This window comes from Labrys sp. WJW (assembly GCF_001676615.1).
Classification (GTDB): domain Bacteria; phylum Pseudomonadota; class Alphaproteobacteria; order Rhizobiales; family Labraceae; genus Labrys; species Labrys sedimenti.
Genome location: NZ_LYXZ01000068.1, coordinates 1 through 46,635 on the forward strand (window position 1 = coordinate 1; position 46,635 = coordinate 46,635).

Consider the following 46,635-nt stretch of genomic DNA (forward strand, 5'->3'; position numbering starts at 1 on the left):
GCCCGCCGCAACGGCGCCGCCGTCGGCCGTCTCGGCCAGGCAATCGATACTGATGTCTGCCTCACCGCAGCTGTCGAGCAAGGCAAAGCGTTGCTCGAAGGCGCCACGGACACAGGCAAGGCTCTTGGCGGAAAACGGCCTGCTGCCGTCGGCAAGACCGCATTTTCGGGCGACGCGATCGAGCCAGCGACGCTGGTCGGCAATGAGGGCGCCGCGGGTCTGCCGGTCTGCCTTCAGGCTCGCGACCGCCTCGCGATAGCTCTGCGCCAGGATGAGATCGGCCTGTCCCAATTTCCGGTCGGAACAAATCGCCTTCTCCAGCGCCGTTGCGGCCTCGCCGCAGTTGAAGCTTGCGCGGCCAAGCGGCTCGCGCGCGGCGTTCGGATCGGCAAAGCGCGCCGCCACCTCGCTCTGGCATGTCGCGGCCATCGACATATAGAGCGTGCCTTGCTGGCCGGCATAACGGTAGGCGCATAGCTGCATGCGCTCGCCATAATCGATCTGATCCGCTTTGGAGAGCCGCGGGTAAAACTCCTTTTCGCAGATGGAGACGACAATGGCGCTGAATCCGGTATCCGCACTGGAGCCCCAGCGGCATTCGCGCAGCAACGCCGTCGCCGCCTTGCAGCTCTTCTGCTCCCGCAGCAGATTTTCGAGGCCCTCTATCCCGGACTCCCCGGGCCTGGCGCAGGCATTGTCCTGCGCAAAGGCCGGTTGCGCGGCCGCGAGCAGGATCGCAAGGATCAGAAAACCGAAATAGCGCATCGCCCGCCCTCTCAAAGGGGAATGGCGAGAGGCTATAGGAGGTCAGGCTTGTCCGGCCATCGTCTTTGACAGGTATTCTCGGCACAAACCGGCGGATCCATGCCGAAATGTACGGACGGCGCGGCTGAAGTTCAGCCCAGGATCGGATTGCCCTTGAGCGTGTTGCTGACGGTGCAGATCCGCTCCGCATCGGCAATGATCGCCGCCTTCGTCGCCTCGTCGAAATCGCCGGTGACCTCGATCGTGACATGGAAACGGGCGATGCGCGAAGGTTCGTCCACCGCCTTCTCGCCCTTGACCTCGGCACGGACCTCGCCGAGCCTGTCGAGCACGCCGAGATTGCTGGCGGCGATGCGGGCGCTGAGCACGAGGCAGGCCGACAGCGAGGCATAGAGCAGGTCGAGCGGATTGAAGCCGGCCTCCGAGGGACGGGTGACCACGCCGATCTCCCCGCCCGTGGCCGACGTCACCAGAGGGTGTCCCAGGCGGGACAGCACGGCCGTTGCCCCCGTCTGCCTCGGTTTCACTTTTGCAACCGACATGCCGTTCTCCCTTATGGCCCAAGCAGGTAAATTCCCGCTTTCGGCAGGAAGATCCGGCCCGCTCCGGCCGCTTCCTGTCCACGGCGCCGGCAGCGCGTGTCCGCCTTTCGGTCACGGTGCCACCAAATTACCACTCTAGCCTGGGCGACGCCCGTAGCGCGTGGCCACAGGCACCCACCCCATTGCTCATGCTTCTTCATCCAACAGGCCGGAGACGTTTTCAATGACCATGACCATGCTGAACCGTCGCACCCTCCTCGCCTCCGCGACAGGCATTGCCCTGGCTGCCAGCGCTGGAGCCGCGCCCGCCCGCGCGGCCGCCTCGGAATCTGCAGGCCCGAAAGGCCCCGCCGAACTGCCGCCCCTGCCCTATGAAGCCGCGGCACTGGCACCGACCATCGATGCCGAGACCATGACGCTACATCACGACAAGCACCATCAGGCCTATGTCAGCAATTTCAACGCGGCCCTGAAGCAGGAACCCTCGCTGGCGGACCTCAGCTACCCTGATATCCTCGCCGGCCTGGACAAGGTTCCGCAGTCCGTCCGCCAGGCGGTGCGCAACAATCTCGGCGGCCATGTCAACCACACCATGTTCTGGCAGATCATGGGCGCCAAGGGCGGCGAGCCCGCAGGCGAAGTGCTCGCCGCCATCGAGCGTGATTTCGGCGGCGTCGCCAAGCTGCAGGAAGCCTTCGGTGCCGCCGGTGCCAAGGTCTTCGGTTCGGGCTGGGTGTTCGTCACTGTGACGAGCGAGGGCAAGCTCGCCCTCGACAGCAGGCCCAACCAGGATACGCCGCTGATGGACGGCAAGCGCGTGCTGTTCGGCAACGACGTCTGGGAGCACGCCTATTACCTGACCTACCGCAACCGTCGGCCGGATTATCTCAAGGCCTGGTGGAAGGTGGTCGACTGGCACAAGATCGGCGAACGCTACGTGCTCGCCAAGCAGGGCAAGCTGGTGATCTGACGCTTGCGGCGGATGTGAGAGCACAGGCAATAAAAAGCCCTTCCCGCAGCTGCGGGAAGGGCTGAAACGCAAACGCCTCGAACGAACTCAGTAGCGATAGAGTTCCGGCTTGAACGGGCCGTTCTGGTCGACGCCGATATAGGCGGACTGCTTGTCGGAAAGCTTGGTCAGGGTGGCGCCGACCTTGGCGAGGTGGAGCGAGGCGACCTTCTCGTCCAGATGCTTGGGCAGCGTGTAGACCTGCTTGCCGTACTGGCCGGGGTTGGTCCACAGCTCGATCTGGGCCAGCGTCTGGTTGGTGAAAGAAGCCGACATCACGAAGGAGGGGTGGCCGGTGGCATTGCCGAGATTGACCAGGCGTCCCTCCGACAGAAGGATGATGCGATGGCCGTCGGCGAACTGGATCTCGTCGACCTGCGGCTTCACATTGGTCCACTTCAGGTTGCGCAGGCCGGCGACCTGGATCTCCGAGTCGAAGTGACCGATGTTGCAGACGATGGCGCGGTCCTTCATGGCGCGCATATGGTCGAGCGTGATGACGTCGACATTGCCGGTGGCGGTCACGAAGATGTCGGCGCGGGGAGCAGCCTGCTCCATGGTGACGACTTCATAGCCTTCCATCGCGGCCTGCAGGGCGCAGATCGGATCGACTTCCGAAACCAGCACGCGGCAGCCGGCATTGCGCAGCGAGGCCGCCGAACCCTTGCCGACGTCGCCGAAGCCGGCGACCATGGCGATCTTGCCGGCCATCATCACGTCGGTGCCGCGGCGGATGCCGTCCACCAGCGATTCGCGGCAGCCATAGAGGTTGTCGAACTTCGACTTGGTCACCGAATCGTTCACGTTGATGGCGGGGAAGAGCAGCGTGCCCTTCTTGGCCATCTCGTAGAGGCGATGCACGCCCGTGGTGGTTTCCTCGGTCACGCCGCCGATGGCGAGCGCATTCTTGGTGTACCAGCCCGGATGCGTGGTGAGGCGCTTCTTGATGGCAGCGAAGAGGACTTCCTCTTCTTCATTGGTGGCGCCATCGAGGAAGGCGGTATCGCCCTTCTCGGCGCGCAGGCCCAGATGCATCAGCATGGTGGCATCGCCGCCATCGTCGAGGATCAGGTTCGGCGTACCGCCATCGGCCCATTCGAAGATCTTGTGGGTGTATTCCCAGTAGTCTTCCAGGCTCTCGCCCTTGATGGCGAAGACCGGGGTGCCGGCGGCAGCGATGGCGGCAGCGGCATGGTCCTGGGTGGAGTAGATGTTGCAGGAAGCCCAGCGCACATCGGCGCCGAGAGCCTGCAAGGTCTCGATCAGCACGGCCGTCTGGATGGTCATGTGCAGCGAACCGGCGATGCGGGCGCCCTTGAGCACCTGGCGCGGGCCATATTCGGCGCGCGTGGCCATCAGGCCCGGCATTTCGCTCTCGGCGATCTCGATTTCCTTACGGCCCCAGGCGGCCAGACCCATATCCTTGACGATGTAATCTTGCGTGCTCATTCGATGCTTCCCGCATTTGACATGGCGGGCGTCTAGCACAGTCGGCCTTTGCCGGCAATAAGGATATAAGGATTTCTTTATGTGACTAAGGTGCCGGCGCCTCGCTCCCACCCCCGTACAACGCAAAAAGGGCAGGCCAAACCGCCCGCCCTCCTGCTTCTCCGATGCCATGGCCCGGCGAATAGCGGCCTTACTGGCCGAGTTCGTCCCGCGTGGGGATGCGCCCGTTCGGCGTCAGCTTGTTGATGATCTCGGGCAAATGCTGCGCGAGCTGGCCGAGCAGGTCGTTGGGATTGACGCCCGCCTTCTGGGCGAGGTTGTTCAGCGTATCCTGGCCGAGGACCTGGCCGAGCTGGCCCGGCTGGATCGGCTGGTTCTGCCCGCCGCCGATCCAGGAATTGATCACGTCCCCGTGGCCTGATTGCTGGAACTTCTCGAGGAGACCGCCAAGGCCGCCGAGCAGGCCGCCATCGCTGGAGGCATCCGCCTGCGGTGCGGACGGTGCGGGAGCCGGGGCCGGCGCTGGGATGGAGGCCTGAGTGTCAGCCTGAGCGTCGCTGCTGCCGCCACCGAGCCATTTGGCCAGAAGCAGAGCACCTGCGGCAAGAATGAGCGGCTTGGCCAAGCCACTGCCGCTATCCGGAACTGCTTCGTTCACCGCGTTATCAAAAAAACCCATAAGCGCCTCCTATTTCTGGGAGATGCCGCGTCACCTGCGGCTTACCTCAAGGAAGTCTATTCTGGCATCCATGGCAGGCGTTTTACAATATTCCCATTTGTGAAATTTTTTCCGCGCACCCATTTCGTTACGGCACCCCTCGCTCTTGCCAAAAGAATGCAGGTCCTTACGATGCGAACACCGATCAAATTCGGAAACGATTATCGATTCGGCGGAGGAACGCGCTCATGGGCGACTTAGGTTGGATCTGGACCATTATTGTTGGCATCATTGCCGGCTTTCTCGCCAGCAAGGTGGTGAATAAATCGGGGGCCGGCCTGATCATGGATCTGGTCATCGGCCTGGTCGGCGCCGTCGTCGGCAAATTTATCGGCGGCGCGCTGCTCGGCATGGGCCCCAATTCGGGGATCCTCGAAAATCTTCTGGTCGCCTTTGCCGGCGCTGTCGTGGTGCTGGTGGGCTACAATGCCCTGATGCGCCGCCGCTGACAGGCCGCCGGTCACACCGGACGAATTTTTCCAGGAAGCAAACGCATTCAGGCGGCGGCGTCATTGCCGCCGCTTTCTCATTGGTGCAGCACGAAGTCCGGATCGTAGGGCACGCTGAACTCGCCGACATCAGACAGCACTGCCAGCCGGTTTCCGCGGGCCTCCACCTCCATCACCCGGTCCCAGCCCGCCGGTACCGGCATGATGCCGATGGCCTGCCGCAAGTCGATCTCGCCCGACGGCGTCAGGCTGATCGAGGTCGGGATGCCCTGCTCGCTATAGTCGTTCGGCTCGATCGACGCCTTGTGGCCCGCCAACAGATAGGTCCGCACTTCCTCCAGCCCGAGCACGCCGCGATGGCGGCTGTTCCAGGGGCTGTAGTAGCGGCCGCCATTGCTCATCCACAACAGGGTGGAGGGGAAGTCTTCCGGCCGCTTCAGGCTGAGCACCAGATCCGCCTCGCGATGCCGTAGCGCGGCACCCCAAGCGAACTCCCGGCCGGGCGCCTCGGGCATCATCACGCAATCCTCGTGGTTGCGGTCGAACGGGTAGCAGCTGAGATTGGCCGTACCGCCATCGGCAAGCGGAGCCTTCTTGAGATCCTTGAAGCGCGCGGGATAGGCCAGTGCCGAGTGCCCCTTGAGCGGATCGGCCTCCAGCGGATCGGCCGATGTCTCGATGAAACGCTTGGGCGAAAAGCTCAGATGGCCGCCCTGTGGCAGCGACACCATCATGTGCAGGCCGACGGAGACGGCGCCCTCGCCTCCCTGGAACAGATGGCGCTGATAGAGGAAGGGATTGTCGTCGCGCAGGGTGAGTTCCTTGACGACGCGCGCGCCCATCACCCGCTTTTCAAGTTCGAAACGGGCCTGGCGCCCGCCATCGACCGTGCGGGTCTCCAGGTGCTTCCAGGCCGAATTGGCCGGCCAGCCATGGGCCGGTGAGCCATCGACATCGCTCAGGCCAAAAGGAGCGCAGAGGAAATCACCCGACAGGCGCTGCAGATGGGCCGGCGTGTCGGCGGCATGCGCCTCCTCCAGCCAGGGGGCACGGTGCAGCGGCGCGACCTTGCGGCCGTCCCGCTCCACGACGAGTTCCCGGATATGCCCGACCGCAAGATCCAGTGTCGCACGGATGCCGCGCGCCTCGATCGTGACAAACTCCTCATCGGCGGCCATCGACTGCATCTCCCCTGAATCGCCTGATTTTTATTCGTTTCAAAACAATAAGATAGGCTTCCCGTGGTTCCAGTATGATCCAAAAGCGGACAGACGCAACAGGCCGGCGAATGCCACAAACAGCCGCTCCGGTTGCCTCGTCTTCTTCGCCGGGGCCCTCGACCAAGGCGAAGAAGGCGCTTGCAACAATATAAATGCACTAATATATTAATCGACGCTGCAGGGAGCAATCATCGGAGCCACCCGTCATGCTGGACACGCTGCGACATGCGAATGTGAGGCCGCGCTCCACTGCGACCAATGTCTACGAAATGCTGCGCAGCGACATCGTCCTCGGCGTGCTCAGGCCACAGCAGCCGATTCGCGAGGCCGATATCGCCGCCAGCCTCTCCGTGTCGCGCACGCCGGTGCGCGAGGCCTTGCTGCGCCTCGCCAATCTCGGCCTGGTCGAGATCTTTCCGCAGAGCGGCACCGTGGTCGCGCCAATCCGGGTGGAGAAGGTCAAGGCTGCCCAGCTGATCCGGGAGGTCGTGGAGGTGGAAGTCAGCCGCAGGGCATGCCAGGTGGTGAACCAGGCCGATCTCGACGCGCTCGCGGGCATCGTCGACGAACAGGAATTCGCGGCGGGGCGCAAGGACGTGCGCCGCTTCTACGAATTGGACGAAGCCTTCCATCGCCGCATTTTCGCAACGGTCGACTGCCTTGCCGCCGCGGACGAGCTGGAGGACATGAAGGCCCATCTCAACCGCCTGCGCTTCGTCACCGTGAACTGGCCGAACCGCTCGGAAGCCATCATCGCCGAACATCGCGACATCCTTGCCGGCCTCGCCGCCGGGGACGAGGACGCCACCGCCATCGCCATGCGCAACCATCTGCGCACGATTTTGCAGGCGCTCGACAGTTTCGTCACGCGCACGCCGTGAACCAGAGCCGCCGCAAAGGCGGCCGTCACAACGACAAAGCCAAGGCTGCGGCAACGACCGCAGGCAGGAGGGAACCCCATGATCTTGACGAAGTTACGTGCAGCGGCCGTTGCCGGCCTGCTTGCCGCAGGTTTGTCGGCCCCGGTGAGCCACGCCGCCGACAAGCCGCAACTGACGGTGTCGCACGACAAGGCCGGCTGGCAGGCCAATTTCGAGGCCTATGGCAAGGATGACCCCACCGCGAGCTGGCAGGTCACGCCCTTCGGCGACACCACCAACTACCAGGCGGCGGTCAGGGCGGCCCTGCCGACCTCCTCGGCGCCCGGCATGTTCACCTGGTGGTCCGGCTACCGCATGAAGGACCTGGTGGAGGCGGGCCTGCTCGAGGATCTGACGGCGATCTGGAAGCCGTTGCTGGCCGAGGGCAAGGTCAAGCAGGAAGTCGCCGATGCCTTCAGCTTCGATGGCAAGATCTATGCCGTGCCGAACAACGTCGCCTATTGGGCGATGTTCTATAACAAGAACGTCTACAAGGAGCTCGGCCTGCAGGTTCCCAAGACCTGGGAAGAGCTGGAAGGCAACCTCGCCAAGATCAAGGCTGCCGGCAAGGTGCCGATCGGCCAGACCATCGAGGGGCGCTGGCCGGCCTTCATCTGGTTCTCGGAGTTCCTGGTACGGTCCGATCCGGATTTCTACGTCAAGCTGATGGCCGGCAAGGCCAAATATACCGATCCCCAGGTCGCGGCGGCTTTCGCCACCTGGAAGGACTGGATGGCCAAGGGCTGGATGGACGACGGCACCTCGCCTTTCGGTTTCACCACCGGCGACAGCATGAACAACTCCTTCGCGCAGGGGAAGGTCGTTCACATGCTGGTCGGTACCTGGTTCGCCGACACGGTTACCAAGGCCGGCACCATCGAAGGGCGCGACTGGGGCCTGTTCGTGCTGCCCAACAAGACTGCCAGCCTGCCGCCGAGCGTGATCTTCGAGGCGGGACCGCTGCTGGTGTCGAAGAACTCCGACACGCATGACACCGCGGTGAAATCAGCCACCTATTGGATGAGCAAGGCAGGCGAGCAGCGCTGGGCCGACCTCACCGGCTTCCTCGTCGCCAATGCCGACGCCAAGCTGCCTGCCGACAAGGAAGTCGCCAAGCTGAACGATGTGGTGGCCAAGGACCACTACAAGCTGCTCGGCCGCTATTGGGAAACCACCCCCTCACCGATCGCCGAGGCGGCCGTCGACGAGATCTCCAAATTCGTGCTCGACCCGAATTCCGCTCCGGAGGTGATGCAGAACCTGCAGAAGATTGCGGACGACTACTGGGCTGCCCACCCCAAGCCGTGAGGAAAACCGCGACCTTTGTCATTGCCGGGCCTGTCCCGGCAATCCAGCCGACCTTCCCGCACAGGCGAGGTCCTCGATAGGCTGGATGCCCGGGTCGAGCCCGGGCATGACAAAAGGCAGCGTCATTCTCACTGCCGATAGAAAGCCTATCCGCATCAGGCACCTCTTCCTGCCGAGAGGAGAAAGCCAGCGATACCCCTGCCTGACCTCGAACACAAAGACCGACGCAGCGATCATGCCTCCCCTGTCCGACCCAAAGCAGCGCGAAGCCTATCTCTATGTCGCTCCGGCGGCGTTGATGGTGGGCGTCTTCCTCATCCTGCCGATGCTCTACACCACCATGCTCGCCTTCACCGACTGGAACGGCATGACCGCGCCGACCTTCATCGGCCTCGCCAACTTCTTCAAGTTGGTGACGGACACCAATTTCACACGCCCCTTCGTCAACACGCTGAAATGGATGGTGCTGGGCGTGGTGCTGCCGGTCGGGCTCGGCTTCTTCTTCGCCTATGCCATTTCCGGGCTGAAGGGGGCGAAGTTGATGCAGATCTGCATCTACATTCCCGCCACCATCTCGGCCTCCGCTGCCGGCATCGTCTTCGGCTTCGTGCTGCGCGACCAGGGGGCCCTCAACATCCTCCTGGACACCATTGGCCTCGGGGCCCTCAAAGTGAATTGGCTCTATGTCCAGCCCTACAACACCTATGCGATGATCGGCGCCTATACCTGGCAGGCAACCGGGATCAATGTGATGATCTTCCTGGTCGGCCTGCAGAACCTGCCCAAGGAGCCGGTCGAGGCGGCCACGCTCGACGGCGCAGCCGGCTTCGTGCTCGCCACCAGGATCATCATCCCCATGCTGATGCCCTATGTGGTGATCGCCTCGCTGCTGGCGGTGATCAACTCCTTCAAGGTGTTCGACACCATCTGGGTGATGACCGGCGGCGGGCCGGCCCGCATGTCGGAGACCCTAGCGGTGACCATGTACAAGGAGGGTTTCGCCAATTTCAAGATGGGCTACGCCTCGGCCGTCGCCGTGGTGATCTCGGCGCTCTCGCTGGTGTTTTCCTATCTCTATCTGCGCAACATGCTCGCACGGGAAAGCCAGGTATGAGCCGGCAGCGCGCGACTGCAGCGGAACCCCGCGACCTCAGGAAGACCGTGCTTTCGGGCGTCATGCTGGCGGTGACGCTGGTCTGGCTTTCGCCGATGGCCTTCCTCCTGATGAACACGCTCAAGACGGCCACCGACTATACCCGCGGCCCGCTCAAGTTGCCGACCAGCTTCAATCTCCTCGGCAACATCGCCAATGCCTGGGCGCAGGGCATCCAGGCCGGCTTCATCAACTCGCTGCTCTATGGGGCGGCAAGTTCCCTCACCGCCGTGCTGCTCGCCGCCTTCGCCGCCTATGGCATCGTCAGGCTGAAGCTGCCGCGGGGGCTCGCCTGGTTCCTGTTCATCTATTCGGGCACGATCTTCCCGCTGCAGATGTATCTGATCCCGCTGTTCAAGAGCTATATCGCCCTTGGACTCTACGACACCAAGCTCGGCCTGTTCGCCTTCTACACCGCGATCTGCATCCCCTTCGCCACTTTCGTGATGCGCGGCTTCTTCCTCACCGTGCCCTGGGACATCCAGGAGGCGGCCGAGATGGATGGCGCCTCGAGCTGGGAAGTGTTCTGGAAGATCATGATGCCGCTGGCCAAGGCGCCCTTCCTGATGCTCACTTTGGTGCAGTTCACCTGGGTGTGGAACGACCTGCTCTTCGGCATGATCCTGGTGCGCTCTCCCGACGCCCGCCCGGTCCAGGTCGCCTTGCTCGGCATGCAGAGCCTCTATGGCCAGGCCGACGCGCCGACCATCATCACCGCCACCCTGATCGTCTCGCTGCCGACCCTCATCCTGTTCCTCATGCTGCAGAAGCACTTCGTCCGCGGCCTCGCTTTGGGGGCCGCGAATTGATGCGTCCTTTCTCCCTCTTCTCTTCCTGCAATCGGATAGTGCGATGAAGATCGTCGACCTCAAGGCCACCACCGTCGCCGTGCCGCTCGAAGCGCCGTTGCGCCATGCCGCCGGCGCGCATTGGGGCCGCTTCATCCGCACCATCGTGGAAGTGATCACCGACGAGGGCATCATCGGCCTCGGCGAGATGGGCGGCGGCGGTGAATCAGCCGAGGCCGCGGTGCGCGCCTTGCTGCCCTATCTCCAGGGCCATGATCCGCTGCAACTCGAACAGCTGCGCTGGAAGATCATGAATCCCACCGCCTCGCTCTACAACAATCGCATGCAGCTCCATGCCGCCATCGAAATGGCCTGCATGGATGCCGCCGGCAAGAAACTGGGCATCCGCGCCTGCGACCTGATCGGCGGCGCCATCCGCGAGACGATTCCTTTTGCCAGCTATCTTTTCTACCGCTACCCCCACGAGGCGACCGGCCAAGGCGGCGAAACCAGCTCCGACGAGATCGTCGCCCATGCCCGCGCGCTCAAGGCCCGGCACGGCTTCACCAGCCACAAGCTGAAGGGCGGCGTCTTCCCGCCGGACCACGACATCGAAACCGTCCGAGCCCTGGGCGCGGCCTTCCCCGGGGACCGGCTGCGCCTCGATCCCAATGCCGCCTGGTCGGTGGAGGAAGCGGTCTGGGTGGGGCGGGCGATCGAGGATCTCAACAATGATTATTTCGAGGACCCGACCTGGGGCCTCGAAGGCATGCGCCGCCTGCGGAGCCTCGTCCGCATTCCCACCGCGACCAACACGGTGGTGGTGAACTTCGAGCAGCTCGCCGCCAATCTGCGCCTGGAAGCGGTGGACGTCGTGCTGCTCGACACCACTTTCTGGGGCGGCCTGCGCCAGGCCCACAAGGCCGGCACCGTGCTGGAGACCTTCCAATACGGCGCTGCCGTGCACTCCTCGGGCGAGCTCGGCATCCAGCTCGCCTCGATGCTGCATCTGGGCGCGGCGCTGCCGAACCTCTCCTTCGCCGCCGATGCGCATTACCACCATCTCACCGACGACATCATCGTCGGCGGTCCGCTACGCTATGTCGGCGGCGCCATCGCCCTGCCGCAAGGGCCGGGCCTCGGCGTCGAGCTCGATCGCGACAAGCTCGCCCGCTACGCCGAATACTATCGCGAGGTCGGCGGCTATGCCTATGACCGCGACCCCGGTCGCCCGGGCTGGTATGCGATGCTGCCCGAACAGCGTTTCGCCGATCCCGCCAAATAGACGGGCTGCCGTCAGGCTGCCCGATAGCGTTCGGCCGCATGTTCCTGCCGGAAGTTCGGCAGCATGGCACGGCGGGCGGCGTCGAAAGCCTCCCACTGACCCGCATCCGGCAGGGGCGGAATGGTGACGGTTTCGCGCCTGTCGAAGCCGACCAGCGCGGCGTCGACCAATTCGCCGACCTCCATCACGCCCTCCAGCGCGTTCACGTCGCGGCCGGAGCGTTCCCAGATCTCGGTGCGGGTTGCTGCCGGCAGCACGGCCTGGACATAGAGGCCGCGCGGGCCGAGCTCCACCTGCAGGGTCTGGGACAAGGTCAGCACGAAGGCCTTGGTTGCCGCGTAGACGCCCAGGGAAAACTCCGGCGCAAGCGCCACCACCGAGGCGATATTGACGATGGCACCGGCACCCGCGGCCAGGAAGCGCGGCGTCACCGCGCCGGCCAGGCGCGTCAGCGCGGTCACGTTGAGGCGAATGAGCCTGTCCAGCGCCTCCGGATCCTGGTCGGCAAAGCCGCCATGGGCGGCCGCACCGGCATTGTTGATCAGGATGCCGATCCTCGCATCCTCGCGCAGGCGCGCCTCGACCCGCGCGAGATCCTCGGAGCTCGTGAGGTCCGCCTTCAGGACATCGACGGCAACGCCGTTCTCCTGGCGAAGGCGTCCGGCAAGCGCGGTCAGGCGCGCCTCGTCCCGTGCCACCAGCACGAGGTCATGGCCACGCCGGGCGAAGCGTTCGGCATAGGCCGCGCCGATGCCGGTCGAGGCACCGGTGATGAGAACCGCGGGAAGGGATTTGGTCATGGCATCTCTCCAAACTTATTCATGATGATCATCATATATAATGCATTCATGATGGATATCATGTATAAAGTCAAGCGAGACAGGAGAGCCCGCCATGAAAGTCAGCCGCGAGCAGGTCGCCGAGCATCGCCACCGCATCCTGGATGCAGCCGCGCATCTCTATCGGGAAAAGGGTCTGGAAGGGGTGAGCGTCGCCCAGATCATGGCCGCCGCCGGGCTCACCCATGGCGGCTTCTACGGTCACTTCAAGTCGAAGGAGGACCTGATCGCCCAGGCGCTCGCCCATGTGCTGTCCCAGTCCGAAGGTGCCAAAACCCCGGGCCGGACGATGGCCGACTATGCAACGGCCTATCTCAGCCGCAGGCACCGTGACGCACGTGCCGAGGGGTGCCCCTTTGCCGCGCTCGGCACCGAAGCCGTGCGCGGGTCACAGGATATCCGTGCCGTGCTGACCCGCTCCCTGCGCGAGCAGATCGAGGATTTCAGCGCGACCGCTCCCGGGGAAACGCCGCAGGAACGGCGCAACGCCGCGATCGCCGGCTGGGCCGCCATGGTCGGCGCCGTCATCCTGGCCCGCATCGCCGACGATCCCACCCTATCCGACGAGATCCTGTCGGCGACGCTCCGGCACGTGGCCGGTCCGTGACAAAGCCCGATTTTTCCTCGCCGCCGCCGGCGCTCATCCATGCGGCCCGAGCCGCTCAGGCTCAAGCCCAGCCGAACAAGGTCGGTTCCGGCTTTGGCAAGGCGCCTTCGATCTCGAGCAGACGGCGCTTGGTCGCCACGCCGCCATAGGCCGAGAAACCGCCGAACTTGCCGCCGGCCGCCATCACCCGATGGCAGGGCATCACGATGGTGAACGGGTTCTGCCCCATGGCCTGGCCGACATCGCGCGCCAGCAGGGGATCGCCCAATTGCTTGGCGATTTCGCCATAGGTCATGGTCGAGCCCGGAGGGATGGCCCGCGCCACGGCATAGACCCGGCGATTGAATTCCGGCACGGTGGTCATGTCGAGCTCGATGAAGCCGAGATCGGCGGCCTCCCCCGCCAGCAAGGCCCGGATCGCCGTGATGGCCTGGCGAACCGGCGCCGGCGGCTCGACCTCTGTCGCCCCCGGAAGGGAGCGCAGCATGCGCGCCCGCAGGCCCGCCGGGCTATGGGAGGGCAGTTGCACGCTGACCAGGCCCCTCTCGCCCCAGGCCAGGGCGCAAGTGCCGATTTCGGTGTCGAACAAGGCAAAATGGGGGGAAGTCATCGCTTCGTCTCCCTGTGGTTGAACTTGCCGCGATATCACCGCAAAAAGCCCCGCGCTTCCACCCGATATCTATGGTCGGCAAGTATTATTCGCCAGTCGCGTGGCGTCATCTAAAACTCCACCAAAAAGGCCTTTACTTTACCGAACGGCATGGCCAGGCAGGCGTTTGCAAATTCAAACCGTTCCAAACAAGGGTTGAGCGCAAGGAAATCCGTTCATATCGGTGAAAAAAGCAGGATTTCCGTGCGTTTCCGGTGTACATGCGATGGCGATATCGAACCGGTCATGCGATAACGCGATCGGACGAATCATCGAAAGGATAACATCATGCCTGTCAGCACCAGCGATCTTGCCGACCGTATTGCCGCCGCTCATGGCCTGACTAAGACTGCCGCTAAGGCAGCTGTCGAGGACGTTCTGAAAGGGATCACCGAAGCGGCTGTCAAGGGTGAGGAAGTCTCCCTGAACGGCTTCGGTAAGTTCAAGGTGCAGGCCAAGCCCGCACGCGAAGGCCGCAACCCTTCCACCGGCGCCACCATCAAGATCGCCGCTTCCAAGAAGGTGGTCTTCCAGCCCGCCAAGGCGCTCAAGGATGCCGTGAACGGCTGATTTCGCGGGCCGCAAGCCCCGTTTCAAACACGGGACGGTGTCAGTGAGACACCGTCCCGTTTTATTTTGCGCATGCGCTTTCAGTTTCAGCTAGGCGGCATTGCAAGGCCGCAGCCGCGTAGAACGATATCGCCGATGGCGAGCGCCGCGGCCTCGAAATCCTTCTTGGTCAGCCGGCTGACCTCCATGGCATCGCAAGCCAGCACCTCGAAATCGGCGTAGAACTGCGTCGTGCTCCACAGCATGATAAAGAAATGCGGAATGGCGATCGGCGCCATCCTGCCGGCGGCGATCCAGCCTTCGATCACGGCGGCCTTGGCCCGGGTCGCCTGCTTGACATGGCCGCGGCCGGCCTTGTCGAGGAATTTCGCACCGCTGAGGATCTCGTTGGCGAATAGTTTCGACTGGGCCGCGAAGCGGCGCGAATAGTCGAGCTTGGCCCGGATATAGGCCATGATGGCCTCGGCCGGATCGCGCTCGGGCTGCAATTCCTCCAGCGCCGTATCCCAGCTGGCAAGCAGCCGGTCGATCAAGGCACGGTAGATATCCTCCTTGGCCGGGAAGTAATAATAGACATTCGCCTTGGGCAACCCCGAGTGCTCGGCGACCTCGGCGATCCGCGTGCCATCGAAACCCTTGCGGGCGAACAGGTCGATCGCGGCAGTCAGGATCGCGGCCTCGTTGCGCGCCCGGATGCGCTCCTCGCTGTCCGAGCCGTCCTTACGCGCCTTCTTTGCGCTGGTCGTCGCCACTTTCGCCTCCCGCACTGTGCAATGCGTCCCGTGCCCCGGACATGCCGGTATCGGGACCCGATGTCAAAACCTGACCGAAGCGTCAGATTTTTTCAACTCATAACTTGACGTTTTGGTCAGGTTTTGCCTATCCTTCTCGCAACGAGGGGAAAGCAGGACCATGCCGGCATCATTGCGTTACGTCATGGAGGAAGTGCTGGACGGCTGGCAGGCCGACCTGTCGCCCGCCTGGCGCGAAATCCTCGGTCCGGTCGAGCTGGGCTTCGCCGACATGGATGGCAATCTGGCGCTGGAGCCGTGGGAACCAGTGTTCCCGGTGCGCAAGGGACGCGTCTTTCCGGGCCAGCCCAAGGGCGCGCATATGCTGCGGGCCTTCGACGGCCTCGAACCGGCCCAGGTGCGCTGCGTGGTGCTGGGCCAGGATCCCTATCCCAGCCCTGACTTCTCCACCGGCCGCGCCTTCGAGGCCGGCAATGTCGCGCAATGGCGCGAGCTCGAAAAGATGTTCTCGGTCTCCATCCGCACGGTGATGCAGATGATCGTCGCCGCCCGCACCGGCGAGGCGGGCTGGACCGGCAGCACCGCCGACTGGCCACGCCTGCGCGCAGCCATCGAGGCCGGCACCGTCGAGCTCGAACCGGCCCATGCGGTGGCCGATCGCTGGGTGGCCAGCGGGGCCCTGCTGCTCAACGCCTCGCTGACCCTCAGCCGCTTCCAGGTCGGCATCGATCCGCATCAGAGCCGAGGCCATCTGCCGCTGTGGCGCCCCTTGATGATTGCCGCGCTGCGCCATCTCGCCGGCGCAGGCCGGCCCATGGTCTTCCTCGGCTTCGGCGAGGCCGCGGCGCAGACCCTGCAGGCCGCCGGCATTCCGGAAGGCCCCGATTGTATCCTGCGCGAACACCCCGCCCGGGGCGACGCGGTGCTCGGCCTGCCCAATCCCTTCATTCTCGGCAATGAGCGGCTCAAGGCGCTCGGCGCCGCTCCCATCGATTGGTGAAACCATGTCTCGTGACGCCGAGTACGACTATGTGATCATCGGCGCCGGTTCAGCGGGATGCGTCGTCGCCAACCGCCTGTCGGCGGATCCCGGCAATCGCGTATTGCTGCTCGAGGCCGGCGGACGCGACCGCAATCCGCTGTTCCGCCTGCCCATGCTGATGGGCAAGCTCTTCAATTCCGGCCTCTACAACTGGAACTACCGCACCGAACCGGAGCCCCATCTCAACGACCGCACGCTCTATTGGCCGCGCGGCAAGGCACTCGGCGGCACTTCCACCATTAACGGCATGATCTATGTGCGCGGCAACGCCCATGACTATGATCGCTGGGCGCAGATGGGCCTGCCGGGCTGGTCCTATGACGAGGTGCTGCCCGCCTTTCGCCGCTCCGAAGCCCATGTCGAACGCAATGGTGCCTTCCACGGCACGGATGGCGCCCTCACCGTCTGCCGCGCCCGCGGCCGCAACGGGCTGTTCGACGTCTTCATCGAGGCGGGCGTGCAGGCGGGCTATCCCCGCAACGACGATTTCAACGGCGCCGAACAGGAAGGGTTCGGACGCTATGATTTCACCATCCGCAAGGGCAAGCGCTGGTCGACATCCCATGCCTTCCTGCGTCCCGTCCTGGATCGGCCGAACCTGACGGTGGAGGTGAACGCGCTCAGCCAGCGTATCCTCGTGGAGAACGGCCGCGCCATTGGCGTTCAGTTCACCCAGGCCGGCCATGCACGCAACGTGCGCGCCCGGCGTGAGGTCATCCTGTGCGGCGGCGCCGTCAACTCGCCCCAACTCCTGATGCTTTCCGGCATCGGCCCGGCTGATGAGCTGGCTAAGCATGGCATTGCCGTGCTGCATGACCTGCCGGGAGTCGGTCGCAACCTGCAGGACCATGTCGATTGCTGCCTCGCCTATGAGTGCAGGCAGCCGGTGACGCTCTATGGTGACCTGCGCGCCGACAAGCTGGTCGCCTCGGTGGCACAGGGCATGGTGCTGGGCACCGGCATCACCACCACCTTTCCCTATGAGGCCGGCGCCTTCATGAAGTCGCGGCCGGATCTGCTGGCGCCCGACATCCAGGCCCATTTCATGCCGGCGCTGGAAAAGACCGCCAACCTGCACTGGCCCAATCCGTTCAGGAAGCAGGCGGTGGAGGCCAATCACGGCTTCACCATCCGCGTCGGCCCGGTCAATCCGGAGAGCCGGGGCAGCATTACGCTGCGTTCGGCGGACCCGGCGGCGGCACCGCGCATCCGGGCCAACTACCTTGCCACCGACTTCGACCGCAAGACGATGATTTCAGCCATCCGCATGATGCGCGAGGTCATCGCCCAGCCCGCCTTCGATGCCTATCGCGGCAAGGAATTGGCGCCCGGCCCCGGCCTGCTCAGCGATGACGAGCTGCTGGAATGGCTGCGCGCCTCGGCCCTGACCACCCTGCATCCAGTCGGCACCTGCAAGATGGGCAATGACGCCGAAGCCGTGGTCGATGCCGAACTCAAGGTGCATGGCATCGAGGGCCTCAGGGTCGCCGACGCCTCGATCATGCCGATCATTTCCAGTGGCAACACCAATGCGCCGACCATCATGATCGGCGAACGGGCTGCCGATTTCATCCTCAACGCCAAATCCTGAGCCGGAAAAGCCGCCATGATCGTCGAACAGCGCACCTACAGCTTCAAGCCCGGCCAGCTCGACCGCTGGCTCAGCAAATACGAGACCGAGGGCCTGCCGATCCAGAAGAAGCATCTGGGCACCTTCATGGGCCTGTGGGTCAGCGAGATCGGCCCGCTGCACCAGATCGTGATGATGTGGGCCTATCAGGGCCTGGGCGACCGCGAGACGCGCCGCGCCGCCATGGCGGCCGATCCGGCCTGGACCAAGTTCATCGGCGAAGTCTGGGCCCTCGACGCCATGATCTCGCAGGAGGTCAAGATGCTCAAGCCGACCGCGATCTGCCCGCCCTTGCCGGCGGCCTGACCATCCGGGGCGCACAAGCGTTCCGGCAAACAACAAGAACCAAGCCATCCAGATCAAGAAAAGGGAACTCATAGATGACCAAGACTCCCTCCGTTTCAGGCCTGTTCCGGTATTCGGCATCGCGCCGCCAATTCCTGCTCGGCACCGCCGGCGCGGCGGCATTTGGCTTGCTGTCGGGCCAGGCCTGGGCCGCCGAAGGCCTGGTCGCCCTGGTGCATACCCAGGCGGCCGGCGACAACGGCCCGGTGGACGGCATGATCGCATCGCTCAAGAAACTGGCCGGCGAAAAGGGCTTTGCCACCCGCATCATCTATGCGCAGGACGCGGCGACCTATGAATCGATCTTCCGCAGCCTCGGCGATGCCGGCGCCAGCGTGGTGGTCTCGACCTTCAACGAGGTCGCCGAGCCCTTCAAGGCGGTGGCGCCCGAATATCCCAACACCAAATTCGTGCAGCTCTACGCCGACCCGTTCGAGCCCGCGATCCCCAATGTGGTGACTGTGGCCTATGACTATTATCTGGGCTGCTATCTCTCCGGCCTGTTCGGCAGCCGCATCTCCAAGACGGGGGCGATCGGCTATATCGGCGGCGCCAGCATTCCCGGCCAGATCGCCGATCTCAATGCCCTCAAGGCGGCCGCGGCGGTGATCGGTCCCAATATCAAGTTCACCGGCGCTTTCGCCGGCTCGTTCCAGGACCCCGCCAAGGGCCACGAGATCGCCAACCAGCTGTTCCAGTCCGGCATCGACTATATCCAGACAGACTCGGCCGCCACCGACACCGGCATCATCCAAGCCGCCACCGAGGCGCCCGGCCGCCTGGTCAGCGCCATCTCCCGGGAGCAGTACAAGCTCGGCCCCAAGGCAGTCGCCGCCATCGTCAAGCTCGATTTCGGCCTGTCGCTCTATCAGGAGGTCAGCAAGGCCCTGGCCGAAGGCTGGAAGGGGCATCATGTCGCCACCGGCATCGACACCGGCGTGATCGACTTCGAGCTTTCGGACACCTTCCTCAAGGAAGGCCCGGCCGATCTCGTCGCCAAGGCCAAGGAGATCTGGCCCGACATCGAGAAGGCGAAGAAGGAGATCATCGCCGGGACGCTGAAGGTACCGCTCGACACCAAGCTGTAGAGCGCGAAGCCTGCCTGGCTACAGTCGTGGTTACACTTGCGATGACATTTTCTCCGTCATTGCGAGCGCAGCGAAGCAATCCAGTCTTGGTAAAACGCATCGCACGTGGCTCCTGGATTGCTTCGCTGCGCTCGCAATGACGCCAACCCACGGTCTCCGCCAAATCACGACTGTAGCGATAGCCCATCAACCGACAGGACGCAGCCCCATGGCCCTTGCATCCGGGAAGTCACCCATGCCCCAGCCCGCCCTCGCCTGCGGCGATGTCAGCGTCCTCTTCGGCGAGGTCGCGGCTCTCAGCCAGGTGAACCTGGGGTTCGAGGCAGGCCGCATCCATGCCGTGGTCGGGCAGAACGGCGCCGGCAAGACCACCTTCGCCCGCGTCTGCGCCGGCATCGTCAGGCCCTCCTCCGGGCAATTGCTGATCGGAGGACAGCCCGTGCCGCTCGGCAAGGTCAATGCCGCCCGCGCCGCCGGGGTCGAGCTCGTGCATCAGAGCTTTGCCCTGCCGCCCTCCTTCACCGTGGCCGAAGCCATGGAATTCGGGGCGCAGGGCCGCGGCGCGCTGTTCTCCGCCAAGGCGCTGAGGGCGCGCTGGGCCACCCATCTCGAAGGCCTCGGCGTCGAGGTCGATCCGCGCGCCCGCATCCGCGACCTGCCGGTGGAAACCCGCCAGGCTGTCGAGATCGCCCGCGCCTTGGTGACCGATGCTCGCATCCTGATCCTGGACGAACCCACCGCCGTGCTGTCGCCCTCGGGCATCGACACCCTGTTCGAGCGCCTGCGCGGCCTGCGCGAACGCGGCGTCACCATCATCCTGATCCTGCACAAGATCCGCGAGGTGCTCGGCATCGCCGAAACCGTCAGCGTCCTGCGCGGCGGGCGTCTGATCGAGGCCTGCGTGCCTGCCGGCGAGATCGATGCCGCCCGCCTCGCCAATTCGATCATCGGCACCGCCGCCGGCCTCGACAAGGCGGACAAGGCTGCCCTCGTCGGCGACGCCGCCGCGCCCGCTCCCCATGCCGCCTCGCGGCCCGGTACGGCGCCCATCCTCGAGATGAAGGCCGTCACCACCCGCCCCGATGGCGAAGGACGCCCGCTCGACCGGGCCAGCCTCACCATCCGCAGCGGCGAGATCGTCGGCATCGCCGGTGTCGAGGGCAATGGCCAGCAGACCCTGGTCCGTGCCCTTGCCGGGCTCGTCGGCCTGGAGCGCGGCACCGTCGCGCTGGATGGGCGCGATGTCACCAGGCGCCCTTTGCTGGAGCGCCGCGCCGCCGGCCTGCGCATCATCCCCTTCGATCGCAACAGCGAGGGGCTGAGCCTGACCAGTTCGCTATGGGAGAACTGGGCCGCTCGCAACCTGCTGCTCGGCCGCATCCTCTCCTTCGTGGCACCGGCCCGGCTGCGCAAGGCCTGCCAGGCCAGCCTGCAGGGCTGGGATGTGCGCTTCGCCACCACCGCCCAGCCGGCCGGCTCCCTCTCAGGGGGCAATGCCCAGAAGGTCATCCTCGCCCGCGAGATCGACGAAACGGCACGCCTGGTGATCGCGGCCCAGCCCACCCGTGGCCTCGACATCGGCGCCACAGCCTTCGTCTGGCGGGCGCTCAGGGCCAGCCGCGACCAGGGCTGCGGCGTCCTCTTGATTTCCTCCGATCTCGACGAGCTCTTCGATATCGCCGACCGCGTGGTGGTGATGTTCTCCGGCCGCATGGTGGCCGAATTCACGGCTCCCTTCGAGATCGCGGCGGTGGGCCAGGCCATGGTCGGTAACGTCAGCCTGGAGGAAGCCGCATGACCGATCGCCTCCTTGCCATCCTGCGCGCCGTCAGTTTCGTCGCTTTGGCCCTCGGCCTGTGCGGCATCGTGTTCGAATTTGCCGGCTATTCGGCCCCGGAGATGTTCCGCAGCATCGCCGACGGCGCCTTTACCTCCCCCAACGCCCTGATGAAGAGCCTGCGCTGGGCTCTGCCGCTGGTGATCACCGCCGCCGGCGTGCTGGTCTGCTTCCGCTGCGGCTATTTCAATGTCGGGGCGCAGGGCCAGTTCTATCTCGGCGCCATCGGCGCGGCGACGGCCGTCGAACTGCTCAACGGCGCGCCGGCCCTGGTGGTGGTGCCTGTGGCCATGCTGACCGGCATGCTGGCGGGGGCCCTGTGGGCGGCCTGGCCCGGTATCCTCCGGTTGCGCTACGGCACCGATGAGGTGATCACCACGCTGATGGGCAATTTCATGGCCGGCCTGCTCCTGGTCTATGTCACTTCCGGCCCGCTGAAGGATCCTTCCGGCACCGGCCAGGTCACGGCCAGCCGCCCCGTTGCCTCCGCCTATCGCATCGCCACCTCGGTCGGCGTCTCCCCCACCATGATCGCGCTCTCCCTGCTGGTGCTGGTGCTGGTCTGGCTCCTGGTGAACCGCACCGCCTATGGCGTGCTCTCGAGCCTGGCCGGCCGCAATGCGGTGATGATCGCCTGGCAGGGCGCTCGGCTCTCGCGCCTCGGGCTGTCGGCCTTCCTGATCAGCGGCGCCCTGGCAGGCCTCGCCGGCTCGATCGAGCTGCTCGGCCCCAATGGCCGCCTGGTCAGCGGCTTCCTGCCCGGCCACGGCTTCACCGCCATCCTGATCGCCCTGGTGGCGGGCCTGTCGGTGGCGGGCGCGGCGATCGTCTCGCTGTTCTTCGGCGGCCTCGCCGCCGCCAGCCTCTATCTGCCGGTGATCGCCGGCCTGCCGGCGGCGGCCATCGACGTGATCAACGCCGCCATCGCCCTGTTCATCACGGCACGCAGCTGGCTGCTGCCCGACTTCATCAAACGGCGCCTGCCGGCGCGGAGGACCCAGCCATGAGCGACATCCTCATCGCCATCCTGCGCTCGGGCACGCCGCTGATCTATGTGGCCATGGCCGGCATGCTGGCCCAGCGCGCCGGGATCTGGAACCTCGGCCTGGAAGGGCTGATGATCGCCGGCGCCTGCGCCGCCGCCATCGGCACCGCCAAGTCGGGCTCGGTCGCCTTCGGCCTCGGCCTTGCAATCGTCGTCTGTGTGCTCGGCTCGATGCTGCTGTGGTTCGTGGTCGAGAAGCTGCGCGCCCATCCGATCATCGCCGGCCTCGGCCTCACCGGCCTCGGCCTCGGCGGCACGGACCTTGCCGTCCAGGCCATCTATGGCAGCCAGGCCTCGGTGATGGCCGGCCGAGGCCTGCCCCGACTCGGCGAGGCTTTCGGCCCCTTCGGCGTGCTCTCCGTGCTGGTCATCGCCATGCCCTTCGTGGTGCTGGCGCTCTGGATGATCGTGCGGCGCACCCGCTTCGGCCTGCAATTGACGGCCTGCGGCGAGCACCCCTTCGCCGCCCGCAGCGTCGGCGTCGCACCGGCCCGCATGCGCCTGATCGCGCTGATGGGCGGCGGCGTTCTCTGCGCCCTCGGCGGTGCCGAACTGGCGCTCGGCACGCTTCAGCTCTTCAGCATCAACATGACGGCCGGGCGTGGCTTCATGGGCTTCGCCTCGGTGATCTTCGGCGGCGGCCATCCGATCGGCTCCGCCCTGGCGGCGCTGTTCTTCTCCATCGTGGATGCCTTGGGCATCCGGGCCCAGCTCGTCTTCGGCGACAAGGTGCCCCGCGATCTCCTGCTCGCGCTGCCCTATCTCGCCACCGTGCTGGGCGTGTGGGTCAGCGGGCAGTTGCGCGGCGGCGTCAAGGCGGCCGCGACAGGCGGCGAATTACGGGATTATTGACATGACGGCCTTTGCCCAACGCCATGCGATCAGCGATGTCTGCATCCTCACCGCGGACATCGAACGCTCGATCGCCTTCTATACCGGCAAGCTCGGCTTCACCCTGAAGCATCGCGCCCCCGGCTTCGCCGATTTCAACGGCGCCGGGCTGACCCTGGCGCTGTGGGAGATCGGCCATATCAGCCAGCATGCCGGCCTGTCGGCCGAGCGCGGCACCGGCCATCACAATGTGCTGATCGCCGTGCTGATGCCCTCTCCCGCCGAGCTCGACGCCTGCCATGCCGAACTCGTCGCCAAGGGTGTGAGCTTCCAAAGGCCGCCGGCCGATTATGCCTGGAACGCGCGCTGCTGCTATTTCTCCGGCCCGGACGGCGAGGTCTGGGAACTCTATGCCTGGCTCGACGGCGGCGCCCCGGGGAAGTTGGCATGAGCACCACCCTGATCCGCAACGCCACCATCCTCGCCATGGGCGGCGAGCAGGGCAGCACGCCCTTCACCGGCGATCTCCTCATCGAAGGCAATCGCATCGCCGCCATCGGCTCCGATCTCGGCGATCATCCCGGCGCGACGGAGATCGACGGGCGCGGCCGGCTGGTGATGCCGGGCCTCGTCAATGCCCACACCCATTCCGGCGAGACCTTCTTCCGCGGGCGCTATGAGCGCCTGCCCTTGGAACTATGGCTGCTCTATGCCTATCCGCTGCTGATGGGCCCACTGCTGCCGCCGCGCCTGCTCTATCTGCGCACGCTGCTGCTGGCGATAGAATCGCTGAAGGGCGGCGTCACCCTGCTGTGCGACGACTTCTTCGACCCGCCCCGGCACGATCTCGACCGGCTCGGCACCGTGTTCCGCGCCTATGAGGATGCCGGCATTCGCGCCAACGTCTCCAGCGCGGTGATGAACATTCATCCCCTCGACGCTCTCGCCTATGGCCGGCAGACCATGCCGGCCGAATTGCAGGCTCGGCTCGATTTCGGCCCACCGATCAGCGCGGCCGACTATGTCGACTATTGCCGCTCCGCCCTGTCGGCCTTCCAGGACAGGGCCGGGCGGCTGCGCTTCATGATCGCGCCCTCCGCACCCCAGCGCTGCACGCCCGACCTCATGCTGGCCTGCGACGAACTGGCCCGGCAATGGCACGTGCCGTTCCATACCCACATCCTGGAAACCAAGACCCAGGCGGTGACCGGCCGGCTTTTCCACGGCAAGAGCCTGATCCGCTATCTGCACGATCTCGGCCTGCTGCACTCAGGCATCACCATCGCCCACTCCGTCTGGGTCGATGAGGACGATATCGCCCTGATGGGCGCGGCGGGCTGCTCCGTCGCCCACAACGCCGTCTCCAACCTGAAGCTCGGCGCCGGCATCGCGCCGCTGCGCCGCCTCATCGATGCCGGCGTCAGCATCGGCCTCGGCACCGACGGCGTCTCATCCAACGACACCACCCGCATCTTCGACGTCATGCGCACCGCCGCTTTGGTGCAAAGCGCCACCGGTCCGGATCATGAGCGCTGGGTCTCGGCGCAGGAGATCCTCAAGGCGGCCACCTCGGGCGGCGCACGCACCGCCCTGCTGGAGGGGATCACCGGCTCGCTCGAAGTCGGCAAGCGCGCCGATTTGATCATGCTCCGGCTCGACAGCCTCGCCTTCACACCGCTGAACGATGTCGTCCGGCAACTCGTCTATGCCGAGAACGGCGCCTCGATCGAACGCGTGATGGTCGAGGGCGAGATCGTGGTGGAACAGGGCCGCCTGACCCGCATCGACGAAGACGTCGTCCTGGCCGAAATTCGCGAAGCCATGCCGGCCTTCCTGGCTGACCATGCCGAGATCGAGGCGCGTAACAGCATCTTTCATCCCTATTTCAATGAGATCCATCGCCGCGTCACGGCCGAGGAGATCGGCATGGACCGATACATCGCATCACGCGGGTGAGTGCGCCGCGCATGCCTGGGCTCGCCCCTCAGGCGGCAACCTGACCTGACCGCCGTCCGGTCTCGACCAGGCCGGCCCAGCGCCCCGGCGTCAGCCCATAGGCCTTCTTGAAATGGCGGGTGAGGTGGCTCTGGTCGGCAAAGCCAGTGGCGGCCGCGACCTCGGCGAGCGGCTCGCCCGCCGCGATCAGGGCACGGGCCTGCCCCAGGCGCCGCATCAGCAGGAAGCGGTGCGGGCTGGTGGCGAAGGCCGCCCGGAAATGCCGAGACAGGGCATAGCGATCGAGCCCCGCGATCTCCTCCAGTTCCTCCGAACGCACCGCCTCGAGGGCATGGGCCTCGAGATAATCGCGCACCCGGTCGACCTGCCGCCAGGCCAGGCTGCCGAGGGGCTTGAGCGGCTGGCCGGCGTGGCGGGCGAGCCCCTGGGCCAGGCGGGCGATGAGATCGTCGGCGGCAAGCTGTTCCAGCCCGCGATCAAGCGGACCGAGCAAAGCGAGAATATCCTGGCGCAGCGCCGGATCGCTGAACACCGGCTGGCGCAGGAAAGGCAGCGACACCGCGCCATCGCCGAGCCCCCGCATCAAGAGCGAGGGCTCCAGATAGAGGATGCGGTAATGCAGCCCTTCCTCGGTGCCCGCACCACCGTCATGCAGTTCGTCGGGATGCAGCACCAGCACCTGTCCCGGCAGGCTGGCGCGCGAGACGCCGCGATAACGGAAGCTCTGGACGCCGTCGAGGGTGACGCCGACGGCATAGGTGTCGTGACGATGCAGCTCGAAGGCATTGCCCTGGAACCAGGCCTCCATGCGCTCGATGCCGGGCAGCGGCGGTGCGGTGCGGATGCCATTGCCGCACGAACGTTCAAGACCCTGGAAGGCCTGGCGCCCTAAGGCTGGCGCGGTTCCGCTCGAAGACTCCGGCTCGAAAGTCGTCATTCATGTTCGATACCAAGTTTGCCATCGTGTTGCGAGACGATCTTGCCTCCTGGCAGGCGCTCAACGTCACGGCCTTCCTCACCAGCGGCATCGTCGCCGGGGCGCCGGAGATGATCGGCGAGCCCTACCGCGACCGCGCCGGCCGCTTCTACAACGCCCTGTCGGTGCAACCGGCCATCGTGCTGGCGGCCGACGCGGAAACGATGAACGCGATCCACCGCCGCTCGCTCGATCGGGGCATCAGGACCTCGCTCTATATCGAGGAGATGTTCCAGACCGGCCACGATGCCGCCAATCGCGCCGTCTTCGCCGATTTCGCTGCCGGAGATGCCAAGGTGGTGGGCATCGCATTGCGGGCCGACAAGAAGATCGTCGACAAGATCGTCAAGGGCGCGAAAATGCACCCCTGAGACCTAATGCGGTTCACTTAAGCAGGAACCGCTCCGAATTTGTCATAGCCGGGCTTGACCCGGCTACCCAGAAGCCACACGGACGAACCGTCGGGGAGCTGGATTGCCGGGTCAAGCCCGGCAATGACAAAGGTCGAGCCCCCCGAAACGCTTAAGTGAACTGCATTGCCCCCTGAGACCGGCAAACGGGATGGGACGCGCCGAGCGCATCGAGGCACGAGAGGCTCAGGCCTTCACATTGGCCACCGAACCGCCGGTCACACGCACCAGATCGGCCGGTGTTGTGCGGAAGGCGTGCGTGGGGGAGCCCGCCGCGGCCCAGACCGGATCGAGGGCCAGCAGATCCTCGTCGATCAGGATGAGAGCCGGTGCCAGATGCCCGACCGGCGCCACGCCGCCCACCGCAAAACCGGTGGTGGCCTCGACCCAGGCCGGATCGGCCCGCTCGATCTTGCGGCCGAGGGCAGCACCGACCTTGGCGCGATCGATGCGGTTGACGCCGGACGCGACCACCAGGATCGGCGTCTCGCCGGAGCGGAAGATGATCGACTTGGCGATCTGGGCGACACTGCAGCCCACGGACGCGGCGGCATCTGCCGCGGTATGGGTGCCTTCTGCGAACATGGCGATGGTGTCGGGATGTCCGGCCTGCAGCAGGGCCTGCCGAACCCGGTCAATGGCTTGCGTCATGAAATCATCCTCGTCTGAAAGCCGGGCAAGTTAGAGCAGGCAGGCGAGGGTGCCAAGCGAGGCGTCGTTGTCCTGGGGGCGCGGGCATCTTGCCCGCCTCTTCCTCTCAACCAAACACCGCGTTTCCAAGAGCGGCCGTCGCGACAATCGGCAAAGCCGATTGCGCGGCTACGTCCGCGCACCCGGGTTTCCCTCACACCATGCCGTAGCAGAAGCGCGGGATCAGGCCGTTCTCGCGCGCCTCGCGCTCCAGGCCCTCGCGAAAGTCGGGATGAGCGAGGCCGATCAGGGCCTTGGCTCGCTCGGCCACCGAGCGCCCCTTGAGATTGACCATGCCGTATTCGGTGACGACATACATCACGTCGGTGCGCGGCGTGGTGACCACATTGCCCGGCGTCAGGTTGAGCACGATGCGGCTGCGGCGATCGCCCCGCTTGTCGAAGGTCGAGGACATGCACAGGAACGACTTGCCGCCCTTGGAGGCATAGGCACCGCGCACGAACTGGAGCTGGCCGCCGGTGCCGCTGATATGACGATGGCCGTCGCTCTCGGAGGCCGCCTGGCCCTGCAGATCCATCTGCGTGGTGTTGTTGATCGAGACAACATTGTCGTTCTTGGCGATGTTGTGCGGCAGATTGGTGTAGTCGACCGGATAGGACTTGAAATGCGGGTTGCGGTTGATCGCCTCATATTGGCGGCGTGAACCGGCCGCGAAGGTGAAGGCGGCGCAACCCTGGTCGATGATCTTGCGCGCGCCGGTCACCAGGCCCGCATCGTACAGCGAGACGATGCCGTCGGTCATCATCTCGGTATGGATGCCGAGATCCTGGATGCCGCTGTCCTTGAGGATGGTGCAGACGGCATTGGGCATGCCGCCGATGCCGATCTGCAGGCAGGCGCCGTCCTCGATTTCCTCGACGATACGGGCCGCGACCGCCCGGTCGATCTCGCTCGGCTCGGGATTGCCGATCTCCGGCGCCTTCTGGCCGTCGCCCTCGATGATGTGGTCGACCGCGTTGACATGAACGCGATTGCCCTCGCCATAGACGGAAGGCGTGTCCTCGTTGACCTCGACGATGATCAGGCGAGCCCGCTCGAGGATGGCCTCGACATAGGTGGCGCCGCCGCCGAAGTTGAAATAGCCCTCCGCATCCATCGGCGCCGTCTTGATCACGACGATGTCCACGGGATCGATGAAGCGGCGATAGAAGTCCGGCGCCTCACCGAAATTGAACGGGATGTAGTTGCAGCGCCCGGCATCGTGCTGCTTGCGGTCATAGCCGGAGAAATGCCAGTTGAACCAGCCGAAATGCTCGCCATTGGGATCGCATTCCTGGGTGGCGCGCGCCCGCATCGTCAGGCAGTGGCGGATCTTGACGTCATGGAGTTCGTCGCGTCGGGCGGCGAGGGCCACCTCGAAGGCATCGGGCTGAGTCAGCCCGAATCCGTAGTCGAGCCACATGCCCGGCTTGACCCGTGCCGCCGCCTCGGCCGCCGTGATCTTCGTCGCCTGTTTGCCCCGAAGCCCAATGGTCATGGCGCTTCCTCCCAGTCGTGACGGCGCTTCGCGCCCTTTGCGTCAGCTTCCCTGACGACCACAGCCCTGTCAACCAAAGGGGATGGTCGGACATGGGTTTCCGGAAGTCGGGGCATCCCGTCCGTATGAGCCGAACCTGAGAGGAAGGACGCAACGCGGGCCCCCCTCGCCGTCTCGCTCGCCCCTTCATCTAACCACGCCTCCCCCGACGAATGACCATTGCGTCCGACAATAATCTCATCTATATCCATTTTGAAATGAATATCAGATAGTGAAATTTATTTCAAAATGGATCAACAACGCTGGGAAACAAGCCTGGCGACACCATCGGGAGGTGAGGATGGCCATCAGGAATTGGCTGCTCGGACTGGCCGCGAGCGCGGCTTTCGTCTCCGGCGCGAGCGCGCAGGCAGAGAGCAAGTTTCGCTGCAAGGAAGGCGAGACCTATGTGATGAACGTGATGGTCTCGGGCGTGGAATATTGGTTCCCGGTCTACGAGGCCTTCAAGCAGGCCGCCCAGTCGATGGGCTGCAAGACCGCCTATACCGGCACGCCGGAATATGACGTCACCAAGCAGATCGCGAGCTTCGACCAGGCCCTGGCCAAGAAGCCGGCCGGCATCCTGGTGCATCCGATGAATTCGGATCCCTTCATCGAGCCGATCAACCGCGCCGTGGACTCCGGCGTCTCGGTCGTGACCTTCGCGGCCGACTCGCCCAATTCCAAGCGCGCCTCTTATGTCACTTCCGACAACAACAGGGAGGGCAGCGCCGCCGCCGACATGGTCGCCAAGGCGCTGGACGGCAAGGGCGACTATGCCGTCCTGGAAAATCCCGGCCAGGACAATCACGACAAGCGCGTCACCGCCTTCATCGCCCGCATGGGCGAGAAATATCCCGGCATGAAGCTGGTCGGCCGCGCCGCCACCAACCAGGACCCGACCAAGGCCTATCAGGCGGTGCAGTCCCTCGCCCAGGCCAATCCCAATCTCGCTGCCCTGTTCATGCCTGAGGCCAATTCGGCTCTCGGCGCAGCCCAGGCCTCCCAGGAACTCGGCGGCAAGATCAAGGTGATGACCGCCGACGTGAACGCCAAGATCCTCGACATGATCAAGGCCGGCCAGGTCTTCGGTTCGGTCAATCCCAACCAGGGCATCCAGGGCTATATGGGCTTCATGCTGCTGTTCATGGCCCAGCATCCCGACCTGATCGACCCGATGAACGACTGGAAGCGCGCCGGCTACAACCCGATGGGCGTCCCCTTCGTCGACAACGGCTTTGCCGTGGTCAGCAAGGACAATGCCGACGACTTCTACTGGGACGCCTATCTCAAGCGCCGCGGCACCAAGGGCATCGAGGAATAATCGGGGCTCTTCGGACCCGCCCGCAAGCGCAGCGTTCCCAGGCAGGTTTGAATTCCGGGCAGCGCGGAGCGACCCCTCATCCGCCCTTTCGGGGCACCTTCTCCCGCAAGGGGAGAAGGCGATTGGCGAGCGCTGCGCCATCCAAAAGATTGCCTTCTCCCCTTGCGGGAGAAGGTGCCGGCAGGCGGATGAGGGGTTGCATCCTCCTATCCGGACGTCAGCCCCCTCCTCCTCACCCAAGACGAAGACCGGCCATGACCCATGATCTCGCCCTCGAAGTGACAGGCATCAGCAAGGCCTATGGAGCGATCCAGGCCCTGCGCAATGTCAGCCTCGGCGTCCGCAAGGGCGAGATCCATGCCCTCGCTGGCGAGAACGGGGCCGGCAAGTCCACCCTGATGAACATCATTGACGGTATCGTCAGGCCCGATGCCGGCGAAATCCGCATCCGCGGCGAAAAGGTCGAGATCGGCTCGCCGGCACGGGCGCAGGAACTCGGCATCGGCCTCGTTCACCAGGAGATCGCTTTGTGCGGCGGCATCTCGGTGGCCGAGAACATCTTCATGGCCGCCACCAACCGCCGCCAGGCCTTCTTCATGAATTATGGCGAACTGCGCGAAAAGGCCCGCGCCATCCTGGCCGAACTCGGCAGCATCGATCCTGACACACTGGTCGGCGACCTCACCATTTCCGAGCAGCAGATCGTCGAGATCGCCAAGGCGCTCACCCTCGACTGCTCGATCCTCATTCTCGACGAGCCGACCGCCGCGCTGACCGAGCGCGAAGCCGGCAAGCTCTTCGCCATCATGGCCGGCCTCAAGGCGCGCGGCATCTCCATCATCTATATCAGCCACCGCATGGCGGAGATCTTCGCCCATTGCGACCGCATCACGGTGCTGCGCGACGGCCAGCACGTCTCGACGGACGACATCGCCGCCATGACGCCCGAAAGCGTCGTCGGCAAGATGGTCGGCCGTGCGCTGGGCACGCTCTATCCGCCGAAGAACCCGAAAAGTGCCCAAGCGCCCGCCTTGATGACGGTTGAGGGCCTCAGCGACGGCGTGCGCTTCAAGGATATTTCCTTCGAACTCCGGCGTGGCGAGGTGCTGGGTGTCGCCGGGCTGATCGGCGCCGGGCGCACGGAAATGGCGCTCGGCATTTGCGGCCTGATGCCCCGCAGCGGCGGCAGGATCCGGCTCGAGGGACGCGAGGTGACGCCCGCGACCTATGCCGACAGCATCGCCAGCGGCATCGTCTATCTCTCGGAGGATCGCAAGGGATCGGGCGTTTTCCTCGACCTGCCGATCGCCGCGAATGTCTCGGCCCTCGACCTTGGCCGCGTTTCCACGCGCCTGGGCTTCGTCGACCGCTCTGCCGAACTGGAGCAGGCCCGGCGCCTCGGCGATCTCCTGCGCCTGCGCCGCGGCTCGCTCAACGATGCGGTCGCCACGCTGTCGGGCGGCAACCAGCAGAAGGTCGCCATCGCCAAGATGCTGTCGGTGGCGCCGAAGGTCATCCTGCTCGACGAGCCGACCCGCGGCGTCGATGTCGGCGCCAAGGCGGAGATCCATCGCATCCTGCGCGAGCTGGCGGACCAGGGCACCGGCATAGTGGTGATCTCGTCCGAACTGCCCGAGCTGATCGGCCTCGCCGACCGCGTCCTCGTCATCCACGAGGGCGGGATCGCCGGCGAGGTCACGGGAACCGACATGACCGAGGATAGGCTGATCCGCCTCGCCTCCGGATTGAGCAAAGACGCCGGGAGGGCGGCATGAGCGTGATGGGTGAGACCTCAGTGAACCAGAAGCATCCCGAAGCGCCGTCGCATGCGCGTCTGAACTGGCTGCGCGGCCTCGGCAATATGCGCGAGCTCGGCCTCGTGCTGATCATCCTGGCCCTGTGCGTGGTGATGTCCTTCGCTTCGCCCTATTTCCTGACCTGGACCAATCTGCGCGCCATGACGATGTCCTTCGCCGTCGAAGGCATCGTGGTTGTTGGCATGACCATCCTGCTGATCGTGGGGGCCATCGATCTTTCTGTCGGCTCCGTCGTCTGCTTCGCCATGGTGATCGGCGGCTGGCTCTTCCTGGCCGGCATCGACCCCTGGCTTGCCAGCGCCATGGCCATCCTCGCCTGCTCGGCCATCGGCGCCGCCATGGCGCTGGCGGTGACGCGCATCGGCCTGCATTCCTTCATCGTCTCCCTCGCCTTCATGGTGATCGTGCGGGGCCTGTGCCTGGCGATCACCGGCGGCACGCCGCTGTCCTTGTTCTCCCTGCCGCCGAGCTTCAAGTTCATCGGTCAGGGCTCGGTTTACGGCGTGCCCGTGGTGATCCTCATCTTCCTCGCCGTGGTCGTTACCTTCGACCTCCTGCTGCGCAAGGCCACCTTGTTCCGCCGCGTGTTCTACACCGGCTCCAACGAACGGGCCGCCGCCTATTCGGGCATCCGCACGGCGAGGGTGAAGTTCTTCTGCATCGTGCTGTGCTCCACCCTGGCCGGAGTCGCCGGCATCATCTACATGGCCCGCTTCGGGGCGGCGACGCCGACCTTCGGCGTCGGTATGGAGCTCAACATCATCGCCGCCGCCGTGATCGGCGGGGCCAGCCTCAATGGCGGCTCGGGCACCATCCTCGGCGCCATCCTCGGCATGGCGCTGCTGTCCGTGGTGTCGAGCTCGCTGATCCTGCTCGACGTCTCGCCCTACTGGCAGGACACCATTCGCGGCCTGATCCTGTTTGCCGCCGTCGCCTTCGATCACCTGCTACATAAGCGCAAGCAGGCTCTGACTCGTAAGGCATAGGACAAGCACCGTGGCAAAAGACAATGAAGGCGACCAGCGGCTCCGCCGCATCCATCGGGTATTGGTCATGCATTACATCGAGGGCCTTTCGCAGGCGGAGATCGCCAAGCGCACCGGCCTGTCCCATCCGATGGTCAACCGCCTCGTCAAGGAAGGGCATGAGCGCGGCTATGTCAGGATCGAGGTGAAGTCGCCGCGCCAGGATCTGTTCGAGCTCGAACAGGCCTTGGCCAGGGAGAGCGGCCTCGCTGAGGCGATGGTGGTGCCCACCGCCTCCGACCAGGACGGCGTCAACCTCCAGGCCGCCGGCCGTTCGGTCGCCGACCATATCCTCACCGTGCTCCGGGACGGCGACACCATCTGCGTCTCCGGCGGGGTCGGCGTCAGCGCCGTCATCGAGGCCCTGGCGCCCACCCGCGCCTATGACGTCACCGTGGTGCCGGCGACCGGCGGCGTGCAGGGCAAGCATTTCGTCGACGTCAACCACCTCGCCGCCCAGCTCGCCTCCAAGCTGCAGGGACGCGCCTTCCAGATCCATGCGCCGATCTTCGCCGCCTCGCGCACTGAGCGGGACGTGCTGATGTCGCTGCAATCGGTCGGCGAGGTGCTGGACCGGGCGCGCGGCGCCCGCATCGCTCTGGTCGGCATCGGCTCGGTGCTGTCGGAGAGCTCGACCTATTTCAGCCTGCATGCCCCGGGCACCGGCGGGCTCGGCGGGCTCGACGGGCTCCGGCAGAGCCGGGCGGCGGGGGAGCTGATCGCCCATCTGATCGACGCCGACGGCCATCTCTGCGACTACCCGCTCAACGAACGCGTCGTCGCGCTCAGCCCCGGGGAACTGCGGGCGATCCCGATGACCATCGGCATCGCAGCCGGCGCCCACAAGGCCGCGCCGATCGCCGGCATCCTGCGCGGCGGCTATCTCGACATCCTGGCCACCGACGAGGCCACCGGTACCCACGTTCTCGACATTCTCAAGAGGCCGACATGACCCCTCCGATCCCCCTGCGCAAACTGGGCCATTCCGACATCGCGGCGAGCGCCATCGCGCTCGGCACCTGGGCCATGGGCGGCTGGATGTGGGGCGGCCATGACGACGAGGCCTCGATATCAGCGATCCGCGCTTCCATCGACAAGGGGGTGACGTTGATCGACACCGCTCCGGCCTACGGCCTCGGCCGCGCCGAGGCACTGGTGGGGCAAGCCGTCAAGGGGCGCCGCCAGGAGGTGGTGATCGCCACCAAATGCGGGCTCAACTGGCATCACGGCAAGGGCAATCATTTCTTCGACGAGATGGGCCACAAGGTGCATCGCTATCTCGGCCGCGACGGCATCCTGCACGAGCTCGAGCAGAGCCTCGAACGCCTGCAGACCGATTACGTCGACCTCTACATCACCCATTGGCAGGATCCGACCACCCCGGTGGCCGAGACCATGGAGACGCTGCTGGAGCTCAAGCGAGCCGGGCGGATCCGGGCCATCGGCGTCAGCAACGTCACCGCCGATGACCTCAACGCCTATCTCGCCGTCGGCCCGGTGGACGCCATCCAGGAGCGCTACTCCATGCTCGACCGGGAGATCGAGGCCAGCCTCCTGCCTGTCAGCACGGCCAACGGCGTTTCCACGCTCAGCTATTCCTCCCTGGCGCTGGGCCTGCTTACCGGCAAGATCGGGCCGGAGCGCGACTTCGCCGGAGACGACCTGCGCAAGGACAATCCCCGCTTCTCGCGCGACAATCGCGCCCGCGTCGCCGATTTCGTCGCAGCGGTGAGCCCGATCGCCTCGGCCCACAGCGCGACGGTCGCCCAGCTCGTGATCGCCTGGACCATCGCGCAGCCCGGCATCACCTATGCCCTGTGCGGCGCGCGCGACGAGAAGCAGGTCAGCGAGAATGCCGCCGCCGGGCGGCTCGACCTGTCGGCTGACGACCTCGCCGCTATCGATGACGCCATCGCGGCCCATCTTGCCGCCGTCACGGCCTGACAGGGTGGAGTTGCAGGCATGACGCTCTCCCGGGCGGAACGGCTCGACAGGCTGCGCGCGAAGGGCCGCACGACAGTCCTTGTCGTCGGCGGCGGCATCAACGGCATCAGCACCTTTCGCGAACTCGCTTTGCAGGGGATCGACACCGTGCTCGTCGAGCGCGGGGATTTCATGAGCGGGGCCAGCGCGGCGCCATCCCGCATGATCCATGGCGGGCTGCGCTACCTGGAGAATGGCGAATTCGGACTGGTGAAGGAGTCCCTGCTGGAGCGCAACCGCCTGCTACGCAATGCGCCGCATTATGTCAGCGCCCTGCCGACTCTGATCCCGCTGGGCGATCGTTTCTCCGGCATGTTGTCGGCGGCACGCCGCTTTTTCGGCGGGCGGCCGAAGCCGGGACCGCGCGGCGCCCTGATCGTGCGGCTGGGGCTCGCCCTCTACGATTTCTATGCCCGCCGCGAGCGGCAATTGCCGAAGAGCCGCTTTTTCAGCCGACGCGCCACCCGCCTGAACTGGCCCGGCTTCCATCCCGACATCAACTATGCCGCCCTTTATCACGACGCCAAGATCAGCCGCCCCGAACAGCTCGGCCTCGAACTGATCGCCGATGCCGAGGCGACCTCTCCCGAGGTGTTCGCGCTCAACCATCTCGGCCTCGCCAGCCTGGATGGTGCTGTTGCTGAACTCACCGACAGCCTGACCGGCGAGCGCATTACCCTTACCGCCGATGTCGTCGTCAATGCCAGCGGAGCCTGGATCGACCAGACCAACGCCCTGATTTCAGGGAAGCAAACTGCGCTGATCGGCGGCACCAAGGGGTCCCATCTCGTCCTCGACAGCCCCGCGCTCCTCGAGGCCATCGGCGAGCGCATGGTCTATTTCGCCAACCGCGAAGGGCGCGTGTGCATCCTGTTCGCCCATTTCGGCCATATCCTCGCCGGATCGACCGACATCCGCGTCGACACGCCCGATGGCGTGCGCTGCGAGGCCAGCGAAACCGCCTATATCCTGGCCTCGATCCGCGAGGTCTTTCCCGGCATCGCCCTGTCGGAAGCCGATATCCTGTTCCGCTTCGCCGGCGTGCGCCCCTTGCCCCGGGCCGATGCGAATGTGAATGCCGAGATCTCGCGCGACCACAGCTGCGAATGGTCGGTGTCTCCGGGGCCGATACCCGTCCTCAACCTCGTCGGCGGCAAGTGGACGACCTTCCGTGCCTTCGGTGCCCAGGCCGCTGATACGGTGCTGACGCGCCTCGGGATCGATCGCACGCACTCGAGCGAGGCCCGGGCGATCGGCGGCGGCAAGGACTTTCCGCGAGACGAAACTGAACGCCGGGACTGGCTGCGCCGCGCCGCCATCTCGACCGGGGCTTCGGAAGAACGCTGCGCCGCCCTGCTCGAACGCTACGGCACGCGCATGCTCGATTTCACGCCGGGCGTCGATGACATCAGCCTCGCCAGCCTGCCTGATTACAGTCGCGACGAGGTCCGTTGGATCCTCTCGGACGGCCAGGTCGCCACTTTGGCCGACCTGGTGCTCCGGCGCATGACCATCGCCTTCAGCGGCGGGCTGTCGCTCGATGCGATCCACGAACTCGCCGCGCTGGCGGCATCAGCCCTCGGCTGGAGCGAGGCCCGCACGCAGGACGAGATCGACCGGCTGCTCACTCATCTCGATCACTTTCACGGCCTCGCAGCGGCAACGCTCGCGGCCCGCAACACCACAGGGAAGCCCCATGTATCTCACCAAGAAAGTCCGGATGAACCGCCTGTTCGGCGCCGGCAAATGTCTTGACGTCGCCATCGACCATGGCGTGTGCAACGAGCCTTCCTTCCTCGACGGCCTGGAGGACATGGGCAAGGTCGTGCGCATGCTGGCCGATGCCGGCCCCGATGCCATCCAGATGAATTACGGCCAGGCCGACCTGCTGCAGGAGATGCCGGGCAAGCACAAGCCGGCCCTGGTGATGCGCATCGACATGGGCAATCCCTACAACCGCCAGCGTCATCGCGAGATGTGGGCCCTCTTGCAGAACGCGCAGGATTCCATCGCCCCGGCGCTGCGCATGGATGCGGCCTGCGTGGTGGTCAATCTCTTCATGCTGCCGGACGAGCCGGGCCTGTTCCGGCAATGCATCGAGAACATTTCGCGGGTGGCGCAAGACTGCGAAAAATACGGCATGCCGCTGATGATCGAGCCGCTGGTGATGCAGCCGGCCAGCGAGCGCGGCGGCTATCTCGTCGATGGCGACGCGGAAAAGATCGTGACGCTGGTGCGCCTCGCCCGCGAGCTCGGCGCCGATATCGTCAAGGCCGACCCGACAAGCGACCCCGCCGATTTCCATCGCGTGGTCGAGGCCGCCCGCTGCCCCGTGCTGGTGCGCGGCGGCGGCAAGGCGGACCTGCGCCAGGTCTTCGCCAATTCCCACGCTTTGATGCGCCAGGGCGCGCATGGCATGGTCTATGGCCGCAACATCTACCAGCACGACAATCCCGCCCGCGTGGTCAAGGCGCTGATGGCGATGATCCATCAGGGCGCCGACGACGGCGAGGCCTGGGCCATCTACGAGGCTGCAGCGTGAGCCGCTATCTCCTCGGCATCGATGCCGGCAATACCGTGGTCAAGGCCGTCCTGTTCGATCTCGACGGACGGGTCCTGGCGCGGGCCGCGCTCGACGGCCAATCCCGCCAGCCCCAGCCCGGCTATGTCGAGCGCGACATCGCCGAACTCTGGGCCAATGCCGCCACGGTGATCCGGCGCTGCCTGGACGAGGCCGGCGTCGAAGGCAGGCACGTCATCGGCATCGGCACGGCCGGCCACGGCAACGGCCTCTATGTGCTCGACCGGGACGACCAGCCGCTGATCGGCATCCAGTCGATCGACAACCGGGCGGCCGGCCTTGCCGCCGAACTGCGCGCCTCGCGGGTCGCCGATGCCCTCTATCCGCTCTGCCTGCAGCGGCCCTGGCCGGCCCAGACGGCGACGCTGCTGCTCTGGCTCAAGCAGAACCGGCCCGACCTCTATGCCCGAGCCGGCACTGCCTTCCTGTGCAAGGACGCGATGACGTTGCTGCTCACCGGCAAGCGCGTCTCCGATTTTTCGGACATGAGCGGCGCGGGCCTGCTGCGCCTGCCCGAGCGGCGCTACGACGAAGCCCTGCTCGCGGCCTATGGGCTTACGGATGCCATGGGGCTGCTGCCTGGACTCGTCGAGTCAGAAGCCCCGGCCGGCGACGTCACCGCCGGCGCCGCGGCAGCCACCGGCCTCGCCGAGGGAACGCCTGTCGCCGCCGGCTTCTTCGACATCATCGCCTCGATGATCGGCTCCGGCGTCAACGCGCCCGGCGAGGCGGCCATCGTGGCGGGCACCTGGAGCATCAATCAGGTGGTACGCGAAACGCCACTGGTCGATGAGAGCGTGTTCCATGCCTCGACCTGGCGCTGGAATCGCTATGTCGCCGTCGAATCCAGCGCCACCTCGGCGGTCAATCTCGAATGGTTCGTACGCGAATTCGGCGGCGGGCATGGCGCAAGCGCATTCGAGGCCTGCAATGGATTGGTGGCTTCCGTCGCCCTCCATCCGGAATTGCCGCTGTTCCTGCCCTTCCTGTTCGGCGCCTCCACCCATCCCGACGCGCGCGGCGCCTTCATCGGTCTCGCCGGCTGGCACGGCAAGGCAGAGATGCTGCATGCGCTCTATGAAGGCGTGGTCTTCGAACATCGCCGTCATATCGAGCGCCTGCGCCACGCCGGCGCCGAGATCACGCGCGCCGCGCTGTCCGGCGGCGGCTCGCGCAGCCCGGTCTGGTGCCAGATGTTCGCCGACATCCTCGATCTGCCCGTCACCGTGGCCGAGTGCCAGGAAACCGGTGCGCTGGGCGCGGCGATCGCGGCGGGCGTCGCGGCCAAAACCTTCCCGACGCTTGACGACGGCATCGCCGCCATGGTGCGCCAGGCCGCGCAATACCAGCCCCATACCCGGGACAGGGCCCTCCTGGAGGCGCGCTATCGCCTCTATTGCGGCCTCGCGGAGACCATGCCCGATCACTGGAAACGCTACCGCGAGGGCGCATGAGCGAACGTATCGATCTCGGTGCCTATGACTATGTCGTCGTCGGCGCCGGCTCCGGCGGCTGCGTGCTGGCCAACCGGCTCAGCGCCGATCCCAAGGCCAGGGTGCTGCTGCTCGAAGCCGGCGGCTCGGACCGCTATCACTGGATCCACATTCCGGTCGGCTATCTCTATTGCATGGGCAATCCCCGCACCGACTGGGGCTATCGGACGGTGGCCGAGCCGGGCCTGAACGGACGCTCGCTCGCCTATCCGCGCGGCCGGGTGATGGGAGGCTGCTCCTCCATCAACGGCATGATCTATATGCGCGGCCAGGCCGCCGATTATGACCATTGGCAGCAGCTCGGCAATACCGGCTGGGGCTGGGACGACGTGCTGCCGCTGTTCCGTCGCTCGGAAAACCACCACGCCGGGAGCGCGCCTTTTCACGGCGCGGATGGCGAATTGCGCGTCGAGCGCCAGCGCCTGTCCTGGCCGATCCTGGACTCGGTGCGCGAGGCGGCCGAGGAACTCGGCGTGCCCCAGATCGACGACTTCAATGCCGGCGACAATACCGGCTCGGCTTATTTCGAGGTCAACCAGAAGGCCGGCTTTCGCTTCAATGCGGTGCGCGCCTTCATCAATCCCGTCAGGCAGCGCAAGAACCTCACCATTCTCACGGGGGCGATGGCCGAGCGTATCCGCGTTGCCGGCGGATGCACCGAAGGCCTCGAATTGAGCCTGGACGGCAAGCCGGCCCGAGTCTCGGTCAAGCGCGAGCTGGTGCTGACGGCCGGCGCCATCGGCACGCCTCAGCTCCTGCAGCTGTCCGGCATCGGGCCGGCGGCGCTCCTGGCCAGGCACGGCATCCCGCTCGTGCTCGATGCTCCGGGGGTCGGCGAGAACCTGCAGGACCATCTGCAGATCCGCACCATCTTCAAGATCAGCGGCGCGCGCACCCTCAACGAGTGGCAGGCCTCGCTGCTGGGCAAGGCCGAAATCGCCCTCACCTATGCGCTCAAGCGTTCGGGACCGATGGCGATGGCGCCGAGCCAGCTCGGCATCTTCATGAAATCGGATCCGCGTTTTGCCGACGCCAATATCGAGTTCCACGTCCAGCCCCTGTCGCTCGACGCCTTCGGGTCGCCGCTGCACCCCTTCCCGGCCATCACCGTCTCCGTCTGCAATCTCCGGCCGGAGGCGCGCGGCCATGTCCGCATCGTCTCACCGGATGTCCGGACCCATCCGGAAATCGCGCCGAACTACCTCTCCACCGAGGGCGACCGCGCCGTTGCTGCCGATTCGATCCGCGCAGCCCGCCGCCTGATGGCGACGAAGCGGATGCAGGCTTTCCAGCCGGAAGAGCTGAAGCCCGGGCCGGCGATCCAGTCGGCGGATGACCTGGCAAAGGCCGCCGGCGACATCGCCACGACCATCTTCCACCCTGTCGGCACGGCCCGGATGGGCAGCGACGCGGCGGCGGTGGTCGATCCTCAGCTGCGCCTACGCGGTATTTCAGGCCTGCGCATCGCCGACGCCTCTGTCATGCCGACCATCGTCTCCGGCAACACCCATGCACCCGTGGTGATGATCGCCGAGAAGGCCTCCGACATGATCGCCACGGCCTGGCGGGGGTGAGAAGCGGCAATTCTCAGGGGCGGTCTTCAAACCCGGCTCTTTCAAGGTGTTTCGAACAAACAGAACGACTGCAATAGGGCATCGTGCCCCTCATCCGCCTGCCGGCACCTTCTCCCGCAAGGGGAGAAGGGAATATTTGGGAAGGCATTGAGCAAGCCGATTGCCTTCTCCCCTTGCGGGAGAAGGTGCCCCGGAGGGGCGGATGAGGGGTGGCACCGCTCTTTCTTCCAAAACAATGCGACAATCCTTCCCTCTGGACGCAGGCCGATTCCGGGTCTAACCTCGGAATCGTTCCGAGGGGTGTCCTGCGCAAGCGGGGCTGAGATGGCCTAGAGCCGAACCCTTCGAACCTGATCCGGGTCATGCCGGCGAAGGGACGGGAACAGGGCTTTGGCGCTAGGAATTTGCTCCAGGTCCCGGAATCGGCTGAGATGCCGGTTCTGCCCAGACAATCGTCGCCCCGGATCTCCATGACTCGCAATGAGGAGGAGATCCATGAACGTCCAAACCCCAAAAACCAAAATCGCCGCGCCGCAAAGCGTGACCACCGGCCCGATCGCCGGCTCCCGCAAGGTCTATGCGGCTCCCGCCACGCATCCTGAGATGCGGGTGCCCTTCCGCGAGATCGCGCTGAGCGATGCCTCGCTCGCCCCTATCCGCGTCTACGATCCCTCTGGCCCCTATACCGAGGATGGCGCCAGCATCGATCTGAAGCAGGGCCTGCCGACCCTTCGCGAAGACTGGATCGCCGCACGCGGCTTCGGCGCGATCGAAGGACGCATCGTCAAGCCCGAGGACAATGGCAATGTCTCCGCCGACCGGCTGGTGGCGCCCTGCCCGGCCGAACGCAAGCTGCGCCGCGGCGCAGACGGCCAACTCGTCACGCAATATGAATTCGCCAGGGCCGGCATCGTCACCGAAGAGATGGTCTACGCCGCCTTCCGCGAAAATCTCGCCCGCGAGAAAGCCCTCGAAGGCGCAGCCGGACGCCGGGCCGACGGTGAGGATTTCGGCGCAGCCATTCCTGAATTCGTCACGCCGGAATTCGTGCGCGACGAGATCGCCCTGGGCCGGGCCATCCTGCCCGCCAACATCAACCATCTCGAACTCGAGCCGATGGCGATCGGCCGCAACTTCCTGGTGAAGGTCAACGCCAATATCGGCAACTCGGCCGTCACCTCGGGTGCGGCCGAGGAAGTCGAGAAGCTGGTCTGGGCGACGCGCTGGGGCGCCGACACCGTGATGGACCTCTCCACCGGGCGCAACATCCACAACATCCGCTCCTGGATCCTGCGCAACTCGCCGGTGCCCATCGGCACGGTGCCGATCTACCAGGCGCTGGAGAAGGTCGACGGCGACCCGCTCAAGCTCGACTGGGAGGTGTTCAAGGACACGCTGATCGAGCAGGCCGAGCAGGGCGTCGACTATTTCACCATCCATGCCGGTGTTCGCCTCGCCCATGTGCCGCTCACCGCCAGCCGCGTCACCGGCATCGTCTCGCGCGGCGGCTCGATCATGGCGCGCTGGTGCCTGGCCGGCCATCGCGAGAGCTTCCTCTATGAGCATTTCGGCGACATCTGCGACATCATGCGCCGCTACGACGTCTCCTTCTCGCTCGGCGACGGCCTGCGCCCCGGCTCGATCGCCGATGCCAACGACGCGGCGCAGTTCGCCGAACTGGAGACGCTGGGCGAACTGACCAAGATCGCCTGGGACAAGGGCTGCCAGGTGATGATCGAGGGCCCTGGCCATGTGCCCATGCACAAGATCAAGCAGAACATGGACAAGCAGCTCGCCGCCTGCGGCGAAGCCCCCTTCTACACGCTCGGGCCACTGACGACCGACATCGCGCCGGGCTACGACCACATCACCTCCGGCATCGGTGCGGCGATGATCGGCTGGTTCGGCACGGCCATGCTCTGCTACGTCACGCCGAAGGAGCATCTCGGCCTGCCCAACCGCGACGACGTCAAGACCGGCGTGATCACCTACCGCATCGCCGCCCATGCCGCGGATCTCGCCAAGGGTCATCCGGCCGCCAAGATCCGCGACGACGCGCTGTCGCAGGCGCGCTTCGACTTCCGCTGGGAGGACCAGTTCAACCTCTCCCTCGACCCGGATACCGCGCGGACCTATCACGACGAGACCTTGCCCAAGGACGTGCACAAGGTCGCGCATTTCTGCTCGATGTGCGGGCCGAAATTCTGCTCGATGAAGATCACTCAGGATCTTCGGGAAGAGGTCCGGGCTATGGAGGAAGCCGCGCGGCAGGGCATGGCTGAAAAATCGCGCGAATTCCTCGAACAGGGCGGGGCCCTCTATGTCCCGGCCGAATGACGTCAAGCGCGTCACCGTGGTGGGGGCCGGCGTCGCCGGCCTCGTCACGGCGATGGAATGCGCTTCCCGTGGCGCCGACGTCGAAATCCTGGAGCGCAGCGAAGTCCTGGGTGCGCAGGCCTGTTCCTGGCTGGCCGGCGGCATGCTGGCGCCCTGGTGCGAGCGTGAAAGCGCCGAGATCGAGGTCGAGCGGCGCGGCGAACTCGCGCTCACCTGGTGGCCGCGCCATGTTCGGGAAACCGTGCAGCGTGGCACGCTGGTGGTTGCGCCGGCCCGCGACGGCAGCGAGATCGCCCGTTTCGCCCGCCGCACCCAGGCGCATGTCCCGGTGGACGGACCCGGCATCGCGACACTCGAGCCGGACCTTGCGGGCCGCTTCCAGCAGGGCCTGTTCTTCCCCCGCGAGGCCCATCTCGACCCGAGACGGGCGCTGCAGGTACTGGCCGGGCGCCTCGCCGACCTTGGCGTGACCATCCGTTTCGGAACCGAGGCCGAGCCGCACGCCCTCGACGCCGACGCCGTGATCGACTGCCGGGGCTTCGCCGCACGCACCGAACTGCCGGATCTGCGCGGCGTCCGGGGCGAGGCCATCGTGGTCCACGCGCCCGGCGTCACCCTCTCCCGGCCCGTGCGTTTCCTGCATCCGCGCTTTCCGCTCTATATCGTGCCGCGCCCCGACCATCGCTTCATGATCGGCGCCACCATGATCGAGAGCGAGCATGACGGGCCGCCGACCTTGCGCTCGACCATGGAGCTGATGGCGGCGGCGTTCAGCCTGCATCCGGCCTTCGGGGAGGCCGAGATCCTCGAGCTTGAAGCCGGGCTGCGCCCCGCCTTTCCCGACAATCTGCCGCGCCTCACCGTGGTCGGGCGCGTCATCTCGCTCAACGGCCTGTTCCGCCACGGCTTCCTGCTCTCGCCGGCTCTGGCCCAGGAAGCAGCCGACAGGATCCTGCCCGTGCGGACAGCCCATCTAGGAGTTTGCGCATGACCCTCATCATCAACGGCGAGCGCCAGCAAACCGAGGCCGCCACCCTGGCACACCTGCTCGAAGCGCTAGAACTCGGCGACAGCGTGGTGGCCACCGCGATCAACGGGCGTTTCGTGCGGGCCGTCGATCGCGACCGGACCGCCCTCAAGGACGGCGATGCCGTCGAGATCCTCGCCCCCCGGCAGGGAGGATGACTCCGGGTGCGCGGGCGTCTCGCCCGCATCTTCCTATCCGCACATACGGCGCTTCCAAGAGCGGACGAGACGTCCGCGCACCCGGAAAACACATCATGACCGACACCCTCACCTTCTACGACACCCCCTTCGCCTCCCGCCTGCTGCTCGGCACGGCGCAATATCCCTCGCCGGCCATTCTCGGCGAGGCCGTGCGGGCGTCCGGCGCCAGCATCGTCACCGTCTCGCTGCGGCGGGAATCCGGCGGGGAACGCAGCGGCCAGAGCTTCTGGGGCCTGATCCGCGAGCTCGGCGTTCGGGTGTTGCCCAACACCGCCGGCTGCCACAGCGTGAAGGAGGCCGTGACGACGGCGCAGATGGCGCGCGAAGTCTTCGGCACGCCCTGGATCAAGCTGGAAGTGATCGGCGAGGCCGATACGCTGCAGCCCGATGTCTTCGGCCTGGTGGAAGCGGCTCGTATCCTCACCTCCGAAGGCTTCGAGGTCTTCCCCTACACCACCGAGGACCTGGTGGTCGCCGAACGTCTCATCGAATCCGGCTGCCGGGTGCTGATGCCCTGGGGGGCGCCGATCGGCTCGGGGCGCGGCCTCAACAACGTCTATGGTCTCAGCAGCATGCGGGCACATTTCCCCGACATTCCCCTGGTTGTCGATGCCGGCATCGGCACGCCGTCGCATGCGGCGCACGCCATGGAACTCGGCTATGACGCGGTGCTGCTCAACACCGCCGTCGCCAAGGCAGGCGATCCCACCGCCATGGCGCGGGCCTTCGCCCTCGCCATCGAGGCCGGGCGCCTCGCCTTTCTGTCCGACCCCATGATGCCGCGCGACATGGCGGCCCCTTCGACGCCGGTCTTCGGCCGGGCAAATCTGGATTCGGCGGTGCTGACATGAGCATCGTCGACACGACCTGGCGGCTCGATCCCTTCTACCCCGTGGTCGACAGCGTCGACTGGGTGGAGCGCCTGGTGAGGCAGGGTACCAAGCTCGTGCAGTTGCGCATCAAGGACCGCGACGACGAGACTGTCATGCCCGATATTCGCGCCGCCTTGGCGATCTGCCGCGCTTATGGCGCCGATCTGGTGGTGAACGACTATTGGCGGGCAGCCATCACGGCCGGCGCCGATTTCCTCCATCTCGGCCAGAGCGACCTCGACACCGCCGACCTCGCGGCCATCCGTGCTGCCGGCCTGAGGCTCGGCATCAGCACGCATGATCATCATGAACTTGCGCGCGCGCTCGCGTGCAAGCCGGATTATGTGGCACTGGGACCCATCTACCCCACCACGCTCAAGGTCATGCCGTTCGCCCCTCAAGGCCTCGAGCGTATCGGCGAGTGGAAGAGGCTGATCGGCGACACGCCCCTGGTCGCCATCGGCGGCATCACCCTGGAGCGAGCGCCCAGGTGCCTGGCTGCAGGCGCGGATGTGATCGCCATGGTCAGCGACGTCACCAGGCATCCCGATCCGGATACGCGGACCCAGGCGTGGTTGGCGGCAACCCGGCCGGCCACGGTCAGGGCATGACGGCGATCGCGCTCAGCATTGCCGGTTCCGATTCGGGCGGCGGCGCCGGCATCCAGGCAGATCTTGCTGCCTTTCGCGCCTTCGGCGCGTTCGGAACCACGGCCATTACCGCCGTCACGGCGCAGAACACCCGCGGCATCAGCGCCATCCATGCGGTCCCCCCGGAGGCACTCGCCGCGCAGATCGATGCCGTGCTCGACGATTTCAAGGTGGGCGCCGTCAAGATCGGCATGGTGCCCAGCGGGGTCCATGCTCGCATCATCGCCGAGAGCCTCGCGGGCCGGGGTATACCCATCGTGCTCGATCCGGTGATGTCGGCGACGACGGGCCGGCTCTTGGGTGAAACGGGTACGCTCGCCGCCCTCAAAACCCATCTCCTGCCGCTGGCGACCTGTCTCACGCCGAATCTGCCGGAAGCAGCGATCTTGCTGAACGGCACTCCGGCGGAAAGCGAGGCGCAGATGATCGAACAAGCCCGGGCCCTCCTCGCCCTCGGCCCGCAGGCCGTGCTGCTGAAGGGCGGGCATGGCCATCTCGGCGAAGCGGTCGACATTCTTGCCACCCGTGACGTTACCCAGCGCTTCGCAACGGCATGGGTCCAAACCCCAAACCTGCATGGAACGGGCTGCGCGCTCTCCTCGGCCGTCGCTGCAAACCTCGCAGGCGGCTGCACGCTCGCCGCCTCGGTCGAGTACGCCAAGCAATGGCTGGCAGATCGCCTCAGGGCAGGAAGCGGGCTTCAAATCGGCGAAGGCAGCGGTCCTGCCGTGCCTTTTTGAGAGAAAACCGGAGAGCCATGCAAAAGGCGCAGGCCAGCCCTCTCATTGCAGCAAAGCAATCCCACGCCACATTCCGCCCCCGAATGTGGCGCAAATGGGGCAGGTTCTTTGCACAATTGCCAAACCGCTCGACTTGGTCCGGAACGTGCTGCAGAGCAGCATGAAGCCTCTCTCAAGCATAGATCCTCCCTCATTGCCGCCGATAGCGGTGATAGCCTACGACTAATTCACCGGCGTTCGATTCAAACAACACGTATAGATCTTTGAATTTTTATGAATTACGTCGAAACCTAAATTCTATTGGGAAAATTTTTACGAATACGAAAGTCATTTAATTGCATTTTAACTGTAAGATGCCATCGCATCCGTCTTATTTTTGCCTTGAAATCTGCGCGGGCCTGTCACCAGTTCGAAAGCCGGTGTGGCGAAAACGCTACAGACTCCGTCAACGCTTTCTGCTTATATCCAGTCACTGTGATTTTCCGGTTTTTGGAGTATCGAACTATGAAAATGCGTTTGGCCCTCGCGGCTCTCCTCCTCACCTCGACCTCGGCTTTCGCTGCCGACCTGGCTCCCCAGGCTGTCGAGCCGGTCGCTCCGGT

Annotated in this window: 45 protein-coding genes and 1 riboswitch; of the genes, 34 read left to right on the forward strand and 11 right to left on the reverse strand. The window is 65.6% G+C overall.

Features of this window, described 5'->3' with window-relative positions:
• Both BA190_RS31155 and BA190_RS31160 read right to left on the reverse strand, forming a co-directional pair.
• Positions 1-765 (reverse strand): lysozyme inhibitor LprI family protein (locus BA190_RS31155; RefSeq protein WP_068297527.1); only part of this gene is annotated, 765 nt, incomplete at its 3' end.
• Positions 766-896: 131 nt separating this feature from the next.
• On the reverse strand, positions 897-1,307 hold the full coding sequence (locus tag BA190_RS31160) for an OsmC family protein (protein ID WP_068297529.1): 411 nt from the start codon (positions 1,305-1,307) through the stop codon (positions 897-899).
• A gap of 229 nt (positions 1,308-1,536) precedes the next feature.
• Between BA190_RS31160 and BA190_RS31165 the strand changes: the two genes are divergently transcribed.
• On the forward strand, positions 1,537-2,277 hold the full coding sequence (locus BA190_RS31165; protein ID WP_068297672.1) for a superoxide dismutase: 741 nt from the start codon (positions 1,537-1,539) through the stop codon (positions 2,275-2,277).
• Between the two features lie 87 nt (positions 2,278-2,364).
• Here the strand turns inward: BA190_RS31165 and ahcY are convergent, their stop codons facing one another.
• Together ahcY and BA190_RS31175 are read right to left on the reverse strand one after the other, a co-directional pair.
• Positions 2,365-3,765: an adenosylhomocysteinase gene (gene ahcY / locus BA190_RS31170; protein ID WP_068297532.1), complete on the reverse strand. Its 1,401-nt coding sequence runs from the start codon at positions 3,763-3,765 to the stop codon at positions 2,365-2,367.
• A 190-nt stretch (positions 3,766-3,955) separates the two neighbouring features.
• Positions 3,956-4,444: a YidB family protein gene (locus BA190_RS31175; RefSeq protein ID WP_068297535.1), complete on the reverse strand. Its 489-nt coding sequence runs from the start codon at positions 4,442-4,444 to the stop codon at positions 3,956-3,958.
• Positions 4,445-4,671: 227 nt separating this feature from the next.
• Here BA190_RS31175 and BA190_RS31180 point away from each other — a divergent pair, with 227 nt between their 5' ends.
• Complete coding sequence (locus BA190_RS31180) at positions 4,672-4,932, forward strand: GlsB/YeaQ/YmgE family stress response membrane protein (RefSeq protein WP_068297537.1); 261 nt, start codon at positions 4,672-4,674, stop codon at positions 4,930-4,932.
• Positions 4,933-5,009: 77 nt separating this feature from the next.
• Here BA190_RS31180 and BA190_RS31185 read toward each other — a convergent pair whose 3' ends face one another.
• On the reverse strand, positions 5,010-6,110 hold the full coding sequence (locus BA190_RS31185) for a hypothetical protein (RefSeq protein ID WP_068297683.1): 1,101 nt from the start codon (positions 6,108-6,110) through the stop codon (positions 5,010-5,012).
• A 248-nt stretch (positions 6,111-6,358) separates the two neighbouring features.
• Between BA190_RS31185 and BA190_RS31190 the strand changes: the two genes are divergently transcribed.
• The 5 genes from BA190_RS31190 to BA190_RS31215 all read left to right on the forward strand — a co-directional run bounded on the left by BA190_RS31190 (position 6,359) and on the right by BA190_RS31215 (position 11,606).
• On the forward strand, positions 6,359-7,033 hold the full coding sequence (locus BA190_RS31190; RefSeq protein WP_068297538.1) for a GntR family transcriptional regulator: 675 nt from the start codon (positions 6,359-6,361) through the stop codon (positions 7,031-7,033).
• A 78-nt stretch (positions 7,034-7,111) separates the two neighbouring features.
• Positions 7,112-8,380, forward strand: a complete 1,269-nt coding sequence (locus tag BA190_RS31195) for an ABC transporter substrate-binding protein (protein ID WP_068297539.1) — start codon at positions 7,112-7,114, stop codon at positions 8,378-8,380.
• Between the two features lie 235 nt (positions 8,381-8,615).
• Positions 8,616-9,494: a carbohydrate ABC transporter permease gene (locus BA190_RS31205; protein WP_068297545.1), complete on the forward strand. Its 879-nt coding sequence runs from the start codon at positions 8,616-8,618 to the stop codon at positions 9,492-9,494.
• Positions 9,491-10,342, forward strand: a complete 852-nt coding sequence (locus BA190_RS31210) for a carbohydrate ABC transporter permease (protein WP_068297548.1) — start codon at positions 9,491-9,493, stop codon at positions 10,340-10,342. The genes BA190_RS31205 and BA190_RS31210 overlap by 4 nt, the downstream gene beginning before the upstream one ends.
• 43 nt (positions 10,343-10,385) lie before the next feature.
• The gene (locus BA190_RS31215) at positions 10,386-11,606 is read left to right on the forward strand and encodes an enolase C-terminal domain-like protein (RefSeq protein ID WP_068297551.1); all 1,221 of its coding nucleotides are present in this window, start codon (positions 10,386-10,388) and stop codon (positions 11,604-11,606) included.
• Positions 11,607-11,617: 11 nt separating this feature from the next.
• Here the strand turns inward: BA190_RS31215 and BA190_RS31220 are convergent, their stop codons facing one another.
• Complete coding sequence (locus BA190_RS31220; protein WP_068297555.1) at positions 11,618-12,406, reverse strand: SDR family oxidoreductase; 789 nt, start codon at positions 12,404-12,406, stop codon at positions 11,618-11,620.
• A gap of 94 nt (positions 12,407-12,500) precedes the next feature.
• Between BA190_RS31220 and BA190_RS31225 the strand changes: the two genes are divergently transcribed.
• On the forward strand, positions 12,501-13,052 hold the full coding sequence (locus BA190_RS31225) for a TetR/AcrR family transcriptional regulator (RefSeq protein ID WP_068297558.1): 552 nt from the start codon (positions 12,501-12,503) through the stop codon (positions 13,050-13,052).
• A gap of 61 nt (positions 13,053-13,113) precedes the next feature.
• Here the strand turns inward: BA190_RS31225 and BA190_RS31230 are convergent, their stop codons facing one another.
• Positions 13,114-13,662: a methylated-DNA--[protein]-cysteine S-methyltransferase gene (locus tag BA190_RS31230; RefSeq protein WP_068297560.1), complete on the reverse strand. Its 549-nt coding sequence runs from the start codon at positions 13,660-13,662 to the stop codon at positions 13,114-13,116.
• A gap of 327 nt (positions 13,663-13,989) precedes the next feature.
• Here BA190_RS31230 and BA190_RS31235 point away from each other — a divergent pair, with 327 nt between their 5' ends.
• Positions 13,990-14,271, forward strand: coding sequence for an HU family DNA-binding protein (locus tag BA190_RS31235; protein ID WP_068297566.1), 282 nt, complete (start codon positions 13,990-13,992; stop codon positions 14,269-14,271).
• Positions 14,272-14,357: 86 nt separating this feature from the next.
• Here the strand turns inward: BA190_RS31235 and BA190_RS31240 are convergent, their stop codons facing one another.
• A complete protein-coding gene (locus BA190_RS31240) occupies positions 14,358-15,023 on the reverse strand; it encodes a TetR family transcriptional regulator C-terminal domain-containing protein (RefSeq protein WP_068297569.1) in 666 nt (221 codons plus the stop codon).
• A gap of 160 nt (positions 15,024-15,183) precedes the next feature.
• On the opposite strand from BA190_RS31240, the gene BA190_RS31245 reads away from it, so the two are divergent.
• The 9 genes from BA190_RS31245 to BA190_RS31285 all read left to right on the forward strand — a co-directional run bounded on the left by BA190_RS31245 (position 15,184) and on the right by BA190_RS31285 (position 24,797).
• A complete protein-coding gene (locus BA190_RS31245; protein WP_245315016.1) occupies positions 15,184-16,023 on the forward strand; it encodes a uracil-DNA glycosylase in 840 nt (279 codons plus the stop codon).
• A gap of 4 nt (positions 16,024-16,027) precedes the next feature.
• The gene (locus BA190_RS31250) at positions 16,028-17,656 is read left to right on the forward strand and encodes a GMC family oxidoreductase (RefSeq protein ID WP_068297574.1); all 1,629 of its coding nucleotides are present in this window, start codon (positions 16,028-16,030) and stop codon (positions 17,654-17,656) included.
• Between the two features lie 15 nt (positions 17,657-17,671).
• On the forward strand, positions 17,672-18,001 hold the full coding sequence (locus tag BA190_RS31255) for an NIPSNAP family protein (RefSeq protein ID WP_068297576.1): 330 nt from the start codon (positions 17,672-17,674) through the stop codon (positions 17,999-18,001).
• A gap of 74 nt (positions 18,002-18,075) precedes the next feature.
• Positions 18,076-19,128, forward strand: coding sequence for a BMP family ABC transporter substrate-binding protein (locus BA190_RS31260; protein WP_068297580.1), 1,053 nt, complete (start codon positions 18,076-18,078; stop codon positions 19,126-19,128).
• A gap of 235 nt (positions 19,129-19,363) precedes the next feature.
• Positions 19,364-20,926: an ABC transporter ATP-binding protein gene (locus BA190_RS31265; RefSeq protein ID WP_068297583.1), complete on the forward strand. Its 1,563-nt coding sequence runs from the start codon at positions 19,364-19,366 to the stop codon at positions 20,924-20,926.
• A complete protein-coding gene (locus tag BA190_RS31270; protein WP_068297585.1) occupies positions 20,923-21,972 on the forward strand; it encodes an ABC transporter permease in 1,050 nt (349 codons plus the stop codon). Before BA190_RS31265 ends, BA190_RS31270 begins: the two co-directional genes overlap by 4 nt.
• Positions 21,969-22,862, forward strand: coding sequence for an ABC transporter permease (locus BA190_RS31275; RefSeq protein WP_068297588.1), 894 nt, complete (start codon positions 21,969-21,971; stop codon positions 22,860-22,862). The genes BA190_RS31270 and BA190_RS31275 overlap by 4 nt, the downstream gene beginning before the upstream one ends.
• A gap of 1 nt (position 22,863) precedes the next feature.
• Positions 22,864-23,292 (forward strand): VOC family protein, encoded by a 429-nt coding sequence (locus tag BA190_RS31280; RefSeq protein ID WP_068297590.1) that lies wholly within the window; start codon positions 22,864-22,866, stop codon positions 23,290-23,292.
• A complete protein-coding gene (locus BA190_RS31285) occupies positions 23,289-24,797 on the forward strand; it encodes an amidohydrolase family protein (RefSeq protein ID WP_068297591.1) in 1,509 nt (502 codons plus the stop codon). The genes BA190_RS31280 and BA190_RS31285 overlap by 4 nt, the downstream gene beginning before the upstream one ends.
• Before the next feature lie 28 nt (positions 24,798-24,825).
• Here BA190_RS31285 and BA190_RS31290 read toward each other — a convergent pair whose 3' ends face one another.
• Complete coding sequence (locus BA190_RS31290) at positions 24,826-25,734, reverse strand: AraC family transcriptional regulator (RefSeq protein WP_068297593.1); 909 nt, start codon at positions 25,732-25,734, stop codon at positions 24,826-24,828.
• 2 nt (positions 25,735-25,736) lie between these two features.
• On the opposite strand from BA190_RS31290, the gene BA190_RS31295 reads away from it, so the two are divergent.
• Entirely contained in the window at positions 25,737-26,144 is a 408-nt protein-coding gene (locus BA190_RS31295) for a DUF2000 family protein (protein WP_068297598.1), read from the forward strand.
• A 225-nt stretch (positions 26,145-26,369) separates the two neighbouring features.
• Here the strand turns inward: BA190_RS31295 and BA190_RS31300 are convergent, their stop codons facing one another.
• Together BA190_RS31300 and BA190_RS31305 are read right to left on the reverse strand one after the other, a co-directional pair.
• The gene (locus BA190_RS31300) at positions 26,370-26,834 is read right to left on the reverse strand and encodes a YbaK/EbsC family protein (protein ID WP_068297603.1); all 465 of its coding nucleotides are present in this window, start codon (positions 26,832-26,834) and stop codon (positions 26,370-26,372) included.
• Between the two features lie 193 nt (positions 26,835-27,027).
• Positions 27,028-28,371 (reverse strand): acetyl-CoA hydrolase/transferase family protein, encoded by a 1,344-nt coding sequence (locus BA190_RS31305; RefSeq protein WP_068297605.1) that lies wholly within the window; start codon positions 28,369-28,371, stop codon positions 27,028-27,030.
• A 346-nt stretch (positions 28,372-28,717) separates the two neighbouring features.
• Between BA190_RS31305 and BA190_RS31310 the strand changes: the two genes are divergently transcribed.
• The 15 genes from BA190_RS31310 to thiD all read left to right on the forward strand — a co-directional run bounded on the left by BA190_RS31310 (position 28,718) and on the right by thiD (position 46,033).
• Positions 28,718-29,734, forward strand: coding sequence for a substrate-binding domain-containing protein (locus BA190_RS31310; protein ID WP_371260445.1), 1,017 nt, complete (start codon positions 28,718-28,720; stop codon positions 29,732-29,734).
• A 254-nt stretch (positions 29,735-29,988) separates the two neighbouring features.
• Positions 29,989-31,509 carry a sugar ABC transporter ATP-binding protein gene (locus tag BA190_RS31315; RefSeq protein WP_068297612.1) on the forward strand — a complete coding sequence of 507 codons (1,521 nt, stop codon included), beginning with the start codon at positions 29,989-29,991 and terminating at the stop codon, positions 31,507-31,509.
• Positions 31,510-31,514: 5 nt separating this feature from the next.
• Positions 31,515-32,537, forward strand: a complete 1,023-nt coding sequence (locus tag BA190_RS31320; RefSeq protein ID WP_068297684.1) for an ABC transporter permease — start codon at positions 31,515-31,517, stop codon at positions 32,535-32,537.
• A gap of 10 nt (positions 32,538-32,547) precedes the next feature.
• Positions 32,548-33,528 carry a sugar-binding transcriptional regulator gene (locus tag BA190_RS31325; RefSeq protein WP_068297623.1) on the forward strand — a complete coding sequence of 327 codons (981 nt, stop codon included), beginning with the start codon at positions 32,548-32,550 and terminating at the stop codon, positions 33,526-33,528.
• The gene (locus BA190_RS31330; RefSeq protein WP_068297628.1) at positions 33,525-34,520 is read left to right on the forward strand and encodes an aldo/keto reductase; all 996 of its coding nucleotides are present in this window, start codon (positions 33,525-33,527) and stop codon (positions 34,518-34,520) included. Before BA190_RS31325 ends, BA190_RS31330 begins: the two co-directional genes overlap by 4 nt.
• Positions 34,521-34,538: 18 nt before the next feature.
• Positions 34,539-36,314, forward strand: coding sequence for a glycerol-3-phosphate dehydrogenase/oxidase (locus BA190_RS31335; protein ID WP_068297632.1), 1,776 nt, complete (start codon positions 34,539-34,541; stop codon positions 36,312-36,314).
• Positions 36,280-37,101: a class I fructose-bisphosphate aldolase gene (locus BA190_RS31340; protein ID WP_068297635.1), complete on the forward strand. Its 822-nt coding sequence runs from the start codon at positions 36,280-36,282 to the stop codon at positions 37,099-37,101. The genes BA190_RS31335 and BA190_RS31340 overlap by 35 nt, the downstream gene beginning before the upstream one ends.
• Positions 37,098-38,594, forward strand: a complete 1,497-nt coding sequence (locus tag BA190_RS31345; protein ID WP_068297638.1) for an FGGY-family carbohydrate kinase — start codon at positions 37,098-37,100, stop codon at positions 38,592-38,594. The genes BA190_RS31340 and BA190_RS31345 overlap by 4 nt, the downstream gene beginning before the upstream one ends.
• Positions 38,591-40,207 carry a GMC family oxidoreductase gene (locus tag BA190_RS31350; protein ID WP_068297640.1) on the forward strand — a complete coding sequence of 539 codons (1,617 nt, stop codon included), beginning with the start codon at positions 38,591-38,593 and terminating at the stop codon, positions 40,205-40,207. The genes BA190_RS31345 and BA190_RS31350 overlap by 4 nt, the downstream gene beginning before the upstream one ends.
• Positions 40,208-40,493: 286 nt before the next feature.
• Positions 40,494-40,601: riboswitch (TPP riboswitch) on the forward strand.
• Positions 40,602-40,702: 101 nt separating this feature from the next.
• Positions 40,703-42,544: a phosphomethylpyrimidine synthase ThiC gene (gene thiC, locus BA190_RS31355; RefSeq protein ID WP_068297647.1), complete on the forward strand. Its 1,842-nt coding sequence runs from the start codon at positions 40,703-40,705 to the stop codon at positions 42,542-42,544.
• On the forward strand, positions 42,528-43,535 hold the full coding sequence (gene thiO / locus BA190_RS31360) for a glycine oxidase ThiO (RefSeq protein ID WP_068297649.1): 1,008 nt from the start codon (positions 42,528-42,530) through the stop codon (positions 43,533-43,535). Before thiC ends, thiO begins: the two co-directional genes overlap by 17 nt.
• On the forward strand, positions 43,532-43,729 hold the full coding sequence (thiS, locus tag BA190_RS31365; protein WP_068297652.1) for a sulfur carrier protein ThiS: 198 nt from the start codon (positions 43,532-43,534) through the stop codon (positions 43,727-43,729). Before thiO ends, thiS begins: the two co-directional genes overlap by 4 nt.
• A gap of 95 nt (positions 43,730-43,824) precedes the next feature.
• Entirely contained in the window at positions 43,825-44,622 is a 798-nt protein-coding gene (locus BA190_RS31370; RefSeq protein WP_068297668.1) for a thiazole synthase, read from the forward strand.
• A complete protein-coding gene (locus tag BA190_RS31375) occupies positions 44,619-45,254 on the forward strand; it encodes a thiamine phosphate synthase (protein ID WP_068297671.1) in 636 nt (211 codons plus the stop codon). The genes BA190_RS31370 and BA190_RS31375 overlap by 4 nt, the downstream gene beginning before the upstream one ends.
• The gene (gene thiD / locus BA190_RS31380) at positions 45,251-46,033 is read left to right on the forward strand and encodes a bifunctional hydroxymethylpyrimidine kinase/phosphomethylpyrimidine kinase (protein WP_068297689.1); all 783 of its coding nucleotides are present in this window, start codon (positions 45,251-45,253) and stop codon (positions 46,031-46,033) included. Before BA190_RS31375 ends, thiD begins: the two co-directional genes overlap by 4 nt.
• Positions 46,034-46,635 lie beyond the last annotated feature (602 nt).

What these genes read in the sequence shown, in the direction of transcription:
- ahcY (WP_068297532.1), bottom strand. Translation starts at nt 3,765, where the DNA reads ATGAGCACGCAAGATTACATCGTCAAGGATATGGGTCTGGCCGCCTGG.
- BA190_RS31235 (WP_068297566.1), top strand. Translation starts at nt 13,990, where the DNA reads ATGCCTGTCAGCACCAGCGATCTTGCCGACCGTATTGCCGCCGCTCAT.
- thiO (WP_068297649.1), top strand. Translation starts at nt 42,528, where the DNA reads ATGTCCCGGCCGAATGACGTCAAGCGCGTCACCGTGGTGGGGGCCGGC.
- BA190_RS31280 (WP_068297590.1), top strand. Translation starts at nt 22,864, where the DNA reads ATGACGGCCTTTGCCCAACGCCATGCGATCAGCGATGTCTGCATCCTC.
- BA190_RS31195 (WP_068297539.1), top strand. Translation starts at nt 7,112, where the DNA reads ATGATCTTGACGAAGTTACGTGCAGCGGCCGTTGCCGGCCTGCTTGCC.
- BA190_RS31320 (WP_068297684.1), top strand. Translation starts at nt 31,515, where the DNA reads ATGGGTGAGACCTCAGTGAACCAGAAGCATCCCGAAGCGCCGTCGCAT.
- BA190_RS31190 (WP_068297538.1), top strand. Translation starts at nt 6,359, where the DNA reads ATGCTGGACACGCTGCGACATGCGAATGTGAGGCCGCGCTCCACTGCG.
- BA190_RS31340 (WP_068297635.1), top strand. Translation starts at nt 36,280, where the DNA reads ATGAACCGCCTGTTCGGCGCCGGCAAATGTCTTGACGTCGCCATCGAC.
- BA190_RS31275 (WP_068297588.1), top strand. Translation starts at nt 21,969, where the DNA reads ATGAGCGACATCCTCATCGCCATCCTGCGCTCGGGCACGCCGCTGATC.
- BA190_RS31270 (WP_068297585.1), top strand. Translation starts at nt 20,923, where the DNA reads ATGACCGATCGCCTCCTTGCCATCCTGCGCGCCGTCAGTTTCGTCGCT.
- BA190_RS31245 (WP_245315016.1), top strand. Translation starts at nt 15,184, where the DNA reads ATGCCGGCATCATTGCGTTACGTCATGGAGGAAGTGCTGGACGGCTGG.
- thiD (WP_068297689.1), top strand. Translation starts at nt 45,251, where the DNA reads ATGACGGCGATCGCGCTCAGCATTGCCGGTTCCGATTCGGGCGGCGGC.
- BA190_RS31295 (WP_068297598.1), top strand. Translation starts at nt 25,737, where the DNA reads ATGTTCGATACCAAGTTTGCCATCGTGTTGCGAGACGATCTTGCCTCC.
- BA190_RS31165 (WP_068297672.1), top strand. Translation starts at nt 1,537, where the DNA reads ATGACCATGCTGAACCGTCGCACCCTCCTCGCCTCCGCGACAGGCATT.
- BA190_RS31370 (WP_068297668.1), top strand. Translation starts at nt 43,825, where the DNA reads ATGACCGACACCCTCACCTTCTACGACACCCCCTTCGCCTCCCGCCTG.
- BA190_RS31375 (WP_068297671.1), top strand. Translation starts at nt 44,619, where the DNA reads ATGAGCATCGTCGACACGACCTGGCGGCTCGATCCCTTCTACCCCGTG.
- BA190_RS31215 (WP_068297551.1), top strand. Translation starts at nt 10,386, where the DNA reads ATGAAGATCGTCGACCTCAAGGCCACCACCGTCGCCGTGCCGCTCGAA.
- BA190_RS31350 (WP_068297640.1), top strand. Translation starts at nt 38,591, where the DNA reads ATGAGCGAACGTATCGATCTCGGTGCCTATGACTATGTCGTCGTCGGC.
- BA190_RS31205 (WP_068297545.1), top strand. Translation starts at nt 8,616, where the DNA reads ATGCCTCCCCTGTCCGACCCAAAGCAGCGCGAAGCCTATCTCTATGTC.
- BA190_RS31250 (WP_068297574.1), top strand. Translation starts at nt 16,028, where the DNA reads ATGTCTCGTGACGCCGAGTACGACTATGTGATCATCGGCGCCGGTTCA.
- thiC (WP_068297647.1), top strand. Translation starts at nt 40,703, where the DNA reads ATGAACGTCCAAACCCCAAAAACCAAAATCGCCGCGCCGCAAAGCGTG.
- BA190_RS31290 (WP_068297593.1), bottom strand. Translation starts at nt 25,734, where the DNA reads ATGACGACTTTCGAGCCGGAGTCTTCGAGCGGAACCGCGCCAGCCTTA.
- BA190_RS31305 (WP_068297605.1), bottom strand. Translation starts at nt 28,371, where the DNA reads ATGACCATTGGGCTTCGGGGCAAACAGGCGACGAAGATCACGGCGGCC.
- BA190_RS31175 (WP_068297535.1), bottom strand. Translation starts at nt 4,444, where the DNA reads ATGGGTTTTTTTGATAACGCGGTGAACGAAGCAGTTCCGGATAGCGGC.
- BA190_RS31285 (WP_068297591.1), top strand. Translation starts at nt 23,289, where the DNA reads ATGAGCACCACCCTGATCCGCAACGCCACCATCCTCGCCATGGGCGGC.
- BA190_RS31230 (WP_068297560.1), bottom strand. Translation starts at nt 13,662, where the DNA reads ATGACTTCCCCCCATTTTGCCTTGTTCGACACCGAAATCGGCACTTGC.
- BA190_RS31185 (WP_068297683.1), bottom strand. Translation starts at nt 6,110, where the DNA reads ATGGCCGCCGATGAGGAGTTTGTCACGATCGAGGCGCGCGGCATCCGT.
- thiS (WP_068297652.1), top strand. Translation starts at nt 43,532, where the DNA reads ATGACCCTCATCATCAACGGCGAGCGCCAGCAAACCGAGGCCGCCACC.
- BA190_RS31315 (WP_068297612.1), top strand. Translation starts at nt 29,989, where the DNA reads ATGACCCATGATCTCGCCCTCGAAGTGACAGGCATCAGCAAGGCCTAT.
- BA190_RS31260 (WP_068297580.1), top strand. Translation starts at nt 18,076, where the DNA reads ATGACCAAGACTCCCTCCGTTTCAGGCCTGTTCCGGTATTCGGCATCG.
- BA190_RS31300 (WP_068297603.1), bottom strand. Translation starts at nt 26,834, where the DNA reads ATGACGCAAGCCATTGACCGGGTTCGGCAGGCCCTGCTGCAGGCCGGA.
- BA190_RS31210 (WP_068297548.1), top strand. Translation starts at nt 9,491, where the DNA reads ATGAGCCGGCAGCGCGCGACTGCAGCGGAACCCCGCGACCTCAGGAAG.
- BA190_RS31335 (WP_068297632.1), top strand. Translation starts at nt 34,539, where the DNA reads ATGACGCTCTCCCGGGCGGAACGGCTCGACAGGCTGCGCGCGAAGGGC.
- BA190_RS31160 (WP_068297529.1), bottom strand. Translation starts at nt 1,307, where the DNA reads ATGTCGGTTGCAAAAGTGAAACCGAGGCAGACGGGGGCAACGGCCGTG.
- BA190_RS31220 (WP_068297555.1), bottom strand. Translation starts at nt 12,406, where the DNA reads ATGACCAAATCCCTTCCCGCGGTTCTCATCACCGGTGCCTCGACCGGC.
- BA190_RS31330 (WP_068297628.1), top strand. Translation starts at nt 33,525, where the DNA reads ATGACCCCTCCGATCCCCCTGCGCAAACTGGGCCATTCCGACATCGCG.
- BA190_RS31265 (WP_068297583.1), top strand. Translation starts at nt 19,364, where the DNA reads ATGCCCCAGCCCGCCCTCGCCTGCGGCGATGTCAGCGTCCTCTTCGGC.
- BA190_RS31225 (WP_068297558.1), top strand. Translation starts at nt 12,501, where the DNA reads ATGAAAGTCAGCCGCGAGCAGGTCGCCGAGCATCGCCACCGCATCCTG.
- BA190_RS31180 (WP_068297537.1), top strand. Translation starts at nt 4,672, where the DNA reads ATGGGCGACTTAGGTTGGATCTGGACCATTATTGTTGGCATCATTGCC.
- BA190_RS31255 (WP_068297576.1), top strand. Translation starts at nt 17,672, where the DNA reads ATGATCGTCGAACAGCGCACCTACAGCTTCAAGCCCGGCCAGCTCGAC.